This window comes from Patescibacteria group bacterium, assembly GCA_041651155.1.
In the GTDB taxonomy this organism is placed as follows: Bacteria; Patescibacteriota; Patescibacteriia; order CAIXNZ01; family CAIXNZ01; genus JAPLYF01.
Map to the genome: position 1 here is coordinate 57,672 of JBAZJU010000005.1, position 41,522 is coordinate 99,193.

Here is a 41,522-nt window from a genome sequence, read left to right on the forward strand (position 1 = left end):
GTATTGTTCGCTTACATGCTAATTCTCGCGAAGACGTGGACGAAGTTTTTTCTGGTGAAATAGCAGCTGCTATTGGTTTAAAAAATACAACTACAGGCAATACTTTATGTGATGAAAAAAAACCAATTATTTTAGAAGAAATTATTTTTCCAGAACCAGTTATTTCCGTGGCCATTGAACCAAAAACAAAAGTTGACCAGGAAAAAATGGGCATGGCCATGCAAAAATTGGCTGAAGAAGATCCGACTTTCAGAATTCGTACCAATGAAGAAACTCTGCAGACCATTATCTCTGGCATGGGTGAATTGCATTTAGAAATTATTGTTGACCGCATGAAAAGGGAATTTAAAGTTGAGGCCAATGTCGGCGCTCCCCAGGTAGCATATAAAGAAACTGTCAAAGGTACAGCTGAAGCAGAAGGCAAATATATTAAACAATCTGGCGGCCGCGGCCAATATGGCCATTGTTGGATAAAAATTGAACCGCGCGACCAGGGCGAAGGCTTTGAATTTGTGGATGATATTAAAGGCGGCGCTATTCCTCGTGAATTTATTCCAGCTGTTGAAAAAGGCATTAAAGAAGCTTTGACCAAAGGCATTTTGGCTGGTTATCCTGTAGTTGATGTTAAAACGACTTTATATGATGGTTCATACCATGAAGTTGATTCTTCTGAAATAGCTTTCAAAATTGCAGGCTCAATGGCTTTTACAGAGGCAGCGAAAAAAGCCAAGCCAATTATTTTGGAACCAATCATGAAAATAGAGGTAGTTATGCCTGAACAATTCATGGGTGATGTTATTGGTGATTTAAATGCTAAACGCGCTCAGATTACCCAGATGACCGAACGCGGTAAAATGAAAGTAGTTGATGGCATGGTGCCATTATCTGAAATGTTTGGCTATGCGACTTCCTTAAGATCAGCCACTCAAGGCCGCGCTACCTATTCCATGGAATTTGATCATTATGCTGAAACTCCAAATAATATTGCCTTGAAAATAATTGAAGGGAAGAAAAAATAAGGGATAAATAAAACACTGATTTATATTCACAGATTACACTGATATAAAAATAGCTCTTTGAAAGAGGAGCTATTTTTTTATTTTATAAAAATATTGACAGAAAAAATATAGGTGATAAAGTAATAAAAAATACTTTTTTCAAAGGAGGTAAAGAAATGGACGCACCTGAATTTGTCAATAGAGTTGGGGATACTGTGGAGGTAGACGATATCCATGGTTCTTCTGATTCAGTAGTATTAAATCTTACTGAAGAAGAACAGAGATTTTTTCGGTCTGTGGAACATAGCCAAATTCCTTTTATGATGGGCCTCCTCAACAAATGCGCAGCAAAAGGCTTCCAGTTAGGAAAAATTTCAAAATAAATTTTGCGTAAGAGTAGAATTTAAAAAAACTATTAAAATGACCTAGCGATAATTTCAAAGGGTCTTTTTTTGTATATTTTTGACTTCATATTGATTTGCTGATAATCTTTAAGCAAATTTTTCAAAGGAGGAAAAAATGAGTTTCTGTTCTTTTTGCGGCAGCACGCCTGAGGGGACAGTTTTAATCGCATTTGACGAAAAGGTAAATGCCGGGATATGCGATACTTGTATTGTACTTTGCGGGGAAGTAATCGCAAACCCTACAGAAAAGGATATTCCTGAAGTTAGTTCAAAAGGTGAAAGCCATTGCACATTTTGTGGAAAAAATTCCCAGGAAGTTGGGGTATTGATTAGAGGGCCAGCTGGCAAAGTATATATATGCAGAAATTGTTTAAAAGCAGCAGCTGCAAGCATAATAAGTACTTTGCAAAATTTTCAATCAACTCAAAAACCTAACAACTGATGGCGATTTAATTATGCAATGGCCAATGGGTTAAGAAATAACCCATCTCCCACTCTGTGGAGATCCATTATCGGGGCCATGGCGCCTTAAAAAGGGGAAATAACCCAGACCAATTGCTAAGGCAAATAATGGCTAAAACGGCCTGCCGAAGCATTGGGTGCTAACTGAAATCAGCCATAAAATGCTTTGTGCTGATCATCAGTTTTGCTGGAAATAACCAAAAATTAAATATCTTTTGTGATCATCCCAGCATAGCGCGGTAGCTAACACTCAAAACCCAATAAACAGGCTCGAATCCTCGGGCCTGTTTTAATTTTAATAATCAAATCTCAAATGCCAACTCACAAATAAGCTTCAAATCATAAATTCCAAATTTCAAAAGTTTGGTTATTGGGATTTGGTTATTGGTTATTATTTGGAGCTTGGTGTTTGAAGATTAGAATTTAGATAGGTATTGTGTATAATTCGTGAATAAAGTTGAGTATAACTGTGTGGTTAAGTATGTAGATAACCATGTGCGTAAAGATGTTGATATTTTGTTTATAATTAGCCAAAAAAGGGCTTGACTAGGTTTTTATAATAATATATAGTTAGAGCATAAAACCCTACTTGTTTACTAATTGATTAATCTTAGCTTTGGAGACAAAGCCGGTTTCTCAGTGTAGTTCTCTGGTGGGGCTTAAGAAAAATTGCCCATCTGGGTGATTTTTTTTGTGTCTAAAAAATGATTAAGAAAAAATTAACAATAGGTTTTGAAAGGAGGATTTCGTGAGTCCAAAACTTTACGACTTAGCGCCCGAAAGAGATTTCGTTTTGTTTAATCCAGAAACCAAATATCTAATTCTGGCGCTGACTGAAAGGTTTAAAGAATTAGAAAAGGTTAAAGGATTAAAAGCAACAGAAACTTTTCACCTTGATTGCCTGGCAAAAAATCTAGGTCAATCACCCAGCATCATTGAAGTAGCTGACTGCTTATATAATAATCAGCAATTGAAATGGAATTGGAAAGATCTTTTGCCAGTAGTTTTGGCAGATTGTCTTTATCCGTTTCATGCTGATAGTTATCATCATTCAGTCAGAATGGCAGAAATCGTGCAATTTTTAAAAGAAGAGTACAAACAGCGCGGTTTTGCCAATTTCCCCGATTTCGGCAATAAAGATTTTGCTGAAATTACGCGAAATTTAGAGATGACTGAAGATGACTGGGCCTGTCTTTTGGCTGCAGCTTATCATCATGATGGCGGAAAAATGGGCTTGCCCGTGGGATTTTGGAATAAACCAGGAGAGTTTAACGCCAAAGAAAAAGAATGTCGCAAAGTCCATCCAGGCCTATTTTTTCCGATCGGTGAAATGTTAGGCGTACCTTTAAAAGTAACGGCTTTGAATATTGCCCATCATTATCTTAATCTTGGCTATCCAAATAATGGTCTGATCAAATGTTTTCAGGACATCATTTTTGAGCCAAAATTTAAGGTAATTCTAATCATGCTGATTACCTTAGATTGTTATGATGGGATGAGGGGACCTCGTGATTATCGGGTAAATTTATTCAGCCATGATCAGGTTATGGAAAATTTACCCCAAGAACTTGGTCAAATGGGTACTATTTTTATGCCATTGGTGGAATTAGTCAATTCTTCCGCCATTGGCCGGCAATTGTATCCCAATTAAGCCATTACATCTGTTTGAGAGCCGCTTAGCCAAAACTAAGCGAAGCGGCTCTTGACTTTCTTTTTACTTTTAGCTAAGATAAGATATATTCTAGATAAATTCATTTATGAAAGATTTAAAGAAAATTTTAGAACTATTACGAAAAACAGGAGACCGTTTTATTTTAGAAGATGAAAAGGGCAATCTTTTTGTAGTTTTATCAGCGAATGATTATGAGAATTTAATTTTAAAAAATAGTGAATTAAAGAATTTTTCCGAAGAAGAACTTTTGAACAAAATTAATAAAGATATCGCGGTTTGGAAGTCAACGCAAGAAGATGAAAAATTATTGGAACGCTGGCAAGATTTAAATCCTGCCCAAGAGGAAAAAGATAAAAAAGAGGAGCCTGACCAATATTATTTTGAGCCGGTTGAAGATGAGGATTAAAAAATACTTGCCATATTTTGCGAATGTGGTATAATAAAAAATACATTTTAATAAATTAAAAAATAATCCCAAAGCGATCCCTTTGGGAGAATAATTAGGGAAGCGGCTGGATAACACTCAGCCAGTTTTAGCGGTTGAGGCTGCTTCGACGGAGTATTAAAAATACTATGGCAGAAAAATTTGAACGCTCAAAACCACATATTAATGTGGGAACAATTGGTCACGTTGACCATGGTAAAACTACTTTAACAGCAGCTCTTTTGAAGTATGTGCTTGCTCATGGCCAAAAAGCTTCTGATAAAGGAGTTGACCAGATTGATAATGCCCCTGAAGAAAAAGAAAGAGGCATTACCATTGCAACCGCTCATGTTGAGTATGAGACTGCAAAAAGACATTATGCTCACGTAGATTGTCCAGGCCATGCTGATTACATTAAAAACATGATTACAGGCGCAGCTCAAATGGACGGCGCTATCTTAGTTGTAGCTGCAACTGATGGTCCAATGCCTCAGACTAGGGAACACATCGTGTTAGCCAGACAAGTCGGTGTGCCGTCAATTGTTGTTTTTTTAAACAAAGTTGATCAGGTTTCAGATCCAGAATTAATAACATTAGTTGAGGAAGAAGTCAGAGAACTATTAACAAAATATGAATTTCCAGGCGATAAAACCCCGATAATCAAAGGTTCGGCTTTGAAGGCTTTAGAAAATCCAAATGGCGATGACGCCAAATGCATTGGCGAGCTTTTAGATGCTTTAGATACGTATATTCCCGATCCTGTTAGAGATACAGAAAAACCATTTCTAATGCCGGTTGAAGATGTTTTCTCAATAGAAGGCCGTGGTACCGTGGTAACTGGCAGGATTGATAGAGGCATTATTAAACTAAATGATGAAATAGAAATTGTAGGCATTAAACCAACTCAAAAAACAGTGGTCACTGGCATTGAAATGTTTAATAAATCATTAGACGAAGGCCGCGCAGGCGATAATGCCGGACTATTATTGCGTGGTACAAAAAAAGAAGATGTAGAAAGAGGCCAGGTAATTTCTAAACCAGGCAGTATTACGCCTCATACAGAATTTGAAGCCCAAATTTATGTTTTATCCAAAGATGAAGGCGGCAGACATAAGCCATTTTTCAAGGGTTATAAGCCGCAATTTTATATCCGCACTACTGACGTAACTGGCGAAATTGAAATTTTGGGTGGCGCTGAAATGGTTATGCCTGGGGATACTGTTTCCCTGAAGATTAAGTTAATTGCGCCTGTAGCTTTGGAAGAAAAATCAAAATTTGCTATTAGAGAAGGCGGTAAAACCGTAGGTGCAGGTTCAGTCACTAAAATCATTGCTTAATATATTTAAGTCCTCTCCCCATGGTGGGGAGAGGGCTTTTATACCAAAATTTTTTGTAAATTTTAAATATAAAGATAATTTTTAATTTCATGACTGAAAAGGTAAAAGCCAAAGAAAAAACTGAAGAAAAACAAAGAATTAGAATCAAGATTCGGGCTTATGATCATAAGATTATTGATCAGTCTACTCGAACTATCTTAGATACTGCGCAGAGAACTGGCGCCCAGGTTGCCGGCCCCATTCCTTTGCCAGTGGAAAAGAAGAAATACACTGTTTTAAGCTCGACCTTTGTCCATAAAAATGCCAGAGATCAATATGAGATGCGCATCCACAAGAGGCTAATTGATATCATTGAGCCTACCCAAGCCACAGTTGATGCTCTGATGAGCTTAAATTTGCCAGCCGGCGTAGATATTGAGATCAAAATGTAAAGGGCTTGACAGGTAAGTGCATTTCAGCTAAGATACGTATATTACAACTTTAATTATTGCGGATTTTAAAAATCGCAAATCTAATTTTTAGAAATATAAAGAAAGTTTCTTAATTTAAGAAAAACCTTTACATTTTTAAGGATTAGCCAAGGAGAAATAAAAAATCACTAAAAATTAAAAATCCAGTAAGTCTTAAACTTTTTTTGAAGTTTTTTGAATTATATTAATTTTAATCTGGATTTGGTGAAGCCAGATTTTTTATTTCCTAAAAAGCAAGAAATATGAAGTATATTTTAGGTAAAAAAATAGCCATGACCCAAAAGTTTAAAACAGATGGCCAGGTAGTGCCAGTGACAGTAATTGAAGCCGGCCCTTGTTTTATTACTCAAGTAAAAAAGAAAGACAAGGATGGCTATCAGGCGATTCAGATTGGATACGGGACTAGAAAAAAATTAAATAAACCATTGGCCGGGCATTTAAAAGGCGGATTAAAATCAAGATATTTAAAAGAATTAAGATTGCCTGATGATAATCAAAGCGAATATGCTAAGGGTGAAAAAATCAGCGTAGCTATTTTTACTGCAGGCGAAAAAGTAAAAATATCTGGTACGAGCAAAGGCAAGGGATTTCAAGGTGTAGTCAAACGTCATGGTTTTCATGGCGCACCAAAAACACATGGTACCAAGGATCAATTAAGGCATTCTGGTTCAGTCGGAGCCAAAGGCGTTGCCCACACATTTAAAGGGACTAAAATGGGCGGACGCATGGGAGGTGAACAAGTTACCATCCAAAATTTGGAAATAGTTGAAATAGATCCGTTGAAAAATTTATTATTTCTTAAAGGCGCAGTGCCAGGCAGCCGCAATAGTTTAATAGAAATTTACGCGCCAGGGGAGATGAAGCTGGAAAAAGAAACCAAAGAAATTCCAGCAGAAAAGGCTGAAACATCTGAAATCAAAAATGAAGAAGTCAAAGAAGAAGCTAAGGAATTAAAACCAGAAGCAAATACTTAAAAGTATAAATTATTTAGATATGATCAAGGCTAAAGTTTACAATTTAGAAGGCAAAGAAATAGAGGAAATCAAATTAGATCCTGAAGTTTTTGGAGTTAAAATTAATCCCGCCCTAGTCCATCAGGTTGTTGAGGCTCAACAGGCCAACGCACGTTTTAAATTAGCACATACTAAAACTAAAGGTGAAGTGCGCGGCGGCGGTAAAAAACCTTGGCGGCAAAAAGGCACAGGCCGGGCAAGAGCTGGTTCAACTCGGTCGCCTTTATGGATCGGAGGCGGTGTGACTTTTGGTCCGCGCAAAGAAAGGAATTTTGATAAAAAAATAAATAAGAAGATGAAGCAAAAGGCATTATTTATGTCTTTGACTGATAAAGTCAAGTCTGAGGCTTTAATTATTTTAGATAAATTAGAATTTACCAAAATCAAAACTAAAGATTTAGTTAAGATTTTAAGTAAATTGCCCGTTAAGGCTGGCAAGACTTTAATTGTTTTGGATCAAAAGAATGACAACATTGTTAAATCAGCCAGGAATATTAAAACTTTAAAGACAATTTTAGCTGATAGCCTTAATGTTTTAGATATTTTGAAGTATAATTATTTATTAGTTGATAAAAACGGCATAAAAAATATTATTACCACTTATAAGAAATAAAATATATGGGAATTTTTGATAGATTTAATAAAAAAGCCGGGGCTAAAGCCAAAGAAGCAAAAAAGGAAAAACCAGCAGCAGCCAAAAAGGCTTTGGTGAAAAAAACAGATGCTAATTTGACTTCTTTGAAGCCCAAAACAGAAGGTGCGGCAGAGACAAAAGAAATTAAAGGCAAGAAGGCTAAAAAGGAAGAGACCAAAGAAGCCTATAGAATTTTAATCAAGCCTTTAGTGACAGAAAAAGCAACAAACTTAGTGGCCAAAAATCAATATACGTTTATGGTTGCGAATGGCGCAAATAAAATTGAAGTTAAAAAGGCAATTAAAGGCCTTTATGGTTTTGAAGCAAAAAGCGTGAATATAATTAAAGCCAGAGGCAAAGATGTCCGTTCGGGCAAAGTTACAGGTAAAAAGAAAAACTGGAGAAAGGCTATAGTAACTTTGAAGCCAAGCGATAAGATAGAAATTTACGAAGGAGTTTAAGACCGAAATTTTAAATTTATAATTATTGAGATATATGGGAGTAAAGCAATATAAAACCAATGATGCAGGGAGGCGAGAAGCAAGTGTAGATGACTTTGCCGATCTTAGTGTTTCTAAGCCAGCTAAAAGATTATTACAAATAAAAAAAAGAACCGGTGGCAGAAATGTAACCGGTAAAATTACAGTCAGGCATATTGGCGGCGGGGCCAAAAGGTTTATCAGAATCATTGATTTTAAGAGAGAAAAATTTGATATGCCGGCTATTGTAAAAACCATTGAATATGATCCCAACCGTAATGCCAGGATTGCTCTAGTTAACTATAAAGATGGTGAAAAAAGATATATAATTGCTCCGCACGAATTGCATGTCGGCGATGAAATTATGAGCTCAAAAGGCAAGCAAATTAAAGTTAAAGCAGGCAATGCCCTGACCATAGAAAATATTCCGGTCGGTTCATTTATTTATAACATTGAATTAACACCGGGCAAAGGCGGCCAGATTGTAAGAAGCGCAGGCAATAGCGCGCAATTAATGGCAGTTGAAGGAGATTATGCTACTATTAAATTGCCATCAGGCGAAGTCAGAAAGGTATTAAAAACCTGCCTGGCTACGTTGGGGACTGTTAGCAATTCAGAATATATGACTATTCGCTGGGGCAAGGCAGGCAGAAAAAGGCATTTAGGCATTAAGCCAACTGTCAGAGGCAAAGTAATGAATCCAGTAGATCATCCGCATGGTGGCGGTGAAGGCAAGCATCCAATCGGCTTAAAATACCCCAAGACTATTTGGGGCAAGCACGCTTTAGGTGTTAAGACACGCAGACCAAATAAATATTCAAATAAATTAATTTTACAAAGAAAAAAGAGCAAGAAATCTTAAACCATAAAATTTATGTCTAGAAGTTTAAAAAAGGGACCATATGTTAATGAGAAATTATTAAAAAAAATTTCTCGTTTAAAGCCAGGTGATAAAACAATAACGAAGACCTGGGATCGCGCCTGTACTATTACCCCGGAAATGGTTGGTTTTAAGATTGGCGTTCACAATGGCAAAGAACATCTTGAAGTAACTATAATTGAAAATATGGTCGGACATAAATTGGGAGAATTTTCACCAACCAAGAAGTTCCACGGACATGGCGGTAAGATGGCTAAAGAAGAACAGAAAGAAGCAGCAGCCAGCGCTTAGTTTAAGTAAATTCATTTTTTATATATGCAAGCACAAGCAAAATTAAGGCATTTGAGAATGTCACCTAAAAAAGTCAGATTAATCGCAAATTTGATTAAGGGCTTAAAAGTTGAAGAAGCAATTAATCAGCTGTCTTTTGCTGATAAGATTGCCAAAAAGCCAATTCTTAAGCTTTTGCAGTCAGCGATCAGCAATGCTGAGCATAATTTGAATTTGAAAAAAGAAAATTTATTTATTAAAGAAATAAAAGTTGATTCGGCCGGTGTTTTAAAAAGATGGCAGCCAAAAGCGCATGGCCGGGCAACCCCGATTTTGAAAAAACTTTCGCATGTATATCTGGTGTTGGAAGAAATAGCGCCGACTAAAATTAAGGCTAAGAAGGTCAAAAAAGAAAAGAAAGAAAGCATTAAGCCGATTAAAGTTTCTTCACTGAAAGAAATTAAAGAAATAATTCCTGAAAAAATTTCGGAGACAAAGACAGCAGAACCTGAAGGCCATGACAAGGAAATTGATAAGGAAATTATAGACGTTAGAATGGAAGGCAAGCATCGCCATAAGCAGAATGAAGATAAAAAAAGGCTGAAGGGCACCAAAGGCTTTATAAAAAAGATGTTTAACCGTAAATCCGGTTAAGTGAAAAGATTTAAAATCAGACATTAATTATTTCATATGGGACAAAAAGTAAATCCAAAAGCAATTAGGCTCGGTATCACAAGAACTTGGGATTCAAAATGGTTTGCCAAGAGGAATTTTAGTTTGTTTTTAAGGCAAGATGTAGTCATCAGAAAATTTATAAAAAAACGCTTGAAAGATGCAGGCGTGGCTAAAATTGAGATTGAAAGATCTGCAGAAAATATCAATATCATAGTATATGCTGTCAGACCGGGTGTGATTATTGGCCGATCTGGCGTAGGAGTTGAAGACTTGAAAAATGAATTAAAAAAGGCAATTTTCAATAAAGAAATAACAAAAGTGCCCGGCAAGCTGAACTTAAATGTAAATATTATGGAAGTTGACAGGCCGAATATGAATGCCCAAATTGTTTTAGATAATATGATTGCCGATTTAGAAAAAAGAATTCCTTTCCGCAGAATTTTAAAGCAGGCGATCAGCCGCGTGATGAGAGCGGGCGCTAAAGGCATTAGAGTTATGGTTTCCGGCCGCTTAAATGGCGCGGAAATTGCGAGACGCGAAATGCTGTCTGAGGGCATGTTGCCTTTACACACTTTACGCGCAGATATTGATTATTCCAGAGGAGCGGCACAGACAATTTATGGCAAAATCGGCGTTAAAGTTTGGATTTATAAAGGTGAAGTTTTTGATAAAGAAATTAAATCAATTAAAAAATAAAAGTAAAATATTGAGAATAATATGTTAATGCCGAAAAAAGTAAAACATAGAAAATGGTTTAAGGGGCGTAAAAAAGGTCTGGGCGTGGCCAGCAGGCGTACCGAGCTTTGTTTTGGCGCATATGGCCTAAAAGCCCTAACTCACGCCTGGATAACAGCCCGGCAGATTGAAGCTGCGCGTCGCGCATTGACGCATTATTTGAAAAGAGGCGGCAGAGTCTGGATTAGAATTTTTCCAGATAAGCCAGTAACCAAAAAAGGAGCAGAAGTGCCAATGGGCGGAGGGAAGGGTACACCTGATCATTTTGTGGTTGTAGTTAAACCAGGCACTGTTTTGTTTGAAATGGAAGGCGTAACATTAGATAAGGCAAAAGAGGCTATGCGTTTAGCAAGTTATAAATTGCCGGTCAAAACCAAGTTTTTAACTAGGGAATAATTTTAAAATATTTTATGAAAGCCAAAGAGGAACTAAAGGAACTAAAATTAAAATCTGAGACAGAGCTAAAAAAGCTGTTAGGTTCAAGCCGGGAAAAATTAAGAGATTTACGATTTAAAGTCTCACAGAATCAGTTGAAAAATATCCGAGAAACAAGAATTATAAAAAAGAAAATTGCTAAAATTTTGACTTTATTAAAGCAAAAGTCAATAAAGTAAAAATAAATTTTTATTGCTATTAATATTATGGAAACTAAAAAGACAAAAATAAGAAAAAAGTTTAAAGGCGTGGTGGTCAGTGATAAAATGGCTAAAACCATTGTGGTTAAAGTTATGTCCATGAAGCTGCATCCTAAGTATAAAAAGCAGTATAAGGTTAGTAAAAAATACAAAGTCCATGATGAACAGCGGGCAGCCAAAGTCGGTTCAGAGGTGATTTTTCAGGAATGCAGGCCTTTAAGCAAAGAAAAAAAATGGCGCTTAATTAAAATTGTAAAATAATTTATATATGGTTCAACATCGATCAATGTTAAAATTAGCTGATAATACAGGTGCCAAAAAATTAATGGTTATCAGGGTTTTGGGCGGTTATAAAAAGAGATATGCCCGTCTTGGCGAAATTGTAACAGCAGCTGTCAAAGAAGCAATCCCGCATGCTATGGTAAAAAAGGGTGACGTCGTTCACGCTGTTTTAGTCAGAACCCACAAAGAAACCAGAAGAAAAGATGGTTCGTATATAAGATTTGATGATAATGCCGCTGTGATTATTGATATGAAATCAAAAGAGCCTCAGGGCAGCCGTATTTTAGGGCCAGTGGCCAGAGAATTGCGCGCCGGCGGTTTTAATAAAATAATTTCCCTGGCAGCTGAAGTTTTATAAATTTTAAATTTTACTATAATGAAAAAAAATGATATGCCCCGCAATGCGGGATCCGCCTTCGGCGGAAAAATTAAAGCAGGTGATAGAGTAAAAGTAATGGCAGGTAAAGATAAGGGCAAAAAAGGCAAAGTTTTGCAGGTTTTTAAAACTGCCAATCGGGCTTCGGTTGAAGGTGTGAATTTAGCTATTAAGCATTTACGGCCTAAAAAACAAGGTGAGAAAGGACAAAAAATTGAATTTCCAGCAGCGATGAATATCTCTAATTTAATGCTGCTTTGTCCCAGATGCAACCGTTCAACAAGAATTAAATACAAATTTTTGGGGGCAGTAGCAAAACAGAAAAAAAACAAAGCTAGGATTTGCGGCCGCTGCAAAGAATTAATAGATTAAAGATTTATATATATGAATTTGAAAGAATTTTATCAAAAAAAAGCCAGAACACAATTAAAGCAGGAATTTGGCTATAAAAATGAATTACAAGTGCCGAAATTAACAAAGGTAGTATTAAATGCGGGTTTAAGCAAAGGCTTAAAAGACGCAACTTTCATAGAAAATGTGGAAAGCACTTTGCTGAGAATAAGCGGCCAAAAGCCTTTAAAAACCAAAGCCAAAAAATCAATTTCTAATTTTAAAATTAGACAGGGCATGGTGATTGGCATGAAAGTCACTCTGCGCGGCAAATATATGTGGGATTTTGTGGAAAAATTAATCAAAATTACCTTGCCTCGTGTCAGAGATTTTCGCGGTTTAGATTTGAAAACTTTGGATAAAAATGGCAATTTAAATATTGGGATCAAAGAACATTTGGCCTTTCCTGAAATCAAAGCAGATGAAATTGAAAGATTGCATGGCTTGGAAATCGCGTTAGTGACAACTGCTGAAACCAAAGCAGAAGGCAAGGCTTTATTTATTGCCTTAGGGTTTCCTTTTAAAGAATCAAAAAAATAATATTTAATTTAATATATATGGCAACCAAAGCACAAGTCGTAAGAGCAGAGAGAAAACCGAAATATATGACCCGCAAAGTTAGACGCTGTTGGCGTTGTGGCCGTGCCCATGGCTATATGCGCGATTTTAATTTGTGCAGAATTTGCTTTCGAGAATTGGCAGCTAAAGGCGAAATCCCGGGCATTACTAAAAGCAGCTGGTAAAAGGAAAATCTTTAATTTATAATTTACATTTTTCAATTTTAAAATATATGATTACAGATCCAATAGCAGACATGTTAACAAGAATTAGAAATGCTCAGGCTGTGAGAAAGAGCGAGGTTTTGCTGCCCTTTTCAAAGCTAAAGTTTGAATTGGCCAAGATATTAAAGCATGAAAACTATATTGAAGATGCCGCTAAGGTTGAAGAAGCAAAATTCCCACAAATAAAAATAGTTTTGAAATATAATGAAGACAAGCAAAGCGCAATCTCCAATATCAGGCGAGTCAGTAAGCCAGGCAAGAGAATATATGTCAGTAAAACAAAAATTCCCAGTGTCTTAAATAATTTAGGCATTTTGATAATTTCCACCTCCAATGGTTTAATGACCAATAAAGAAGCAAGAAGAAAAGGAATTGGCGGTGAAATTTTATGCGAAATTTGGTAATTAATAATGAAATACGGAAACACTAAATAGATTCACGAAACTTCACTAAAATTTCGTGCATTTCGTGAAAGATTTTAGTGGTTCAGATAACAAAATTTTTTATGTCCAGAATCGGCAAAAAACCAATAACTATCCCTGATGATGTGGCGGTAAAAATTGAGGCCAATGAATTGATTATCAAGGGACCCAGAGGTGAATTAAAACAAAAAATTCATCCCCAGGTTAATATTGAAATAAAAGACAAACAGATTTTGATTACTGTCTCAGATCCCACAGACAAGTCTCAAAGAGCGCTTTGGGGTTTATTTGGCAGCTTGATTAAAAATATGATTTTAGGAGTTAAAGAAGGTTTTACTAAAAAATTGGAAGTGGTTGGCGTGGGTTTTAAAGTCAGTTTGGCCGGCAGCAAATTAGTTCTAAATGTAGGCTACTCTCACCCGGTTGAATTTATTTTGCCCCCGGGCATCACTGGCAGTGTGGAAAAGAATTTTATTACCTTGACAAGCAATGATAAAAAACAGGTTGGCGAGGTGGCAGCCTTAATAAGGAAAATAAGAAAGCCTGAACCATACAAAGGCAAGGGCATAAAATATGCAGATGAAATTATTAAAAAGAAAGTTGGCAAAGCAGCTGCCAAAGCCGCAGGTTAGACTTAAAGCTAATTTAATATATGACTAATAATAAAGAAAAAATTAAAAATCAGCTGAAAGAAAGCAGAAGAAGCAGAATCAGAGCGAGAATAATCGGTACAAAACAAAAGCCGAGATTAAATGTTTTCAGAAGCTTAAAGCATATTAATGTGCAGATTATTGATGATTTGGCTGGCGCGACTTTAGTTGCGGCCAGTGATTTGGAATTGAAGAATAAAAAAGCGACCAAGACTGAAAAAGCTAAAGCTGTTGGTAAATTGGCGGCGCAAAAAGCAATGGATAAAAAAATTAAAAAAGTAGTCTTTGACCGAGCTGGCTATAAATATCACGGCCGGGTAAAAGCTGTGGCAGAAGGAGCAAGAGAAGGCGGTTTAGAATTTTAAAAAAATTATAATTAATTATTATGGCTAAAAGAAATAATAATAAAGACAGAGGCGGAGTGAAAAAAGAAGAGGAATTCGAGCAAAGAGTGGTTGATTTGGCGCGCGTTACCCGTGTCATGGCCGGAGGCAAAAGAATGAAATTCCGAGCTTGTTTGGCGATTGGCGACAAAAAAGGCCGAGTGGGTTTTGGCGTTGCCAAAGGCGCTGATGTAACAGCGGCAATAACCAAAGCCTTTAATAAAGCCAAGAAAAATTTAGTAAAAGTGCCCATAGTAAACGAAACGATTCCTCACAATGTCAAAGTAAAATTTAAATCAGCTAAAATACTTTTAAAGCCTGCAAAAAAAGGAACAGGAGTTAAGGCAGGCGGCGCAGTCAGAATCCTTTGCGAATTAGCCGGTATTGCCAATATCACAGCCAAAATCCTGGGTTCAAACAATAAAATTAACAATGTTAAAGCGACGACCATTGCTTTTAAGAGCTTTAAGCGCGGTACAAAATCAGCTCTAGAAATTGAGGTTGAAAACAATGAATTGGGAAAAGAAAATAGAGTTCAATCTGTTACTTCTAAAAAAGCTGAAGGAAAAAGCTTTAAAGATAAAATTAAAGGTTTAATATCTAAAAAAACGGAAAATAAATAATTTTATGTCATTGAATTTAAACAATTTAAGGCCAGCCTATGGCGCTAAAAAGAAAAAGAAGAGGGTCGGCAGAGGCGATTCTTCAGGTCATGGCACTTATTCTACTCGCGGTGCTAAAGGCCAACGAGCCAGAAGCGGCGGCAAGGGCGGTTTAAAATTAAAAGGCTTAAAAGGCAATATTTTGAGCATTCCAAAATTAGGTGGCTTTAGGAGCTTAAGGCCTAAGTTAGAAATTGTTAATTTGCAGGATTTGGAAAAGAATTTTGAAAATGATGATATAATAACAGCAGGTAAATTAGCGGCTAAGGGTTTAATCAAGGGGACTAGCATTGGCGTTAAAATTTTAGGCCAGGGAGAGCTCACCAAGAAGCTGATTGTTAAGACTAATAAAATTTCAGCCTCTGCTAAAGAAGCTGTGGAAAAAGCAGGCGGCAAGATTATTTTGCTCTTACCTTATAAAAAAGAGCTTAAAGAAGAAAAGAAATAATAATTATGTGGGAAAAGTTCACGCAAATTTTTAAAATTAGAGATTTACGCAAAAGCATTTTGTATGTTTTAGCTTTATTGGTAATTTTTAGAATTGCTGCTCATATTCCTATTCCCGGAGTTAATTTGGATAATTTGAAGGAATTTTTTGCATCCAACCAGATTTTTGGCTTGATTAATATTTTTTCCGGCGGCGGCATGAGTAATTTTTCAGTTGTGGCCATGGGAGTCGGCCCTTATATTACTGCTTCTATTATTTTTCAATTGTTGGTTATGATTGTGCCTAAGCTGGAAGAAATTTCCAAAGAGCCAGGCGGTTATCAAAAAATAAATAATTGGACCAGATGGCTGACCGTACCTCTGGCAGCTCTGCAGGGCTATGGCATCATTACAACCTTGCAAAGACAATCCACCTATAAAATAATCAACTTTTTATCGCCTTTTGATTTAATCCTAACACTGATTACGCTCACTGCCGGGACAGTATTTTTAATGTGGATTGGCGAATTGATTTCAGAAAGGAAAATAGGCAATGGCATCTCTTTAATTATTTTTGCCGGTATTGTTGACAGATTGCCAAGCTTGGTGCAAAGAACTTTAGTTGTTTTTGATCCAGCCGAAATTTTTAATTTAGTTTTATTCGCCATCATTGCCATTATTACAATTGTAGGCGTGGTAATTATTAATGAAGGCACGCGCAATGTGCCGGTTTCTTACGCCCGCCACGTGCGAGGCAATAAAATGTATGGCGGAGTCAGCACTCATTTGCCATTAAGGGTCAATATGGCTGGCGTGATTCCGATTATTTTTGCAATTTCTTTGATTATCTTTCCGCCCATGATTGCCCAGTTTTTTGTCCATGCTAAATCCCAGATTTTGGTTCAGGCCGCGCAATTTATAATTTCTGTTTTCCAGAATCAGCTTATTTACGGCATCTTATATTTTGTTTTTGTTTTTGGCTTCACTTATTTTTATACAGCAGTCATTTTTCATCCCCAGCAGATTGCTGAAAATTTACAAAAGCAAGGCGGATTTATTCCTGGCATTCGGCCGGGTAAACACACTGAGGAATATCTGGGCCATGTCACAAATCGCATAATTTTTGCCGGCGCATTGTTTTTGGGCTTGATTGCTATTTTACCTTTGGTTATTCAGCAGTTTACCGGCGGTTTGAATTTAGTGATTGGCGGTACCAGTTTATTGATCGTAGTCAGCGTGGTAATTGAAACCGTTAAGCAGGTTGAATCACAGTTAACGATGAGAGAATACGAGGGCATTTAATTTGGCACCGCCCAATACGACTAAACTTAAAGTTTTAAGATATGTTATAATAAAAAGGGAAATACCCTTTTTATTTTTTAACCTAAATATAATGAATATAATTTTGATTGGTCCGCAGGGCTCAGGCAAGGGTACTCAGGCAGAGCTTTTAGCTAAAAAGTATAAATTGCCAGTAATCGGCATTGGCAGTCTTTTTCGACAAGAGGTTCAACATAAAACAAAGCTAGGCAAAAAAGTCGGGAAATACATGCTTAAAGGTTCTCTGGTGCCCGATCATTTTACAGAGGAATTATTAAAAAGAGAATTAAGGAAAGCTAAATATCTCCGAGGCGCAATTTATGACGGTTTTCCCAGAGATTATAAACAGCTTAAATTATTAGAGAAACTAATTATTATTAATTACGTTATATTTATAGGGATAAATCAAAAATCATCAATTAAGAGGCTGAGTAGTCGCAGGATATGCGGTTGCGGCCAGACTTATAATATTAAGACTGACAGGCCAAAGCATGCTTTGATCTGCGATCAATGCGGCAAAAATTTGAGCCAGAGAGCTGATGATACGCCCCAGGCGATAAAAAATAGATTAAGAATATTTAAAAAAGAGACCTTGCCATTATTGAAATATTTTAAAAAAGAGCGTAAGCTGATAAAAATAAATGGCGAGGCTTCAATTAAAAAGGTTTTTAGTTTGATTTTAAAAGATTTAAAAAGTTAGAGTATTTATTAGGTTTTGAATAATTGAAATACGAATCGACGAATTAGTTATGTAATCTGAGAAATTATTAGTATTATTTGTAGAATATTTGCCTTTGCAAACCGTAGTCCCGCCACGCGGGACGAAGGTTTGTAAATTAGTAACAATATGATTATTTATAAAACACAAAAAGAGATTGAAGTGATAGGCATCGGGGGCAGGATTTTGGCCGGAATTTTAAAAGAAGTCCAGTCAATGGTTAAGCCAGGCGTCGGCACCATGGAGCTGGATAATCTGGCAGAAAAATTAATTTTACAAAATGGCGGGCAGCCCTCTTTTAAGAATTATCAAACCTCAGCCAGCGACATACCTTTTCCCACTACTTTATGTACTTCAATTAATGATGAGGTGGTTCATGCTCCTGCCAGGCCCAATCGCATTCTAAAGGAAGGTGATATCATCGGCTTGGATATTGGCATGGAATATCAAGGCGGGTTTACTGACATGGCAGTGACCGTTGGTGTCGGTAAAGTCAGCCAAGAAGCAGAAAATTTAATGGCCACTGCGCAAGAGTGTTTAAATTTAGCCATTGAACAAGTTAAAGAGGGAAATTATTTAAGTGATGTTGCTAAAGTAATTCAAGACTATGCGGAAGAAAATGGTTTTACGGTAGTTAGAGAATTAGTCGGCCATGGCGTTGGCCAGAAAGTTCATGAGGATCCTAATGTGCCAAATTATGTGACTGAAGAAAGTAAAAATATTCAGCTTAAAAGAGGCATGACGATTGCGATTGAACCTATGGTTAATTCTGGCGGCTGGCGAGTTAAACTTTTAGACGATGATTTAACCTTTGCCACAGCTGATGGCAGTTTGTCAGCGCAATTTGAGCATACTGTGGCGATTGATCATGAGGGTAAGACCAGGGTTTTGACAGCGTTGTAGGATGTTTGGTAAGACAGTTGTAAAACAATGGTAAAAATGTGATAAGACCATGGTAAAACAATTGTATTGCAATTTTTTACTACTGTTTTACGATCATATTACTTTTTTCACTATATGAATAAAGAAAAGCAGAAAAATTCAGAAAACATTTTAATTCCAGATCAAGAACGTTTGGATTCTTTAATTAGAAATTTTAAAGAACAAGGCAAAGATAAAATTCATGTCCTGGCTGATTTTGACAGGACTTTGACCGGAGCCTTTATTGAGGGACAAAAAGTGTCCACAGTCATTGCTCAATTTAGGCAAAGCGGATATTTAACGCCTGATTACGCACTCAAAGCCCATGAACTTTATAATACCTACCGCCCAATTGAAATTGATCCGAAAGTCAGCAAAAATGAAAAAATAGCTAAAATGCATGAGTGGTGGCAGAAGCATTTTGCCTTGCTGGTTTCAAACGGTTTGAATAAGAAAGTCATGGATGAAATTGTCAGTAAAAGAGCGCTTAAATTTCGGGCTGGCGCTTTGGATTTTATTGATTCTTTGCATGAAAATAATATTCCCTTAGTCATTATGTCGGCCGGGCCAGGCGATATGATTAGTCAATATTTAAAACAGGAAGGCCGGCTTTATAATGACATTCATATTATTGCTAATTTTTTTGACTTTGATAAAGAGGGCAAGGTGATAAAAATTAAAGAGCCAATAATTCATTCTTTAAATAAAAAAGAAATTTTTGTTAAAGATTTTCCAGCCTTTAAAGATGTCAAAGAAAGAAAAAATGTTATACTTTTGGGAGACGGAGTTGATGATATTGATATGATTGAGGGCTTTGATTATGATAACTTAATTAAAATCGGATTTTTAAATGAAAATGTGGAAGGAAATCTGCCCGAATTTAAGAAAAAATTTGATGTTATAATTGAAAATGACGGGGATATGGATTTTGTGAATGATTTATTAAAGGAAATTATATGAGTGAAAAATTACTAGGTATTGATTATGGCGAGAAAAAAGTCGGTTTAGCTATTGCTGATACTGAAACTAAAATTGCCTCGCCTTATAAGATTTTAACTAATGACAAGGGTTTATTTGAAGCTATTAAGGATATTTGTCTGGAAGAAGAAATCGGTAAGATTGTAGTTGGAATCCCAACTGGATTAAAAGGAGTTAAGTCAGCGCAATACGAAATAGTTAAAGATTTTATTAGCCAATTGAAAAGAGAATTTTCCATGGAAATAATTGCACAGAATGAAAATCTGTCCAGCAGTTACGCGCAAAATCTTTTGCAGGGAACTAAATCTAAGGGTCAGGATGATGCAGTCGCAGCGATGATAATACTTCAGAGTTACCTTGATGAAATGGGCGAAAAAGCCCCTTTGTCATTCAGAACGCCTGCCTGCCGGCAGGCAGGAAGTGAAGAATCTAGTAATACAGGATTCCACGCTACGCTCTGAATGACTCGATGACAAAGAGGCTTTTTCGCCATTCACTTTATGTCCCAAACCTACACTACAACAGCTTTAGTTCTGAAAAGACGAGACTATCAGGAAAATGATCGTCTTTTTTGTCTATACACCAAAGATTTTGGCAAAATAGATGTTTTGGCCAAAGGCACGAAAAAAATCATTAGTAAATTAAATCCATATCTGGAACCTTTTTATTTAATTAAAGTCATGATTGCCAAGGGCAAGGGTTTTGATAAATTGGCGAATTGCAATTTGATTGAAGGTTATCAAAATTTACGGCAGAATCTTTTTGGTTTTGCTTTGATAAATTATTTGGCAGAAATTACTGATCGGTTGATTATAGGCCAGACTCAGAATAATGATAAGTTTGATTTGTTGCTAAAAATTCTAAATATTTTAGAACAGGAAATCAGCAAAAAGGATAAAGAGAAATTGTTGCTGCTGGCAAATCTTTATGGCTTGAAACTTTTGTCTTTGCTGGGCTATCAGCCGGAAATCAAGAGGTGCTTAATTTGCCACAAGGGGATTTTACTGACCAAAAATATCTTTGATTTTTCGCACGGGGGGATTATTTGCGAGAATTGCAAAAAGGTTTGCTTGATTGAGGATTATGTTTTAGTGGCTGATCAGGTGATTAAGTTATTGCAGTTAGGGCAGAAAAAGGACTTGGATTTTTTTGTAAATTTAGGAGTTGATAAAGAAACAATAACCCAGTTTAACCAGGTCGTTTCCAAGCTGCTTTTAGTCAATATGGAATGGCCGCTTAAGTCAATTGATTTTTTGCAAAAGTTGTCTTGACAGGGCAACTTTTTTTTGTTAAGGTCAGATAAGGAATTGAACATTAACAACATTACAAAACAAGCCCCGAATCACTTGCTTTGCTCGGGTACGGGGCAAGGAGGGAAAAGTGAATATCATTGAACGGATTAAAGCTAAGCTTAAATGCGCTTATGCTTATGGGCAAATTAAGAAATTCCATACTATAATTAGGCTGGAATTTAAAGATGGAGAGCATTTGACTCAGGAGGAAGAAGTTGAGCTCTTAAGGTTTATCAAAGAAAAGATTCAACCCAAAAGAGCTTACGTCTTATGCAGCCGGCAATATAAAGAATCAAATCTACCTTGGTCTGCCTTGTTACACTTGGAGGAATTTGAAATAGAGGGTAATTTTAAAGAACTGATCATGCAAGGGTTTAAAGTGAAAAGATAGGGGGAACAAATCCCCCTTTTCAATTCCCAAAAAGCCTCGAACCATGCACTACGTTTAGGTTCGGGGCAGGAAAGGAAAAAATAATGGGCAAAAAAGGAAGGTCTGTTACTCCGCGCAAAACTCCAAAATTTGAAAGGCGCAAAAAAGAAAGACGGACAAATTTTAAAACCCTAAACAAGGGTCTGCGCAGCAAAAATCCTAAACCGAAATCGCCGAAAAAAAATTATGTGGCAAAACTTGTGATTGGCAGGGATTTTTTCAAAAAGGTAAATAAGAAAACAGCTAGGAGGGAAAATGGGAAACATCCTGTTAAAAGGCGGTAGAGTGATAGATCCGGCGAATAATCTTGACCTTATTGCTGATGTGCTGATTGAAAATGGCAAGGTCAAGAAAATTGGCAATTTGCGGGTTTTACGATCAGTTGAAGTGATTGATGTTAAAGGTAAAATTGTCTGCCCGGGGTTGATTGACATGCATGCGCATGGATGCGATTTCAAGCAGGCGAAAAAAGAAAATTACATAAGTGTGAGTTTGGCCGCAATCATGGGTGGATTTACCACCGTGGCTTGCATGGCTAATACTGATCCGGTAATTGATAATGTCGCAAGCTTGCAGCAAGCACAAGCCAGAATGGAAGGGAGTCTGATAAACCTGCTCCAGATAGTAGCAATAAGCAAAGAATTAAAGGGGTTTTCAATTCAAACAGTGGAGAGTTTAACAAAGCTTTTGGAAAGCGGGGCTGCAGGCTTCAGTGATGATGGCAAGGCCATTTGGGATCCCGAGGCCTTGCTTAAGGCAATGGACAATATCCATCATTTCTGGTTCCAACGTACTGAATTGAAAAAACCGCTTCTTCTGCATTGCGAAGATGGTCGTTTTTCACTCTATGATAAACGCTCAGAATATCTGGATATTTCCTTGGCTACAAATTTTGCAGCCACACAGCATCACCCCATCCATATTCAGCATGTTTCTTGTGCCGAATCAGTAGATATCATTCGCGAAACCAAGAAACACTACGGATTTATATCTTGTGAAACCGCGCCCCATTATATTTCTCTAACTGAAAAAGATTTTCACCGGCTCGGTGCTAATGCCAAGATGAATCCGCCGCTTCGGACTGAAAAAGATCGGCAGGCAGTAATTCGAGGTTTGGCTGATGGCACAATTGATGCCATTGCCACAGATCACGCGCCGCATACACCTGAAGAAAAAAATCTACCGCTGGACAAAGCGCCACTTGGCATTATTGGTTTGGAAGTAGCTGTGCCAGTCATACTGTCCACTTTAAACAAAAGAATTCCCCTAATAGAAATCATTCGCAAGTTGACAATCAATCCTGCCAGAATTCTTGAACTCAAAGGTAAGGGAACATTACATCCAGGAAGCGTGGCTGACATTACGGTGATTGATCCGCAAATGCGGAAAAAAGTTGAGGCCGACAAGTTTCAAAGCTTGTCGCGCAACTGTCCCTGGGACGGCAAATGGCTTCAGGGCTGGCCTGTGATGACTATTGTTGGCGGTCGGATACTGATGAAAGATGGGAAACTTAACATCTAAACAATATAGGGGCTCTCAAGAGAGGGCCTCTTTTTAAATAACAAATGACAAAATTCAAATGACAAATAAATTTCAAATATCAAATTTTTAAATTCAAAACTCAAGTTTTGTCTTTTGAGCTTTGAATTTTGATATTGTTTAGTATTTAGGATTTCAAAATTGGTAAGTTTCCGTGGGTTTTTAAGAGTTGACATTTTAGGCCAATTTTGTTAAGGTTTTTACAACTTCGGATATTGAAAAAAAGAAAGGATTCTGAAAAATAACATCCAAAATCTGTCCCAGATTTAGGGACAGAAAATTTAAAGGAGGTATAGATGAAAACAGTAATCGGAGTAATGGGTTCAGCACACGGCGATTTGACGGCTGAGCTTAAAGAAAAAGCTAGAATAATTGGAGCTCAAATAGCCAGAAATGGTTATGTCCTAGCCACTGGCGCTTGTCCTGGCCTACCACTGGAAGCAGCTATTGGCGCTACAGAAAATAATGGCATTGTGCTTGGTTTTTCACCGGCAGAAAACGAAGAAAAACACGTTTCAACTTACAATTTTCCCCTCCAACCTTTTACTGCTATGATTTTTACTGGTTTTGGCCTTAAAGGACGAGCTGTCATTAACATTCGTTCTTGCCAGGCAGTAATTTTCATTAGTGGTAGAATAGGGACGTTGAATGAATTTACCTTGGCCTTTAGCGAAGGCAAGATTATAGGTGTATTGACAGAGACAGGTGGCTTTTCTGCCGAATTACATAGGATGAGTGAACAATTTGGCGTAAGTCCCAAAAAGCCAATAATTTTTGAAACAGATCCAGTCGTCCTGGTAAAAAAGGTTTCAGATAACCTTAAAAAGTAAAGGAGGAGAGAAATGGACATAGAGAAAAGGAATAAGCTGTTTAATTTGATGATTTCTACGGGAAGCATTAAGTTCGGTAAGTTTACTCTAGCTTCGGGCAGAGAATCTTCCTATTACTGTGACGGAAGAATTGCCTCTACCCATCCAGACACGGCACCTCTTATCGGGCAATTACTTCTGCAAATAATGGATGAGAATAATCTTCAACCAGACTCAATCGGCGGTTTGGAGACAGGAGCCATCCCAATCGTTGGTCAGGTACAAGCCGCTGCTCATTACCTTGGACAAAGGCCACTCAAATCATTTTATGTCAGGAAACAGCCTAAAGGTCACGGCACCAAAAGTCAGATTGAAGGCAACTTTAAATCTAGCGATAAAGTCGTGATCTTTGAAGATGTCACTACTTCAGGAACTTCAGCTGGAATAGCCCTTGACGCTGTTCTGCTAAAGGAAGCTACTGTTTGCGCAGTGATTTGTCTTTTAGACAGGCAGGAAGGCGCACAGGAGTATTTTAAGCAAAGAGGAATTCCGTTTTATCCGCTTTTTACTAAACAGGAATTTCTCAATCAAAAAAAATAAGCAAACAAATTCGCACAGCCGCTTGTCTATCAGATGAGCGGCTATTTAATACCTAGAATTTTAGCGTTTTAGTTTAAATTATTGAGCTTGTTGACAAGAATACAGATTTTGCTAAAATATAAGTACAAAGCCGTTTGAGTTTGGTTAACGCCAAATGAAGGTCTAGGAAGAAACCTTTTAAAAAAGGGAGTAGAACCTGGCGCAGGCCCGCGTGAAGGGCAAAATTGAGAGTTTTAGTGTTATGCCTTGAGAACTTCAGCATGACATTAAAGAAATCAAGGTGGCACCGCGGAAAAAATTCCGTCCTTGAATCTATTACTGTTTTAATTTAGGTAATGGGTTTGAAGACGGAATTTTTTTGTTAATTTTAAAATTTAGTCATTAAATCATTTATTAAAAATTAAAAATTTATAATTTAAAATTATTAATCTAAAATCTATGTTAAGAACCAATACATGCGGAGAACTGACTAAAAAGCACGTAGGTAAAAGTATAACTTTATGCGGCTGGGTCAATTCCAGAAGAGATCATGGCGGCGTGATTTTTATTGACTTGCGCGACCGTTATGGTTTAACCCAAATCAAGTTTGACCCGGATATTTCCAAAGAGGCCTGGAATGAAGCTGATAAAGTACGGCCGGAATGGGTTTTGCAAGTCAGTGGCAAAGTTTTAGCCAGGCCAAAAGATATGATAAATAAAAATTTAGCAACAGGCGAGGTTGAAGTCGCAATTACTGAAATTAAAGTTTTAACCCAGTCCAAGACACCTCCTTTTGAAATTGATCAGGATAAAATGGTTAATGAGGATTTGCGTTTGAAGTACAGGTTTTTAGATTTGCGCCATACCAGATTACAGAAAATTGCAGCTGACCGCGATAAATTGATAACTTATGTGCGAGAATATTTTCATAAAAAAGATTTTCTGGAAATCCAAACTCCGATTTTAGCCAATTCCTCTCCAGAAGGTGCGCGAGATTATTTGGTACCCTCAAGATTACATCCAGGCAAGTTTTATGCTTTGCCACAAGCACCCCAGCAGTTTAAACAATTACTAATGATTGCTGGTTTTGATAAATATTTTCAGATCGCGCCGTGTTTTCGCGATGAAGACCCGCGCGCTGACCGACATCCAGGCGAATTTTATCAAATTGACATGGAAATGTCTTTTGTTGAACAGGATGATGTCTGGGCCGTGATTGAACCATTGATGATTGAATTGACTGAAAAATTTTCTGATAAAAAAATAATTAAAAAACCATTTCCCAGAATTACTTATAAAGACGCCATGGAAAAATATGGCTCTGACAAACCGGACTTGAGATTTGGCCTGGAAATCCAGCCAATCACTGAAATGGTTAAAGATTGTGGTTTTTCTGTTTTTAGCGAAGTTGTGAAAAATAAAGGCGTGGTTCATGCTTTAAAAATTGATGGTGGTGCTAAATTTTCTCGCAAGGAAATTGATGACTTGACAGGTATAGCTGTTTCCAGGGGAGCTAAAGGATTAGCGTATATTGTGATAAAAGAAAAGGGGGAGCTGCAATCACCGATTGTGAAATTCTTAGGTGATGATTTGGCTAATAAAATTGTGAATGAGCTTAAAGCCAAAACTGGCGATATTATTTTCTTTGGCGCTGATACTTGGAAAACTGTTTGCTCTGCTTTGGGCGCGGTCAGGAATGAATGCGGTAATCGTTTGGGCTTAAAAGATCCGAAAAAAGCAGCCTGGGCCTGGGTGATTGATTTCCCCATGTATGATCATTCAGAATTAGAACCAGGCAAAATAGATTTTTCTCATAATCCTTTTTCTATGCCTCAAGGCGGGTTAAAAGCTTTGCAAGAAAAAGATCCTCTGGATATTTTAGCTTATCAATATGATATTGTCTGCAATGGCTATGAAATTTCTTCTGGCGCTATCAGAAATCATGAGCCAGAAATAATGTATAAGGCTTTTGAAATTGCAGGTTATACTAAAGCAGAAGTAGATGCCAAATTCGGCCACATGATTCGGGCCTTTGAATACGGAGCGCCCCCTCATGGCGGTGCTGCGCCAGGCATTGATCGTTTGTTAATGGTTTTATGGGAATTGCCCAGCATCCGTGATATCTATGCTTTTCCGAAAAATGGGCAGGCAGAGGATGTGATGCTTGATTCGCCGAGCGAAGTTACAGCAAATCAATTAAAAGAATTGCATATTAAATTGGATTTGGAAAAATAAGATTAAATATTTTAAAAAATAATTAATCCTATGAAGAAAATTTTATTTTTATTTCTGGCTGTGATTTTATTTTTATCTGGTTGCGCGTCAAAAACAGGCACGCAGCCAACTGTTTTAAATTCTAATAACACCACTGCAAACGAAACTGACATCACGAGTAAATGTACTGCTGGTCCAGTTGATTTAGAGGGTTATGGCGATAAGGGTAAGCGTCTAGCTAATTGTTTTGTCCAATATCCTGGTGAACCTTCTCGTCAGGATAAATCCTATTACATTGTGGAAGATATTTGCGGCCAGTTTACCAAAGAATTCATGGCCAGTATTTTGGGCAAAGAAATTGTTAAAGTTGAGCCGCCGAAAGTTTCGGGCTTATACAATTGCAGTTATTATTATGATGACAAGAACTATGTCATGCTGGTAATGGATTATTTAAGCGTAGCTGACCAGAAAAAAGGCAGGGAATTTATTGGCCATAAAATAATGGTTGATAATCGTATCCCCATGGAAAATTTTTACGCTGTTCAGGAAAATGGCCTTATTAATACTGTTTACTTAGTTTTAGGCCCAAACAAATTTATTAGTATTGAAAGAACAAGTGCTCAAGTTTTACCTGGTGACGAAGTTTTGCAGTTTGCGGCCAGGTTGGCCAAGGAGATTAAAGATTACAAATAATATTTGTCAAAAATTGCGCATTAAATTTGATTTGGAGAAATAGGAAGACGGAACCACTTGTAAGGCGATGGTGGGACGATTGTAAGACAGTTATAAAACAATAGTAAGACAATTGTATTACAATGTATTACTATTGTTTTACTTTCATTATTTATTGGGAGTTGACAGGAAGTACAAGCTTTGCTAAGGTGAAAATCAAAAGGCGTGTCTCGTTTTAGAGGCGTGTCAAAAAAAACGAGGAGGTGTGTCATGGAAAACCATGGTGCGTCTGAAGGAGAAGTGTTTGGGAAAGAAGTTGGCTTGATGTCAGAGGTAATTGTCACTGGACGAAAAGTCGGAGCAGGTAGGGATTTTTGGAAGGCAATAGCCCATAATCAAAAACTTTTCCAAAGTGTGGTTGAAACCGTTAAGTCATACCAACTGGCAATGATCCGTAAAATGATTATTGAGTGGGAGATCCTCTACCGCGAGGACGGCATTGAAGTGGATTTCTCAGATCTGCGGATACCAGAGACACAAAAAGGATTTGACCGACTGATTGTTATTCCCAAAGGCCTAAAAATCCAGCAAGCGTATGATACCTGCGCTAAACATTTTCCCTGCATAGAGAACACACTAAGAAATCTTGACGAATCCATGTCTAAAAATGATCGCGATCCGGTCAATGGCTCTTATGCTATTTGGGTGCGAGATTGGATTGAGGCAGATAGAGAACTAAAAAATTTATCTTTTTTTGATCTTCAAAAGAAAAAGATAGTTGGGATTACCTTTCTTGAACATATTCAGCACTGGCGCAAGTATTATAAAGAAACAGGCAATCCTATTGATATCAAAAATTCCACTCTCTGTTCTGGGTCGCAATCTAGTAATGGTGGCGTGCCTAGTACCCACTGGGATGGCAGAAGAATGATTACTCCCTTTTACTCTGTCAATTTTTGTGACGTAGCCCTGCGTGCTCGTGAAGCAGTTGTATAAAATTGTAACCTTAACCCCGTTTGGTCAAATGACTGGACGGGTTTTAAATTTGGGAAAAGTATGCGGGCGAAAACGCTCTTTGTCTTCACTGTCATTCAGAACGGAGTGAAGAATCCTGGATGTAATAGATTCCACGCTTCGCTCTGAATGACAAAGAGCGTTTTCGTCTGCGACTTGAATCATTCCAGTTTTTACGTTAAAATATAAAGGTAATATGCGTTTATCTAAGCTGCAAAAATACATACTTTTGCAGTCATTTGACTCAAAAAATAAGCTTGACCGCAAAGTTTTGCTTGGTTTTTACAGTTCTTATAAAAAGAAGCCTGGCTCGGCCAAGGCAGGCCCGAATCGGGAAATTATGGTTAATTCCATTACCTCAAGCCTAGACCGTTTAATAAAAAGGGGTTTAATTGTGGGGTTTGGCGAATTGACAAAAGAGAAAACATTTATCAATAAAATACGTTTGACGCCCTTGGGACGGAAAGTGGTAAAGAAACTTTTGGGAGAACAGAAACGACTTCCTTTAAAATTGAAAAGCACCAAATAACAAATTTCAAGTTCCAAATAAATCTCAAAATTTAAACTCCAAAATTTCAAATGTTTGTGATTTGAGATTTGATTATTGTAATTTATTTGTGATTTGGTTTTTGAAATTTGAGATTTTACATTATAAAAATCTAATATAACTTCATATAACTTAATTAACCTAATTCAAACATATGCCAGTTCCAAAACAAATCATTAATTACTTAGACAAACGAGGCGCTAAATATGCGATTATTACTCATCGTAAAGTTTACACTGCTTATGATGCGGCGCAGACCTTAAAAAAGAAATTAGATGAAATTGCCAAGAATTTACTGGTCAAAACCAATAAAGGTTTTGTCCTAGTTTTATTGCCAGCCTCAAAAAGAGTTGACTTGAAAAAATTGAAAAAATTAATGAATGCAAAAGGCATGGGTATTAAGACAGTTGAAATACCAAAAGAGGGTGTTATGGTCAGAGTATTTAAAGTTAAGCCAGGCGCGATGCCAGCTTTTGGCTCTTTACACGATTTGGAAGTTTATATGGATAAGGGTTTACAAAAAGTAAAAAAAGTTATTTTGCCAACAGGCAGTTTTACTGACAGCGTGGAAATGGCCATGAAAGAATTTGAAAAATTGGAAAAGCCAGTAGTAGGAGCATTTTCCGAAATGAAGAAGTTTAAGAAACCTTTGAAAAAAGCAATAAAGAAAACTGTTAAAAAAGCTAAAAAAGTAATTAAAAAAATTTCTAAAAAGAGAAGATAGATTTTTTGGCCAAGAAGCCAATAGCCAATAGGCACAAGCTAAAGGAAATAGAAATTATTCCTTGTCTTAATGCCCAATGGCTAAATATTGTCAATTTACACGTATTACATGGGAACATACAAGGTACAATTAGAATCCTGGCAAGGCCCTTTAGACCTGCTTTTGCAGTTAATTGAAAGCCAGGAAATGGATATCACTAAAGTTTCTTTGGCAACCGTGGCTGATCAATTTATCGCTTACATGAATGCCAATCCAAATTTAAAGCTGGAAGAAACTGCAGATTTTTTGGTTGTGGCAGCCAAGCTGATCTATATTAAGTCAAAGGCATTATTGCCAACCTTGGAAATTGAGGAAGAGGGCATTGATTTGGAAAAGCAGTTAAAGATGTATAAGGAATATTTGGAAGCAGCTAAGAAGATTCAGAAGATATTAAAAAAGAAGAAACAATGTTTTAGCAAAGAGAAATTTCCAGAAGGCGCCATGATTATTGGCTTTCACGCGCCTAAGAGCTTAACCGCAGCTAAAATGCAAAGGATTTACGAACAGGTTATAAAGCGTATTAAGCCAATTGTTATTTTGCCGCAAAGAGTAATTGCCAAAGCAATCAAGCTTTCAGAAAGGATTCAGCAAATTAAAGATTTGGTTTTAAAAGAAGCTTGTACTAGTTTTAATAAATTAATTTGCGATTCCAAGACTAAAACTGACAAAATCGTTTCTTTCCTGGCCGTCTTGGAACTCGTTAAACAAAAGATTTTGTGGGTGGAACAGGATGAGTTATTTAAGGATATAACATTGAAAAAAGTTTAAAATTCAAAGTTCAAAGTTTAAAATTGCAGTTTAAAGTTAAAAATTTTGGATTTTGAATTGTAATTTTGCATTTTGCATTTTAAATTTTTAATTATTTACATCATGTCGCTAAAATCAAAAATTGAATCTATTTTATTCATTTCTATCAGGCCTCTTTCAGCTGGGAAAATCGCAGAATTGGTTGGCGGTGATAAGGAAGATGTGAAAAAAGAATTGGATAATTTATTTACTGAATATAATCAAAATGACAGAGGAATTAGCTTACAGAAAATAGGCAGCAATTATCAGATGGTTTCCCATGCTGATAATGGCAAGCTTATCTCAGAATTTTTAAAAGAAGAAGTAACTGGAGAATTAACTCCGGCCTCATTGGAAACCCTAACTGTTGTCGCGTATCGCGGACCGATTACCAGAACAGAACTGGAAATGATCAGGGGAGTAAATTGCAGTATTATTTTAAGAAATTTAATGATTCGCGGGTTAATTGAGGAAATTGACGATAAGAAAAATATGGTCCAAAAATATCAGATTACCTTTGATTTTCTGAAACATTTAGGCTTAACAGATCCGACCCAGCTGCCTGAGTATGAAAAGTTAAATAGCCAGGAAGCTTTGGAAAAACTTTTAAATCCAACACAACCAGTGCAGCAAGATTTAAGCCAAGAAAATTAAGATACTTATAAAATCCCTTGCCGGGGATTTTTGATTTATTATATGCTTGCTAATTTTTTTATCAGCTTAATAGCCATACCCTTACTCTGGACTGCTCAATTTAATTTTGACGGCTTTTTAAATTTGGGGCAGTCTCAAAATTTTGCGATTGATCAGCAAAAAGCTCCTCAAAGAATCTATACAGATTATTTAGACGTAAAGACTACGGCCGAAAGCATCGTTGCAGTTGATGTTAAATCAGGGAAAATTTTATATCAGAAAAATTCTGATGAAATACGGCCTATCGCCAGCATCACCAAGCTAATGACTGCTTTGGTTTTTTTGGATCATAATCCAGGCTGGACAAAAGAAACCTTTACTATCCCAAGCGATTTACGCTATGGCAGCACGCCACACTTAAAAGATGGCGAAATTATTACTGTAAAGGATTTATTTTATACTGCCTTAGTAGCCTCAGACAATACAGCTATTATTGCTTTGACTAGAATCGCTGGATTTAATGAAGATCAATTTGTCCAGAAAATGAATGAGAAAGCTAAAAGTTTGGGTTTAGCGGAGACGCAGTTTGCTGACCCGAGCGGACTAGATCCAAATAATCAGTCTAGCGCTAAAGATGTGGCAAAACTTTTAAATTATGCTTTGCAAAATGAGGAACTTAAAAAGGTGACGACCACAGAAGCCTATGAATTTCAAGCAATGACAAAAGTTAAATCAAGAACTGTGAAATTATATAATACTGACCGTTTAGTCCATAGTTATTTGGACATTGTCGGCGGTAAAACCGGTTCCTTGAATGAAGCAGGTTATTGCTTGGCAGTAAAAATAAAAGGAGCAAGCGAACAAGAAATTTTAATCGTTGTTTTGGGCAGTAAAACTGATGGCGACCGTTTTCAAGATGTTAAAGCTGTTTACGATTGGGTGTTTTCTAATTATAAATGGTAATTTATGTTTGATCTTAATTATATAGAAATATTTAAAAATATTTCTCCTCAATTTGCTACTTTTTTAATTGCCATGATTCCCGTCGCTGAATTAAGGGTAGCTTTGCCGCTAGCAATAACCGCCTATAAATTATCACTCTGGGAGGCTCTATTCTTTTCAATATTGGGTAATATTGTGCCAGTTTTTTTTATACTTTATTTTGTTGAACCGTTTACTGAATTTCTAATGAAACATTCCAGAATTTTTAAAAGTTTTTTTACCTGGCTATTTAAAAGAACCAGAATTAAATTTGCAGGGAATTATGAAAAATATGGTTTATTGGCGCTGGCAATTTTTGTGGCAATACCATTACCAATGACAGGCGCCTGGACAGGAGCTTTGGCAGCGTTTTTATTTCAAATTCCTAAAAAACAAGCGGCAATTTATATACTATTAGGAATTTTTTGCGCTGCAATAATTGTTACATTTTTGACTTTTAGCACTCTTGGAACCATAAATTTATTTAAATAAAACTACTATGAAAATCGGCATTGACTGTCGAACAATTTTAAATACTCAATTTGGCGAACTGGCCGGTGTCGGGCACTATACTTATTATTTGCTTAAATACTTATTAGATATGGATAAGGTAAATGAATATGTTTTGTTTTTTTATGACCACAGGATTAAAGTTCCGGAATTTGAGCAGCCTAATGTAAAAATAGTTTATTTCCCTGGTTTGGAAAATATTGGCAAGATTCCTTTTTTTTACCGCCATTGGTTTATCCCGCAAATTTTACGATTGTATAGATTGGATCTTTATCATAATCCTGCTAATATAATTCCCATTTTTCATTTTAAAAAGTCTCTGATTACTGTGCATGATTTGGCAGTTTATAAGCATCCTGAATGGTTCCCCGGCAGACAATTTTTTAATTTAAGGATACTAATGCCCTGGAGTTTTTCCAAAGCCAGAAAAATAATAGCAGTTTCACAGAGCACCAAAGATGATTTGATAAAGCTTTTTGGGGTAAAAAAAGAAAAAATTGAAGTTATCTATGAAGGAGTTGAGGATTATACGAAAATTTCAATTGATGAGAGCAAGCTTAGCGAAAAGGTTAAGCTTGCAGATCAATTTTTTTTGTTTATTGGATCACTTGAACCTAGAAAAAATTTAGCCAGATTAGTTGAGGCTTTTGCTGAATTTATCAAAACCGCTCCTGATAAAAATATAAAATTAATTTTGGCAGGCAAAAAAGGCTGGAAATACGAGCCGATTTTTGAAGCAATAGATAGATTTGGCTTGCATGATAAAGTTATTTATCTTGGCTATATAACTTTGGAAGAAAAAGTATATTTGCTAAAAAAAGCAATTGCTCTGACTTATCCAAGCTTATATGAAGGTTTTGGTTTGCCGATTATTGAAGCTATGAATTTAGGCGTGCCGATTATAACTTCTAATGTTGCCTCAATTCCCGAATTAGTTATTGATAATGCGTTATTAATTGATCCTTACGATGTTCAGGCGATAAAAGAGGCGATGCAAAAAATTGTTGGAGACAAAGAATTAAGGAAATCACTAGCAAAAAAAAGCCAGGGCATTGCCCAGAATTTTACCTGGCAGGAATGCGCAAAAAAAACCTTGGCAGTTTACGAATCATTAAAATAAGGCGCAACAAAAAAACAACTCTGCGTCGCAGCGCTGTTTTTTTAATTATTTAACGCAAGATTAAATAAATAATAATAATTTGGACAAGAATCCCAAGTTTTAGGGAAATGGTCCAGTGTAAACGATTATGGGTCCAATCGTGAAATTTATGAGTACGTCTAAAATATTTTTCTGAAACTTCATAAGCCGCGACCATAATATCCGGTAAAACTCCGCCTGTGATTCCCCATAAGACATTGGCGTTAAAAGATATTTTATGGAAATAGAAAAGCAGAGTTAGTAGAATAATTGTGGAAAAAATATCAAAGATAATCAAATACAGCATGCCTTTGTTTTTAAAATCATTGCGGTATGCTTTAATTAATTGTTGATCACCGTGAGGAATAAGATCCAAAAAAAAGTGGGAAATAAAAGCTAAAACAAAAGCTAGAAGCGGAGTATTAACATTTTCGCCTATAATTGCACCGACTGTAGCATGAACCGAGAGTAACATATTAAACAATAAAAGTAAGTAAAATTATAAAGAAGATAATTTGTAAGATTAGTCCTGTTGTAAATTTCCATTCATATTTTTTGGCTATTAAGAAATGGAAAAAATTATGGAGTTTTTGATGCAGTTTTAAAAATTTTTTGTTAGAAGTAAGGTATATTGCCTGAAAAAAATCTGGGAGAAGGCTGCCAAAAAACGCCCAATAAACACTCGGTTTAAGAAATTCTATCCTTTGGTAAAAAATCAAAAGCAGAGAACCTAGAGTTAAGATATCAATAGCAGCAGCGCTGATTAAAAACATCATGCCTTTCCAATTTTGGGGTGTCCTGCTGTCGCCATGCGGGATTGCATCAAAAATATAGTGGGCGATTAGGCCAAGAAAAAAGGCGAAGATGGGATTTTGGATGCGTTGGCCGATTATTATGCCAATTGCGCCATGAACTGTTAAAAACATATTTTTTATTTTAGAGTACCAGGGGAGAGAATTGAACTCTCGACCTCGGGCTTATGAGTCCCGCGCTCTAACCAACTGAGCTACCCTGGCTTGATTATAACAAAAATAGTTTATTTGGCAATAAACTATTATGTAAAAATTATAGCCTAAAAATACGATTTTGGCAAGGCTTAATTGACTACCATTGATACTTGGCTTTTTGTAAAAATTGGCATAAAGAAATTAAGTTTTTTGCAATTTTAGCTTCGTCCTCATAAATCCATTCATCCCATTTTACTTTGCCATTAGTTACTACCTTTTCTTTGGCCGGATAATACATGATGCCGTATGGCGGAATAAATAAGCCAAGATGATTGGCTGCAAGCGCCATTGATGATGACGCATTTAGCCTGCCACCTTCATTTTCTTTGGAGGCTGAAAAAAAGACCCCAATTTTACCTTCCATTAAATAGCCATTGGCAGCCAGGCAGCATAAACGATCAAAAAAGTTTTTCATTAGTCCGCTCATATTGAACCAATATATAGGTGTGCCAAAAATTATTGCATCTGCTTTAAGCAGTTGAGGATAAATTTTTTGCATGCCATCTTTCTGGATGCAAGGATATTTACAAGTCTTAGGGTCAGTACTATAGCAGCCTTTACAAGCATTAATTTTGTAATCTTTGAGATTGATTAATTTGGTTTCAGCGCCAGATTTTTTAAACTTAGCTAGAAAATTTTTTAATAATCTGCCTGTTGTGCCAGCATTATGTGGCGAGCCGTTAATGCCCAAAACTAAAATTTTTTTACTCATAATTTTTAAATTTAATTTTATGTGCCGCCAGTCGGGGTCGAACCGACATGGAATTACTTCCACACGATTTTGAGCCTGCCTGCCGGCAGGCAGGTCGTGCTAGTATGGTTGTTATGTGCCGCCAGTCGGGGTCGAACCGACATGGGATTGCTCCCGCAGGATTTTGAGTCCTGTGCGTCTGCCAATTCCGCCATGGCGGCATGTATTTAAAGTAGATTTTTTAAAAATTCTTTACCACAACCAGATTTTAAATATTTTTCTTTTTTTCTGGCTTCTAATCGGTTCGGGTATTCTTCAATTAATATAATATCAAATGGTTTATAAGGTTTGGTAGTTTTATTATATCCAAGATTGTGTTGCTTGATTCTTCGTGCTGGATTATCTGAAATCCCTACATAAATATAATTTTTGTTTTTACTTTTTATGGCGTAAACATAATACATATGAAAAAGATTTTGAGCCTGCCTGCCGGCAGGCAGGTCGTGCGCGTCTGCCCTGCCTACCGGCAGGCAAGCAATTCCGCCATGGCGGCAGGGCTTAAATATTACTTATTTTATCTAAATTTTTGGCTTTTGTCAATTTTACCCTGCATTAGACTATCCTAAAGTGTCGGTCATTGCAGGGCTTCGCAAAATTCTTAAAATAGTGTAGAATAAAGGTATCTTTATAAAAAATATGGGTCAAATAATCTCAATAGTTAATCAAAAAGGGGGAGTCGGCAAAACAACAACTGCCATTAATTTGGCTGCTTATTTGGCTAGTTTGGGCAAATTTGTATTGTTAGTTGATATGGATCCGCAGGCCAATGCCACGAGCGGTTTAGGCATAGATTATAATAGTCTGGACAAGGGTGTTTATGAAGCAATAATTGGTTCTCATAATTTGCGGGATGTTGTTTTAAATACTACAATTTCCGGCTATAAAATCGTGCCAGCAACATTAAATTTAGCCGGAGCAAATGTGGAATTAGTTAATTTGGAAAATCGGGAATTTAAGCTTGAACAAGCCTTACTGCCGATTCGTAATGACTATGATTATATTTTAATTGATTGCCCTCCATCTTTAGGCCTTTTAACTATTAACAGTTTGGTAGCCGCAGAAAAGCTTTTAATTCCAGTCCAAGCAGAATATTACGCTTTGGAAGGTTTGGGCCAACTAATCAATACCATTAGTCTTGTTAAAAATATAAACCCTAATATAGAAGTTTTAGGCGCTGTTTTAACCATGTTTGATAAACGAAATAATTTGTCTGAAGAAATTTTACATCAGCTTTACCAATATTTTCCCAATCGTATTTTTCGTTCAGTTATTCCGCGCAATGTGCGTTTAACTGAGGCGCCAAGTTATGGTAAAACAATTTTAGAATATGATCCTAAATCAAAAGGCGCCAAAGCTTATGAAAGATTGGCGCGAGAGATTATTGATTTAACTAATACCAATTATTTTTAGAAATTGGAAATTGGAAAATGGAAAGTAGGGATAAGAAAAAATTTTAATTTTATATTTACGATATCTAATTTTTAATTACTAATCAACTAATATCATTTATTATGCCATTAGGAAGGGGTTTGAATTCTTTATTGCCCTCAAAACCAATTGCGACTAAATTTTCCAATGAGGAAATTAATAAAATTGATGAAAAAAACCGGATCTGGCAAGTTGAGCTGGAAAAAATCCAATTAAATCCGCAACAGCCGAGAAAAAGGTTTGACCATGCGGAACTTGAAGATTTGATTGAATCCATCAAATCATATGGCATTATTCAACCTTTAATTACCACTAAAACTGCGGATAATAATTATCAATTAATTGCCGGCGAGCGCAGATTTCGCGCTGCCCAGGTCTTGAATTTAAAAACAGTGCCAGTTTTGGTGCGGGAAGCAAAAGAACAGGAAAAATTAGAATTAGCTTTGATTGAAAATGTACAAAGAAAAAATTTAAATCCGATTGAGGAAGCATTATCATATAAGCGGCTAATTGATGAATTTAATTTGTCGCAGGAAGAAGTCGGACAAAAAATCGGTAAAAAAAGATCTACGATTGCCAATACCTTAAGGCTTTTAGCTTTACCGGAAGAAGTGCAAAAGGCGATTTTGGATGAAAAAATTTCCGAGGGGCACGCCCGCACAATTGCTGCTTTGGCTAATGAAAAAGAACAATTGGATCTTTTGAAAAAGATCGTACATAATCAGATGACTGTCAGGGAAGCAGAAAGCCAAGTTAAAAAAGTCAGGGTGAAAAGTCATGTGAGGACATTACAAACCGATCCGGTGATTTTAGAAAAAGAAGAAAAATTAAGAAATTTTTTGGGTCATAAAGTCAGTATAAAAAATCAGGGCAAAGGCGGCGAACTAGTTATCTTTTATCATTCTCAAGATGATCTGAATGATATTTATAAAAAATTATTAGATCTGGAGTAATATGAAGCTAATTAATTATCTGAGAAATTCTTTGGTTTACCTGAAAGATTTTCAGGAGTTATTTTTAGAAAAATTAATCCGTTTAACTATCTATGGGGGAGCATTGCTTCTGCCCCTTTTTTTTATTCCTTTAACTACGCAATTTTTAGAATATAGTAAAGTGATATTGTTCTACCTGCTGGTAGTTTTAGGCTGTATTTTTTGGCTCGTAAAAATATTTATAACAAAAAAGTTAAATCTTCAAACAAAGTGGCTGGATATTCCCATTATCATATTTTTGCTTGTTTATTTTCTAGCGAGTCTATTTTCTTTTGATGCTTATCAGAGCTTTTTGGGCAGATATTTACAAATTGATTTTTCTTTTTTGACATTTGTCTTTTTGACTTTGTTTTATTTTTTGACCAGCAGGTTTATAAAAACAGTTCAAGAAATAAAGACAATTTTTTATTGCCTGACGGTTTCTTCTTTGTTATTAATTATAAGCAGTGTCCTGGGAATTTTTGCTTTAAATCCTTTGCCCTCGCTTTTGGGAAATTCAGCCAATAGCTTTTACTTTCTTGTTTTATTGGCTTTGATTTTTAATACTGCTTTAATATTGCTTGCCAAAAAGAAAACTACTCAAATTTTAACTTTTATACTTAGCTTGGTTTTTTTAGTCAGCCTTTTCGTTACGAGTAATCAAAATATCTTGCTAATATTAATTTTAACAATTTTCTTTTTTATTTTAATTAGTTCGTTTCGTTCGCAGCACTTTTCCAATAAATTGGTGATAACATTAACTTGCCTGCTTTTTTTAACTGTGCTCGCTCTGATTTTACCAGTGAGCAATTGGCTAGGTTTAATTAGTCCTGTTCAATTAAGCTTGCCCGCAGCCTTTGGCTGGCAAATTACAAAAGCAAGCTTGGCTGACAATTTTATTTTAGGTGTCGGTCCGCAAAATTTTGCCTTTAGTTTTTTTAAATATAGGCCTTTAGCATTTAATCTTACAAATTTGTGGCAGTTTAGCTTTGCTAAAAACTCTAATTTCTGGCTGGAGATATTGAATAACACAGGCGCATTAGGGCTATTGATTATGATTATTATTCTAGGCTCGTATTTTAAAAAATTTTTCAGTTTTGTCAAAAGGTTTGAAATTTTAGACAGCTTGTCCTCGGAAAGATTTTATTTAGCCATAATTATTAGTACCGGCTTAATTGCCCTAATAATCTATGGGTTTTTAATAAATTTTGATTTCCTTTCAGGTTACTTATTATTCTTATTATTAGGTTTGGGAGTAAGCTTAATCCAGCCAGTTGCTTGGAGTAAAATTTTTACTAATAAGTATGTTTTAGATTTAATGGTTTATGCCTTAGTAATTTTAATCTTATGTTTCGGTTATTTTGGTTTTAAAATAATTTTAGCTGACAGCTATATAAATCAGGCAATAGCTAAAAATTATGCAGCTCTTGAAGACTATAACTGGAGTGAATCAAAAATACAGCAAGCTATAAAATATAACCCACTGCGTCTTGATTATAATTTAACCCTGGATAATTTATTAATAAGCAAACTGGTGTTTGCGCAAAAAAATGGTCAGTCAGTTGAAGCTGAAAATTTACTAACCCAGATTACAAATAATTTGAGCGCGGTAATGCAAAAAGAGAAATTAAGCCGTGATGATTATTTGGCTTTACAGCAAAATTATACAGCTTTAAAAAATATGGGTCTGCCATTTATTGATCAGCAAAAAGAAATATTAGATAAGTTACTAGCTTTTGATCCTAAAAATCCAGAATTACACATTGATCGCGCACTATTGAATTTTGAGCAGTATGATTTGTTAAAGCAGGGCAAATTACAAGCAGCTGATAAACAAGCAGCCATGGCTGTTTTACTTAAGGATGTTAAATCTGATTTGGATACGAGTCTTGAACTTAAAAATAATTATGTTTTAGGTTATTTTAATCTGGGCCTTTATTATCAGGAAATAGGAGATGAACCGCAAGCTCTGCTGAATATTGCCAAAGCTTTTGATTTGGATCCCAGCCAAAAATTGGTTGTATTGAGTCTAAAAAAACTTTATCTTAACCAAGATAAAGTTGATATGGCAATTGAGGTTTTAACAAAATATCTAAGCTTAAATCCTTTGGATAATGAAATTAGATTAGAATTAGCTTTGATTTATCGTGATAATAATAAATTGGATTTAACCAAAGCAGAATTAAATAAAATTTTAGAAATGCAGCCGGACAATGCGCAAGCTAAAGAAATTTTGGATAAATTAGAATAATCTAATTGTTTACTTTTTTAAGAATCTATCAATCAGCGTCCTTTTTGCCAGGATGCTTTTTATTTTACTTTTTGCTTGGGGAGTTTTAACAAATTTTAACCAGTCAGAGCTTGGATATTTGCGGTTTTTATCAGTCAGAATTTCAATCACATCCCCGCTCTTTAAAGGCGTATCCAGACTGGCGATATGATTGTTTATAAGAGAACCAGTGCATTGATTGCCTACATCAGTATGCACATAATAAGCAAAATCAATCGGAGTAGCGCCTTTAGGCAGATCAATAACATCGCCTTTGGGCGTAAACACAAAAATTCTGTCCTGGAAAACGTCAATTTTTAAATTTTCTAAAAATTTTTGATTCGCTGTCAGCTCTTTTTGCCATTTGGTTAATTCCTCAATCCATTTTGTTTTTCTGCTTAGTTTAAGTGAACCCTTTTCATCGTAATGCCAATGGGCAGCAATGCCAAATTCAGCATCTTCATCCATTTCCTTGGTTCTGATCTGGATTTCAATAATTTCACCATCAGTGGTGAAAACAGTGGTGTGCAAAGAAGAATAGCCATTGGGTTTTGGCTGGGCAATGTAATCTTTGATGCGGCCTTTGAGCGGCTTCATTTTTTTATGGATAATGCCCAGGACAGCATAACAGGTCGGCACATCTTTAACTATGATTCTTAAGGCTACAAAATCATAAACGCGGTTAATATCTTTATTATGCTTGATCAGTTTTTGGTACAGGCTGTACAATTGCTTGACGCGGCCTTTAACTTCTAAAAATTCAAGCCCTTCATTATTTAATTCTTCTTTAACAAAATGCACTACCTTATCAAGATACTTTTCTTTGACCTTGGTTTGTTCTTCAATTAATTTTTTCAGCCAATTATATTCTTTGGGGTAAAGATATTTAAAAGCCTCTTCCTCAAGATTGCCTTTCATTTCATACATGCCCAAGCGATTAGCAATCGGAGCATAGATTTCCAGTACTTCAGAAGCAATTCTGATTTGTTTATTGCGAGGCAAAGCATATAATGTTTTTAAATTATGCAAACGATCAGCAAATTTAATTAAAATTACGCGCAAGTCTTCGGCCATGGCAATAAACATTTTTCTTAGATTTTCAATATAACGTTCAATGCCGCGGTATTTAATTGATCCTAATTTTGTAATGCCTTCAACTAAGCCGGCGACTTCAGTGCCAAAATTTTTTTCAATTTCTGATAAAGGTACATTTGTATCCTCCGGCACATCATGCAGCAAGGCAGCAATAATAATAGGCAGGCTTAATTTCATGTCCGCCAAAGTCTGGGCTGTGGCTAAGGGGTGAAAAATATAATCTTCACCAGTTAATCTTTTTTGGCCTGCATGAGCTTCTTTGGCAAAACCATAAGCCAGCTCAACTAATTCCAAGTCAGCTTTTGGGATATAATCCTTAATTGTTTTGATTAAATTTTTAAATTTTACTTCGCGTTCCGGCATAGGGAAAATGATCAGAGGTTTTAAATGTTTTATAGGAGTATGGGTTTAAAGGAAAAATGTTTTAAGGTTTCACAGGAAAAATTGCTTAGAGGTAAAGGGAAAGATATTTAGCCTATTAGCAGAATATCCTTTTTTCTTTTAAAACCTATTAAACCTTTAATTTTATTATAGAATATTTTATTGTAACTTTAAAGCGCAATAAAGTCAAGATAGCGTCCCCTTTTGCGACTGCTAAGAATATTGGATTTTCTCTAAGGTTGGAAGAATATCAGGAATTATCCTATTCTTAAGGGGATAATTCATTAAAATTACCGTTATTATGACAAAAAAAAC

General features: G+C 36.2%; 54 protein-coding genes, 2 tRNA genes and 1 pseudogene (1 of these 57 only partly in view). 50 read left to right on the plus strand and 7 right to left on the minus strand.

Annotation, left to right across the window (positions count from 1 at the left end):
• The 46 genes and pseudogenes from fusA to WC460_04700 all read left to right on the plus strand — a co-directional run.
• Nucleotides 1-1,019: the 3' portion of an elongation factor G gene (gene fusA, locus WC460_04475; GenBank protein ID MFA5188589.1), read on the plus strand. 1,057 nt of this gene lie to the left of the window's left edge; the window shows 1,019 of its 2,076 coding nt (coding positions 1,058-2,076); its start codon lies off the left edge, out of view; the stop codon is at nucleotides 1,017-1,019.
• A 155-nt stretch (nucleotides 1,020-1,174) separates the two neighbouring features.
• Nucleotides 1,175-1,381: a hypothetical protein gene (locus tag WC460_04480; GenBank protein ID MFA5188590.1), complete on the plus strand. Its 207-nt coding sequence runs from the start codon at nucleotides 1,175-1,177 to the stop codon at nucleotides 1,379-1,381.
• Between the two features lie 136 nt (nucleotides 1,382-1,517).
• On the plus strand, nucleotides 1,518-1,844 hold the full coding sequence (locus tag WC460_04485; GenBank protein MFA5188591.1) for a ClpX C4-type zinc finger protein: 327 nt from the start codon (nucleotides 1,518-1,520) through the stop codon (nucleotides 1,842-1,844).
• 768 nt (nucleotides 1,845-2,612) lie between these two features.
• Nucleotides 2,613-3,515: a hypothetical protein gene (locus WC460_04490; GenBank protein ID MFA5188592.1), complete on the plus strand. Its 903-nt coding sequence runs from the start codon at nucleotides 2,613-2,615 to the stop codon at nucleotides 3,513-3,515.
• Between the two features lie 106 nt (nucleotides 3,516-3,621).
• Nucleotides 3,622-3,942 carry a hypothetical protein gene (locus WC460_04495; GenBank protein MFA5188593.1) on the plus strand — a complete coding sequence of 107 codons (321 nt, stop codon included), beginning with the start codon at nucleotides 3,622-3,624 and terminating at the stop codon, nucleotides 3,940-3,942.
• Nucleotides 3,943-4,109: 167 nt separating this feature from the next.
• Nucleotides 4,110-5,297, plus strand: a complete 1,188-nt coding sequence (tuf, locus tag WC460_04500; protein MFA5188594.1) for an elongation factor Tu — start codon at nucleotides 4,110-4,112, stop codon at nucleotides 5,295-5,297.
• Nucleotides 5,298-5,386: 89 nt separating this feature from the next.
• Entirely contained in the window at nucleotides 5,387-5,728 is a 342-nt protein-coding gene (gene rpsJ, locus WC460_04505; protein ID MFA5188595.1) for a 30S ribosomal protein S10, read from the plus strand.
• Nucleotides 5,729-6,009: 281 nt separating this feature from the next.
• Nucleotides 6,010-6,609 (plus strand): annotated as a pseudogene (gene rplC, locus WC460_04510) (50S ribosomal protein L3).
• 151 nt (nucleotides 6,610-6,760) lie between these two features.
• Nucleotides 6,761-7,393 (plus strand): 50S ribosomal protein L4, encoded by a 633-nt coding sequence (gene rplD, locus WC460_04515; GenBank protein ID MFA5188596.1) that lies wholly within the window; start codon nucleotides 6,761-6,763, stop codon nucleotides 7,391-7,393.
• Nucleotides 7,394-7,557: 164 nt separating this feature from the next.
• A complete protein-coding gene (gene rplW / locus WC460_04520; protein ID MFA5188597.1) occupies nucleotides 7,558-7,875 on the plus strand; it encodes a 50S ribosomal protein L23 in 318 nt (105 codons plus the stop codon).
• Between the two features lie 34 nt (nucleotides 7,876-7,909).
• On the plus strand, nucleotides 7,910-8,755 hold the full coding sequence (gene rplB, locus WC460_04525) for a 50S ribosomal protein L2 (protein MFA5188598.1): 846 nt from the start codon (nucleotides 7,910-7,912) through the stop codon (nucleotides 8,753-8,755).
• A gap of 12 nt (nucleotides 8,756-8,767) precedes the next feature.
• Nucleotides 8,768-9,064 (plus strand): 30S ribosomal protein S19, encoded by a 297-nt coding sequence (rpsS, locus tag WC460_04530; protein MFA5188599.1) that lies wholly within the window; start codon nucleotides 8,768-8,770, stop codon nucleotides 9,062-9,064.
• Nucleotides 9,065-9,088: 24 nt separating this feature from the next.
• The gene (gene rplV, locus WC460_04535) at nucleotides 9,089-9,697 is read left to right on the plus strand and encodes a 50S ribosomal protein L22 (protein MFA5188600.1); all 609 of its coding nucleotides are present in this window, start codon (nucleotides 9,089-9,091) and stop codon (nucleotides 9,695-9,697) included.
• 36 nt (nucleotides 9,698-9,733) lie between these two features.
• Nucleotides 9,734-10,414, plus strand: coding sequence for a 30S ribosomal protein S3 (gene rpsC, locus WC460_04540; protein ID MFA5188601.1), 681 nt, complete (start codon nucleotides 9,734-9,736; stop codon nucleotides 10,412-10,414).
• Nucleotides 10,415-10,435: 21 nt separating this feature from the next.
• On the plus strand, nucleotides 10,436-10,849 hold the full coding sequence (gene rplP / locus WC460_04545; protein MFA5188602.1) for a 50S ribosomal protein L16: 414 nt from the start codon (nucleotides 10,436-10,438) through the stop codon (nucleotides 10,847-10,849).
• A 14-nt stretch (nucleotides 10,850-10,863) separates the two neighbouring features.
• Nucleotides 10,864-11,067 (plus strand): 50S ribosomal protein L29, encoded by a 204-nt coding sequence (gene rpmC / locus WC460_04550; GenBank protein ID MFA5188603.1) that lies wholly within the window; start codon nucleotides 10,864-10,866, stop codon nucleotides 11,065-11,067.
• Between the two features lie 27 nt (nucleotides 11,068-11,094).
• Nucleotides 11,095-11,349, plus strand: a complete 255-nt coding sequence (rpsQ, locus tag WC460_04555; protein MFA5188604.1) for a 30S ribosomal protein S17 — start codon at nucleotides 11,095-11,097, stop codon at nucleotides 11,347-11,349.
• A gap of 7 nt (nucleotides 11,350-11,356) precedes the next feature.
• Nucleotides 11,357-11,728, plus strand: coding sequence for a 50S ribosomal protein L14 (rplN, locus tag WC460_04560; protein MFA5188605.1), 372 nt, complete (start codon nucleotides 11,357-11,359; stop codon nucleotides 11,726-11,728).
• Between the two features lie 18 nt (nucleotides 11,729-11,746).
• Nucleotides 11,747-12,118 carry a 50S ribosomal protein L24 gene (rplX, locus tag WC460_04565; GenBank protein MFA5188606.1) on the plus strand — a complete coding sequence of 124 codons (372 nt, stop codon included), beginning with the start codon at nucleotides 11,747-11,749 and terminating at the stop codon, nucleotides 12,116-12,118.
• Between the two features lie 12 nt (nucleotides 12,119-12,130).
• On the plus strand, nucleotides 12,131-12,676 hold the full coding sequence (gene rplE / locus WC460_04570) for a 50S ribosomal protein L5 (GenBank protein MFA5188607.1): 546 nt from the start codon (nucleotides 12,131-12,133) through the stop codon (nucleotides 12,674-12,676).
• A gap of 17 nt (nucleotides 12,677-12,693) precedes the next feature.
• A complete protein-coding gene (locus WC460_04575; GenBank protein MFA5188608.1) occupies nucleotides 12,694-12,879 on the plus strand; it encodes a type Z 30S ribosomal protein S14 in 186 nt (61 codons plus the stop codon).
• Between the two features lie 47 nt (nucleotides 12,880-12,926).
• The gene (gene rpsH, locus WC460_04580; protein ID MFA5188609.1) at nucleotides 12,927-13,322 is read left to right on the plus strand and encodes a 30S ribosomal protein S8; all 396 of its coding nucleotides are present in this window, start codon (nucleotides 12,927-12,929) and stop codon (nucleotides 13,320-13,322) included.
• A 101-nt stretch (nucleotides 13,323-13,423) separates the two neighbouring features.
• Nucleotides 13,424-13,972, plus strand: a complete 549-nt coding sequence (gene rplF, locus WC460_04585; protein ID MFA5188610.1) for a 50S ribosomal protein L6 — start codon at nucleotides 13,424-13,426, stop codon at nucleotides 13,970-13,972.
• Nucleotides 13,973-13,992: 20 nt separating this feature from the next.
• Entirely contained in the window at nucleotides 13,993-14,355 is a 363-nt protein-coding gene (gene rplR / locus WC460_04590; protein ID MFA5188611.1) for a 50S ribosomal protein L18, read from the plus strand.
• 20 nt (nucleotides 14,356-14,375) lie between these two features.
• Nucleotides 14,376-14,996 carry a 30S ribosomal protein S5 gene (gene rpsE, locus WC460_04595; protein MFA5188612.1) on the plus strand — a complete coding sequence of 207 codons (621 nt, stop codon included), beginning with the start codon at nucleotides 14,376-14,378 and terminating at the stop codon, nucleotides 14,994-14,996.
• A gap of 4 nt (nucleotides 14,997-15,000) precedes the next feature.
• A complete protein-coding gene (gene rplO, locus WC460_04600) occupies nucleotides 15,001-15,483 on the plus strand; it encodes a 50S ribosomal protein L15 (protein MFA5188613.1) in 483 nt (160 codons plus the stop codon).
• A gap of 5 nt (nucleotides 15,484-15,488) precedes the next feature.
• Nucleotides 15,489-16,763 carry a preprotein translocase subunit SecY gene (secY, locus tag WC460_04605; protein ID MFA5188614.1) on the plus strand — a complete coding sequence of 425 codons (1,275 nt, stop codon included), beginning with the start codon at nucleotides 15,489-15,491 and terminating at the stop codon, nucleotides 16,761-16,763.
• A 91-nt stretch (nucleotides 16,764-16,854) separates the two neighbouring features.
• Entirely contained in the window at nucleotides 16,855-17,481 is a 627-nt protein-coding gene (locus WC460_04610) for a nucleoside monophosphate kinase (GenBank protein MFA5188615.1), read from the plus strand.
• A 147-nt stretch (nucleotides 17,482-17,628) separates the two neighbouring features.
• Nucleotides 17,629-18,402, plus strand: coding sequence for a type I methionyl aminopeptidase (gene map / locus WC460_04615; protein MFA5188616.1), 774 nt, complete (start codon nucleotides 17,629-17,631; stop codon nucleotides 18,400-18,402).
• 114 nt (nucleotides 18,403-18,516) lie between these two features.
• Nucleotides 18,517-19,380, plus strand: a complete 864-nt coding sequence (locus WC460_04620; GenBank protein MFA5188617.1) for a haloacid dehalogenase-like hydrolase — start codon at nucleotides 18,517-18,519, stop codon at nucleotides 19,378-19,380.
• Nucleotides 19,377-19,859 (plus strand): Holliday junction resolvase RuvX, encoded by a 483-nt coding sequence (gene ruvX, locus WC460_04625; GenBank protein MFA5188618.1) that lies wholly within the window; start codon nucleotides 19,377-19,379, stop codon nucleotides 19,857-19,859. The genes WC460_04620 and ruvX overlap by 4 nt, the downstream gene beginning before the upstream one ends.
• Before the next feature lie 39 nt (nucleotides 19,860-19,898).
• Nucleotides 19,899-20,669, plus strand: coding sequence for a DNA repair protein RecO (gene recO, locus WC460_04630; GenBank protein ID MFA5188619.1), 771 nt, complete (start codon nucleotides 19,899-19,901; stop codon nucleotides 20,667-20,669).
• Nucleotides 20,670-20,778: 109 nt separating this feature from the next.
• Nucleotides 20,779-21,081: a hypothetical protein gene (locus WC460_04635; GenBank protein MFA5188620.1), complete on the plus strand. Its 303-nt coding sequence runs from the start codon at nucleotides 20,779-20,781 to the stop codon at nucleotides 21,079-21,081.
• A gap of 294 nt (nucleotides 21,082-21,375) precedes the next feature.
• Entirely contained in the window at nucleotides 21,376-22,641 is a 1,266-nt protein-coding gene (locus WC460_04640) for a dihydroorotase (GenBank protein MFA5188621.1), read from the plus strand.
• 314 nt (nucleotides 22,642-22,955) lie between these two features.
• Nucleotides 22,956-23,489, plus strand: a complete 534-nt coding sequence (locus WC460_04645) for a hypothetical protein (GenBank protein MFA5188622.1) — start codon at nucleotides 22,956-22,958, stop codon at nucleotides 23,487-23,489.
• A 12-nt stretch (nucleotides 23,490-23,501) separates the two neighbouring features.
• Nucleotides 23,502-24,068 (plus strand): orotate phosphoribosyltransferase, encoded by a 567-nt coding sequence (gene pyrE / locus WC460_04650; GenBank protein ID MFA5188623.1) that lies wholly within the window; start codon nucleotides 23,502-23,504, stop codon nucleotides 24,066-24,068.
• A 438-nt stretch (nucleotides 24,069-24,506) separates the two neighbouring features.
• Nucleotides 24,507-26,282, plus strand: a complete 1,776-nt coding sequence (gene aspS, locus WC460_04655; GenBank protein ID MFA5188624.1) for an aspartate--tRNA ligase — start codon at nucleotides 24,507-24,509, stop codon at nucleotides 26,280-26,282.
• Nucleotides 26,283-26,312: 30 nt separating this feature from the next.
• Nucleotides 26,313-26,954 carry a hypothetical protein gene (locus tag WC460_04660; protein ID MFA5188625.1) on the plus strand — a complete coding sequence of 214 codons (642 nt, stop codon included), beginning with the start codon at nucleotides 26,313-26,315 and terminating at the stop codon, nucleotides 26,952-26,954.
• Between the two features lie 249 nt (nucleotides 26,955-27,203).
• Nucleotides 27,204-27,929: a hypothetical protein gene (locus tag WC460_04665; protein ID MFA5188626.1), complete on the plus strand. Its 726-nt coding sequence runs from the start codon at nucleotides 27,204-27,206 to the stop codon at nucleotides 27,927-27,929.
• Between the two features lie 214 nt (nucleotides 27,930-28,143).
• Nucleotides 28,144-28,476, plus strand: coding sequence for a hypothetical protein (locus WC460_04670; GenBank protein MFA5188627.1), 333 nt, complete (start codon nucleotides 28,144-28,146; stop codon nucleotides 28,474-28,476).
• Nucleotides 28,477-28,648: 172 nt separating this feature from the next.
• Complete coding sequence (locus tag WC460_04675; protein MFA5188628.1) at nucleotides 28,649-29,218, plus strand: YbaK/EbsC family protein; 570 nt, start codon at nucleotides 28,649-28,651, stop codon at nucleotides 29,216-29,218.
• 108 nt (nucleotides 29,219-29,326) lie between these two features.
• Nucleotides 29,327-30,025, plus strand: a complete 699-nt coding sequence (locus WC460_04680) for a segregation/condensation protein A (GenBank protein MFA5188629.1) — start codon at nucleotides 29,327-29,329, stop codon at nucleotides 30,023-30,025.
• 102 nt (nucleotides 30,026-30,127) lie between these two features.
• Complete coding sequence (gene scpB, locus WC460_04685) at nucleotides 30,128-30,697, plus strand: SMC-Scp complex subunit ScpB (protein MFA5188630.1); 570 nt, start codon at nucleotides 30,128-30,130, stop codon at nucleotides 30,695-30,697.
• A 42-nt stretch (nucleotides 30,698-30,739) separates the two neighbouring features.
• Nucleotides 30,740-31,639, plus strand: coding sequence for a serine hydrolase (locus WC460_04690; protein MFA5188631.1), 900 nt, complete (start codon nucleotides 30,740-30,742; stop codon nucleotides 31,637-31,639).
• Between the two features lie 3 nt (nucleotides 31,640-31,642).
• A complete protein-coding gene (locus tag WC460_04695; GenBank protein ID MFA5188632.1) occupies nucleotides 31,643-32,149 on the plus strand; it encodes a small multi-drug export protein in 507 nt (168 codons plus the stop codon).
• 7 nt (nucleotides 32,150-32,156) lie between these two features.
• Nucleotides 32,157-33,287 carry a glycosyltransferase family 1 protein gene (locus WC460_04700; protein ID MFA5188633.1) on the plus strand — a complete coding sequence of 377 codons (1,131 nt, stop codon included), beginning with the start codon at nucleotides 32,157-32,159 and terminating at the stop codon, nucleotides 33,285-33,287.
• 49 nt (nucleotides 33,288-33,336) lie between these two features.
• Here the strand turns inward: WC460_04700 and WC460_04705 are convergent, their stop codons facing one another.
• The 6 genes from WC460_04705 to WC460_04730 form a co-directional block, all read right to left on the minus strand.
• Complete coding sequence (locus WC460_04705; protein ID MFA5188634.1) at nucleotides 33,337-33,780, minus strand: hypothetical protein; 444 nt, start codon at nucleotides 33,778-33,780, stop codon at nucleotides 33,337-33,339.
• Between the two features lies 1 nt (nucleotide 33,781).
• Entirely contained in the window at nucleotides 33,782-34,231 is a 450-nt protein-coding gene (locus WC460_04710) for a hypothetical protein (protein MFA5188635.1), read from the minus strand.
• 16 nt (nucleotides 34,232-34,247) lie between these two features.
• Nucleotides 34,248-34,321: transfer RNA gene (locus tag WC460_04715), tRNA-Met, on the minus strand.
• 88 nt (nucleotides 34,322-34,409) lie between these two features.
• On the minus strand, nucleotides 34,410-35,024 hold the full coding sequence (locus WC460_04720; GenBank protein ID MFA5188636.1) for a flavodoxin family protein: 615 nt from the start codon (nucleotides 35,022-35,024) through the stop codon (nucleotides 34,410-34,412).
• Nucleotides 35,025-35,140: 116 nt separating this feature from the next.
• Nucleotides 35,141-35,224, minus strand: a tRNA-Leu gene (locus WC460_04725).
• Between the two features lie 6 nt (nucleotides 35,225-35,230).
• Nucleotides 35,231-35,467, minus strand: a complete 237-nt coding sequence (locus tag WC460_04730; protein ID MFA5188637.1) for a GIY-YIG nuclease family protein — start codon at nucleotides 35,465-35,467, stop codon at nucleotides 35,231-35,233.
• Between WC460_04730 and WC460_04735 the strand changes: the two genes are divergently transcribed.
• The 4 genes from WC460_04735 (at nucleotide 35,468) to WC460_04750 (ending at nucleotide 39,713) form a co-directional block, all read left to right on the plus strand.
• Complete coding sequence (locus WC460_04735; protein MFA5188638.1) at nucleotides 35,468-35,629, plus strand: hypothetical protein; 162 nt, start codon at nucleotides 35,468-35,470, stop codon at nucleotides 35,627-35,629.
• 70 nt (nucleotides 35,630-35,699) lie between these two features.
• Nucleotides 35,700-36,473: an AAA family ATPase gene (locus WC460_04740; GenBank protein ID MFA5188639.1), complete on the plus strand. Its 774-nt coding sequence runs from the start codon at nucleotides 35,700-35,702 to the stop codon at nucleotides 36,471-36,473.
• A gap of 101 nt (nucleotides 36,474-36,574) precedes the next feature.
• Nucleotides 36,575-37,444 (plus strand): ParB/RepB/Spo0J family partition protein, encoded by an 870-nt coding sequence (locus tag WC460_04745; protein MFA5188640.1) that lies wholly within the window; start codon nucleotides 36,575-36,577, stop codon nucleotides 37,442-37,444.
• Nucleotide 37,445: 1 nt separating this feature from the next.
• A complete protein-coding gene (locus WC460_04750) occupies nucleotides 37,446-39,713 on the plus strand; it encodes a hypothetical protein (GenBank protein ID MFA5188641.1) in 2,268 nt (755 codons plus the stop codon).
• Nucleotides 39,714-39,722: 9 nt separating this feature from the next.
• Here the strand turns inward: WC460_04750 and WC460_04755 are convergent, their stop codons facing one another.
• Nucleotides 39,723-41,189 carry a RelA/SpoT family protein gene (locus tag WC460_04755; protein MFA5188642.1) on the minus strand — a complete coding sequence of 489 codons (1,467 nt, stop codon included), beginning with the start codon at nucleotides 41,187-41,189 and terminating at the stop codon, nucleotides 39,723-39,725.
• Nucleotides 41,190-41,522: the final 333 nt, after the last annotated feature.

Bases quoted from the DNA above. Each gene is read 5' to 3' on its own strand.
- aspS (MFA5188624.1), top strand. From the start codon at position 24,507: ATGTTAAGAACCAATACATGCGGAGAACTGACTAAAAAGCACGTAGGT.
- rplO (MFA5188613.1), top strand. From the start codon at position 15,001: ATGTCATTGAATTTAAACAATTTAAGGCCAGCCTATGGCGCTAAAAAG.
- rpsJ (MFA5188595.1), top strand. From the start codon at position 5,387: ATGACTGAAAAGGTAAAAGCCAAAGAAAAAACTGAAGAAAAACAAAGA.
- rplN (MFA5188605.1), top strand. From the start codon at position 11,357: ATGGTTCAACATCGATCAATGTTAAAATTAGCTGATAATACAGGTGCC.
- WC460_04485 (MFA5188591.1), top strand. From the start codon at position 1,518: ATGAGTTTCTGTTCTTTTTGCGGCAGCACGCCTGAGGGGACAGTTTTA.
- WC460_04575 (MFA5188608.1), top strand. From the start codon at position 12,694: ATGGCAACCAAAGCACAAGTCGTAAGAGCAGAGAGAAAACCGAAATAT.
- WC460_04740 (MFA5188639.1), top strand. From the start codon at position 35,700: ATGGGTCAAATAATCTCAATAGTTAATCAAAAAGGGGGAGTCGGCAAA.
- rpsC (MFA5188601.1), top strand. From the start codon at position 9,734: ATGGGACAAAAAGTAAATCCAAAAGCAATTAGGCTCGGTATCACAAGA.
- rpsH (MFA5188609.1), top strand. From the start codon at position 12,927: ATGATTACAGATCCAATAGCAGACATGTTAACAAGAATTAGAAATGCT.
- rplF (MFA5188610.1), top strand. From the start codon at position 13,424: ATGTCCAGAATCGGCAAAAAACCAATAACTATCCCTGATGATGTGGCG.
- WC460_04640 (MFA5188621.1), top strand. From the start codon at position 21,376: ATGGGAAACATCCTGTTAAAAGGCGGTAGAGTGATAGATCCGGCGAAT.
- map (MFA5188616.1), top strand. From the start codon at position 17,629: ATGATTATTTATAAAACACAAAAAGAGATTGAAGTGATAGGCATCGGG.
- WC460_04645 (MFA5188622.1), top strand. From the start codon at position 22,956: ATGAAAACAGTAATCGGAGTAATGGGTTCAGCACACGGCGATTTGACG.
- WC460_04745 (MFA5188640.1), top strand. From the start codon at position 36,575: ATGCCATTAGGAAGGGGTTTGAATTCTTTATTGCCCTCAAAACCAATT.
- rpsE (MFA5188612.1), top strand. From the start codon at position 14,376: ATGGCTAAAAGAAATAATAATAAAGACAGAGGCGGAGTGAAAAAAGAA.
- WC460_04480 (MFA5188590.1), top strand. From the start codon at position 1,175: ATGGACGCACCTGAATTTGTCAATAGAGTTGGGGATACTGTGGAGGTA.
- rplE (MFA5188607.1), top strand. From the start codon at position 12,131: ATGAATTTGAAAGAATTTTATCAAAAAAAAGCCAGAACACAATTAAAG.
- WC460_04675 (MFA5188628.1), top strand. From the start codon at position 28,649: ATGCCAGTTCCAAAACAAATCATTAATTACTTAGACAAACGAGGCGCT.
- WC460_04755 (MFA5188642.1), bottom strand. From the start codon at position 41,189: ATGCCGGAACGCGAAGTAAAATTTAAAAATTTAATCAAAACAATTAAG.
- WC460_04750 (MFA5188641.1), top strand. From the start codon at position 37,446: ATGAAGCTAATTAATTATCTGAGAAATTCTTTGGTTTACCTGAAAGAT.
- pyrE (MFA5188623.1), top strand. From the start codon at position 23,502: ATGGACATAGAGAAAAGGAATAAGCTGTTTAATTTGATGATTTCTACG.
- WC460_04670 (MFA5188627.1), top strand. From the start codon at position 28,144: ATGCGTTTATCTAAGCTGCAAAAATACATACTTTTGCAGTCATTTGAC.
- rplD (MFA5188596.1), top strand. From the start codon at position 6,761: ATGATCAAGGCTAAAGTTTACAATTTAGAAGGCAAAGAAATAGAGGAA.
- rplB (MFA5188598.1), top strand. From the start codon at position 7,910: ATGGGAGTAAAGCAATATAAAACCAATGATGCAGGGAGGCGAGAAGCA.
- WC460_04680 (MFA5188629.1), top strand. From the start codon at position 29,327: ATGGGAACATACAAGGTACAATTAGAATCCTGGCAAGGCCCTTTAGAC.
- recO (MFA5188619.1), top strand. From the start codon at position 19,899: ATGTCCCAAACCTACACTACAACAGCTTTAGTTCTGAAAAGACGAGAC.
- rpsS (MFA5188599.1), top strand. From the start codon at position 8,768: ATGTCTAGAAGTTTAAAAAAGGGACCATATGTTAATGAGAAATTATTA.
- WC460_04690 (MFA5188631.1), top strand. From the start codon at position 30,740: ATGCTTGCTAATTTTTTTATCAGCTTAATAGCCATACCCTTACTCTGG.
- WC460_04735 (MFA5188638.1), top strand. From the start codon at position 35,468: ATGAAAAAGATTTTGAGCCTGCCTGCCGGCAGGCAGGTCGTGCGCGTC.
- ruvX (MFA5188618.1), top strand. From the start codon at position 19,377: ATGAGTGAAAAATTACTAGGTATTGATTATGGCGAGAAAAAAGTCGGT.
- WC460_04700 (MFA5188633.1), top strand. From the start codon at position 32,157: ATGAAAATCGGCATTGACTGTCGAACAATTTTAAATACTCAATTTGGC.
- WC460_04665 (MFA5188626.1), top strand. From the start codon at position 27,204: ATGGAAAACCATGGTGCGTCTGAAGGAGAAGTGTTTGGGAAAGAAGTT.
- rplP (MFA5188602.1), top strand. From the start codon at position 10,436: ATGTTAATGCCGAAAAAAGTAAAACATAGAAAATGGTTTAAGGGGCGT.
- WC460_04495 (MFA5188593.1), top strand. From the start codon at position 3,622: ATGAAAGATTTAAAGAAAATTTTAGAACTATTACGAAAAACAGGAGAC.
- WC460_04730 (MFA5188637.1), bottom strand. From the start codon at position 35,467: ATGTATTATGTTTACGCCATAAAAAGTAAAAACAAAAATTATATTTAT.
- WC460_04610 (MFA5188615.1), top strand. From the start codon at position 16,855: ATGAATATAATTTTGATTGGTCCGCAGGGCTCAGGCAAGGGTACTCAG.
- rpmC (MFA5188603.1), top strand. From the start codon at position 10,864: ATGAAAGCCAAAGAGGAACTAAAGGAACTAAAATTAAAATCTGAGACA.
- rplR (MFA5188611.1), top strand. From the start codon at position 13,993: ATGACTAATAATAAAGAAAAAATTAAAAATCAGCTGAAAGAAAGCAGA.
- WC460_04710 (MFA5188635.1), bottom strand. From the start codon at position 34,231: ATGTTTTTAACAGTTCATGGCGCAATTGGCATAATAATCGGCCAACGC.
- WC460_04620 (MFA5188617.1), top strand. From the start codon at position 18,517: ATGAATAAAGAAAAGCAGAAAAATTCAGAAAACATTTTAATTCCAGAT.
- WC460_04660 (MFA5188625.1), top strand. From the start codon at position 26,313: ATGAAGAAAATTTTATTTTTATTTCTGGCTGTGATTTTATTTTTATCT.
- rplX (MFA5188606.1), top strand. From the start codon at position 11,747: ATGAAAAAAAATGATATGCCCCGCAATGCGGGATCCGCCTTCGGCGGA.
- tuf (MFA5188594.1), top strand. From the start codon at position 4,110: ATGGCAGAAAAATTTGAACGCTCAAAACCACATATTAATGTGGGAACA.
- rpsQ (MFA5188604.1), top strand. From the start codon at position 11,095: ATGGAAACTAAAAAGACAAAAATAAGAAAAAAGTTTAAAGGCGTGGTG.
- WC460_04720 (MFA5188636.1), bottom strand. From the start codon at position 35,024: ATGAGTAAAAAAATTTTAGTTTTGGGCATTAACGGCTCGCCACATAAT.
- WC460_04705 (MFA5188634.1), bottom strand. From the start codon at position 33,780: ATGTTACTCTCGGTTCATGCTACAGTCGGTGCAATTATAGGCGAAAAT.
- WC460_04695 (MFA5188632.1), top strand. From the start codon at position 31,643: ATGTTTGATCTTAATTATATAGAAATATTTAAAAATATTTCTCCTCAA.
- secY (MFA5188614.1), top strand. From the start codon at position 15,489: ATGTGGGAAAAGTTCACGCAAATTTTTAAAATTAGAGATTTACGCAAA.
- scpB (MFA5188630.1), top strand. From the start codon at position 30,128: ATGTCGCTAAAATCAAAAATTGAATCTATTTTATTCATTTCTATCAGG.
- rplV (MFA5188600.1), top strand. From the start codon at position 9,089: ATGCAAGCACAAGCAAAATTAAGGCATTTGAGAATGTCACCTAAAAAA.